Origin of the sequence: Actinacidiphila acididurans, assembly GCF_016918855.1 — a bacterium.
In the GTDB taxonomy this organism is placed as follows: Bacteria; Actinomycetota; Actinomycetes; order Streptomycetales; family Streptomycetaceae; genus Actinacidiphila; species Actinacidiphila acididurans.
In genome coordinates this window covers 57,672-115,342 of the sequence record NZ_JADKYB010000012.1, presented here as the reverse complement: position 1 = coordinate 115,342, position 57,671 = coordinate 57,672, and the positions used below count along the sequence as shown (strand labels likewise).

At 72.8% G+C, this 57,671-nt stretch carries 36 protein-coding genes and 2 pseudogenes (2 of these 38 cut by a window edge); 12 read left to right on the top strand and 26 right to left on the bottom strand.

The features are described 5' to 3' along the window. The 8 genes from ITX44_RS22440 to ITX44_RS22405 form a co-directional block, all read right to left on the bottom strand. On the bottom strand, positions 1-2,603 hold the 5' portion of the coding sequence (locus ITX44_RS22440) for a glycoside hydrolase family 2 protein (RefSeq protein ID WP_205359114.1). Its footprint begins 1,408 nt before the window's first position; 2,603 of the gene's 4,011 nt are visible here — the first part of the coding sequence; it begins with the start codon at positions 2,601-2,603; the stop codon falls past the left edge of the window. Between the two features lie 289 nt (positions 2,604-2,892). Beyond that, positions 2,893-6,552: a glycoside hydrolase family 3 C-terminal domain-containing protein gene (locus ITX44_RS22435; RefSeq protein WP_205359113.1), complete on the bottom strand. Its 3,660-nt coding sequence runs from the start codon at positions 6,550-6,552 to the stop codon at positions 2,893-2,895. A 176-nt stretch (positions 6,553-6,728) separates the two neighbouring features. Further along, the gene (locus ITX44_RS22430) at positions 6,729-8,849 is read right to left on the bottom strand and encodes an ROK family protein (protein ID WP_236061297.1); all 2,121 of its coding nucleotides are present in this window, start codon (positions 8,847-8,849) and stop codon (positions 6,729-6,731) included. A gap of 673 nt (positions 8,850-9,522) precedes the next feature. Beyond that, positions 9,523-12,663, bottom strand: coding sequence for an alpha-mannosidase (locus tag ITX44_RS22425; RefSeq protein WP_205359111.1), 3,141 nt, complete (start codon positions 12,661-12,663; stop codon positions 9,523-9,525). Positions 12,664-12,960: 297 nt separating this feature from the next. Continuing rightward, positions 12,961-14,022: a Gfo/Idh/MocA family protein gene (locus ITX44_RS22420; protein WP_205359251.1), complete on the bottom strand. Its 1,062-nt coding sequence runs from the start codon at positions 14,020-14,022 to the stop codon at positions 12,961-12,963. Between the two features lie 41 nt (positions 14,023-14,063). Further along, a complete protein-coding gene (locus tag ITX44_RS22415) occupies positions 14,064-14,735 on the bottom strand; it encodes a ThuA domain-containing protein (RefSeq protein WP_307795433.1) in 672 nt (223 codons plus the stop codon). Next, on the bottom strand, positions 14,732-16,015 hold the full coding sequence (locus ITX44_RS22410; RefSeq protein WP_205359110.1) for an enolase C-terminal domain-like protein: 1,284 nt from the start codon (positions 16,013-16,015) through the stop codon (positions 14,732-14,734). The genes ITX44_RS22415 and ITX44_RS22410 overlap by 4 nt, the downstream gene beginning before the upstream one ends. 213 nt (positions 16,016-16,228) lie before the next feature. Continuing rightward, positions 16,229-17,011: an IclR family transcriptional regulator gene (locus ITX44_RS22405; protein WP_307795432.1), complete on the bottom strand. Its 783-nt coding sequence runs from the start codon at positions 17,009-17,011 to the stop codon at positions 16,229-16,231. 302 nt (positions 17,012-17,313) lie between these two features. On the opposite strand from ITX44_RS22405, the gene ITX44_RS22400 reads away from it, so the two are divergent. From ITX44_RS22400 to ITX44_RS22370, 7 genes are all read left to right on the top strand, one after another. Beyond that, positions 17,314-18,651 (top strand): ABC transporter substrate-binding protein, encoded by a 1,338-nt coding sequence (locus ITX44_RS22400; RefSeq protein WP_205359108.1) that lies wholly within the window; start codon positions 17,314-17,316, stop codon positions 18,649-18,651. Then, entirely contained in the window at positions 18,648-19,658 is a 1,011-nt protein-coding gene (locus tag ITX44_RS41340; RefSeq protein ID WP_205359107.1) for a carbohydrate ABC transporter permease, read from the top strand. The genes ITX44_RS22400 and ITX44_RS41340 overlap by 4 nt, the downstream gene beginning before the upstream one ends. Then, the gene (locus ITX44_RS22390; protein ID WP_205359106.1) at positions 19,655-20,542 is read left to right on the top strand and encodes a carbohydrate ABC transporter permease; all 888 of its coding nucleotides are present in this window, start codon (positions 19,655-19,657) and stop codon (positions 20,540-20,542) included. The genes ITX44_RS41340 and ITX44_RS22390 overlap by 4 nt, the downstream gene beginning before the upstream one ends. Then, positions 20,542-21,402 (top strand): NAD-dependent epimerase/dehydratase family protein, encoded by an 861-nt coding sequence (locus ITX44_RS22385; protein WP_205359105.1) that lies wholly within the window; start codon positions 20,542-20,544, stop codon positions 21,400-21,402. The genes ITX44_RS22390 and ITX44_RS22385 overlap by 1 nt, the downstream gene beginning before the upstream one ends. Before the next feature lie 28 nt (positions 21,403-21,430). Continuing rightward, a complete protein-coding gene (locus tag ITX44_RS22380) occupies positions 21,431-22,591 on the top strand; it encodes a glycoside hydrolase family 99 protein (RefSeq protein ID WP_205359104.1) in 1,161 nt (386 codons plus the stop codon). 111 nt (positions 22,592-22,702) lie between these two features. Next, a complete protein-coding gene (locus ITX44_RS22375; protein WP_205359103.1) occupies positions 22,703-25,801 on the top strand; it encodes an alpha-mannosidase in 3,099 nt (1,032 codons plus the stop codon). Between the two features lie 118 nt (positions 25,802-25,919). Further along, positions 25,920-29,816: a discoidin domain-containing protein gene (locus tag ITX44_RS22370; protein WP_205359102.1), complete on the top strand. Its 3,897-nt coding sequence runs from the start codon at positions 25,920-25,922 to the stop codon at positions 29,814-29,816. Positions 29,817-29,878: 62 nt separating this feature from the next. Here the strand turns inward: ITX44_RS22370 and ITX44_RS22365 are convergent, their stop codons facing one another. The 4 genes from ITX44_RS22365 to ITX44_RS22350 form a co-directional block, all read right to left on the bottom strand. Continuing rightward, positions 29,879-30,529: a thymidine kinase gene (locus tag ITX44_RS22365; protein ID WP_205359101.1), complete on the bottom strand. Its 651-nt coding sequence runs from the start codon at positions 30,527-30,529 to the stop codon at positions 29,879-29,881. Positions 30,530-30,639: 110 nt separating this feature from the next. Further along, entirely contained in the window at positions 30,640-31,818 is a 1,179-nt protein-coding gene (locus ITX44_RS22360) for an alkaline phosphatase family protein (protein WP_205359100.1), read from the bottom strand. 14 nt (positions 31,819-31,832) lie between these two features. Beyond that, the gene (locus tag ITX44_RS22355) at positions 31,833-32,417 is read right to left on the bottom strand and encodes a DUF5998 family protein (RefSeq protein WP_205359099.1); all 585 of its coding nucleotides are present in this window, start codon (positions 32,415-32,417) and stop codon (positions 31,833-31,835) included. A gap of 263 nt (positions 32,418-32,680) precedes the next feature. After that, the gene (locus ITX44_RS22350) at positions 32,681-35,578 is read right to left on the bottom strand and encodes a bifunctional acetate--CoA ligase family protein/GNAT family N-acetyltransferase (protein WP_205359098.1); all 2,898 of its coding nucleotides are present in this window, start codon (positions 35,576-35,578) and stop codon (positions 32,681-32,683) included. A 217-nt stretch (positions 35,579-35,795) separates the two neighbouring features. Here ITX44_RS22350 and ITX44_RS22345 point away from each other — a divergent pair, with 217 nt between their 5' ends. Further along, complete coding sequence (locus ITX44_RS22345) at positions 35,796-36,077, top strand: HPr family phosphocarrier protein (protein WP_205359097.1); 282 nt, start codon at positions 35,796-35,798, stop codon at positions 36,075-36,077. A 252-nt stretch (positions 36,078-36,329) separates the two neighbouring features. Here ITX44_RS22345 and ITX44_RS22340 read toward each other — a convergent pair whose 3' ends face one another. The 3 genes from ITX44_RS22340 to ITX44_RS22330 form a co-directional block, all read right to left on the bottom strand. Further along, a complete protein-coding gene (locus ITX44_RS22340; RefSeq protein ID WP_205359096.1) occupies positions 36,330-37,007 on the bottom strand; it encodes a GntR family transcriptional regulator in 678 nt (225 codons plus the stop codon). 306 nt (positions 37,008-37,313) lie between these two features. Then, on the bottom strand, positions 37,314-38,678 hold the full coding sequence (locus ITX44_RS22335) for a M16 family metallopeptidase (RefSeq protein WP_205359249.1): 1,365 nt from the start codon (positions 38,676-38,678) through the stop codon (positions 37,314-37,316). Between the two features lie 14 nt (positions 38,679-38,692). After that, a complete protein-coding gene (locus ITX44_RS22330; protein ID WP_205359095.1) occupies positions 38,693-40,051 on the bottom strand; it encodes a M16 family metallopeptidase in 1,359 nt (452 codons plus the stop codon). Between the two features lie 252 nt (positions 40,052-40,303). Between ITX44_RS22330 and ITX44_RS22325 the strand changes: the two genes are divergently transcribed. Continuing rightward, positions 40,304-42,748: a DNA gyrase/topoisomerase IV subunit A gene (locus tag ITX44_RS22325; RefSeq protein WP_205359094.1), complete on the top strand. Its 2,445-nt coding sequence runs from the start codon at positions 40,304-40,306 to the stop codon at positions 42,746-42,748. A 394-nt stretch (positions 42,749-43,142) separates the two neighbouring features. Next, positions 43,143-44,066 (top strand): ferredoxin family protein, encoded by a 924-nt coding sequence (locus ITX44_RS22320; RefSeq protein WP_307795431.1) that lies wholly within the window; start codon positions 43,143-43,145, stop codon positions 44,064-44,066. Positions 44,067-44,168: 102 nt separating this feature from the next. Here ITX44_RS22320 and ITX44_RS22315 read toward each other — a convergent pair. From ITX44_RS22315 to ITX44_RS22290, 6 genes and pseudogenes are all read right to left on the bottom strand, one after another. Further along, a pseudogene (locus ITX44_RS22315) lies at positions 44,169-45,065 on the bottom strand (solute symporter family protein); the annotation flags it as partial. Between the two features lie 26 nt (positions 45,066-45,091). Next, positions 45,092-45,408: pseudogene (locus ITX44_RS41335) on the bottom strand (DUF485 domain-containing protein); the annotation flags it as partial. 321 nt (positions 45,409-45,729) lie between these two features. Beyond that, entirely contained in the window at positions 45,730-46,386 is a 657-nt protein-coding gene (locus tag ITX44_RS22305) for a response regulator transcription factor (RefSeq protein ID WP_205359092.1), read from the bottom strand. Next, complete coding sequence (locus ITX44_RS22300) at positions 46,383-47,537, bottom strand: sensor histidine kinase (RefSeq protein WP_205359091.1); 1,155 nt, start codon at positions 47,535-47,537, stop codon at positions 46,383-46,385. Before ITX44_RS22300 ends, ITX44_RS22305 begins: the two co-directional genes overlap by 4 nt. Beyond that, the gene (locus ITX44_RS22295; RefSeq protein ID WP_205359090.1) at positions 47,534-48,016 is read right to left on the bottom strand and encodes a CcdC protein domain-containing protein; all 483 of its coding nucleotides are present in this window, start codon (positions 48,014-48,016) and stop codon (positions 47,534-47,536) included. The genes ITX44_RS22300 and ITX44_RS22295 overlap by 4 nt, the downstream gene beginning before the upstream one ends. A gap of 171 nt (positions 48,017-48,187) precedes the next feature. Continuing rightward, on the bottom strand, positions 48,188-49,387 hold the full coding sequence (locus tag ITX44_RS22290) for a hypothetical protein (RefSeq protein WP_205359089.1): 1,200 nt from the start codon (positions 49,385-49,387) through the stop codon (positions 48,188-48,190). Between the two features lie 256 nt (positions 49,388-49,643). Here ITX44_RS22290 and ITX44_RS22285 point away from each other — a divergent pair, with 256 nt between their 5' ends. Next, a complete protein-coding gene (locus ITX44_RS22285) occupies positions 49,644-50,396 on the top strand; it encodes a COG4705 family protein (RefSeq protein ID WP_307795430.1) in 753 nt (250 codons plus the stop codon). 63 nt (positions 50,397-50,459) lie between these two features. Here ITX44_RS22285 and ITX44_RS22280 read toward each other — a convergent pair whose 3' ends face one another. Then, positions 50,460-52,580 carry a DNA gyrase/topoisomerase IV subunit B gene (locus ITX44_RS22280; RefSeq protein WP_205359087.1) on the bottom strand — a complete coding sequence of 707 codons (2,121 nt, stop codon included), beginning with the start codon at positions 52,578-52,580 and terminating at the stop codon, positions 50,460-50,462. Positions 52,581-53,001: 421 nt separating this feature from the next. Here ITX44_RS22280 and ITX44_RS22275 point away from each other — a divergent pair, with 421 nt between their 5' ends. Further along, positions 53,002-53,232 (top strand): DUF7455 domain-containing protein, encoded by a 231-nt coding sequence (locus ITX44_RS22275; RefSeq protein ID WP_205359086.1) that lies wholly within the window; start codon positions 53,002-53,004, stop codon positions 53,230-53,232. Between the two features lie 173 nt (positions 53,233-53,405). Here the strand turns inward: ITX44_RS22275 and ITX44_RS22270 are convergent, their stop codons facing one another. The 4 genes from ITX44_RS22270 to ITX44_RS22255 all read right to left on the bottom strand — a co-directional run. Next, positions 53,406-54,308, bottom strand: a complete 903-nt coding sequence (locus tag ITX44_RS22270) for a S1 family peptidase (RefSeq protein ID WP_205359085.1) — start codon at positions 54,306-54,308, stop codon at positions 53,406-53,408. Positions 54,309-54,460: 152 nt separating this feature from the next. After that, entirely contained in the window at positions 54,461-56,032 is a 1,572-nt protein-coding gene (locus ITX44_RS22265; protein WP_205359084.1) for an RNA polymerase sigma factor, read from the bottom strand. A 398-nt stretch (positions 56,033-56,430) separates the two neighbouring features. Beyond that, a complete protein-coding gene (locus ITX44_RS22260; protein WP_205359083.1) occupies positions 56,431-57,339 on the bottom strand; it encodes a FadR/GntR family transcriptional regulator in 909 nt (302 codons plus the stop codon). A 104-nt stretch (positions 57,340-57,443) separates the two neighbouring features. After that, positions 57,444-57,671, bottom strand: partial view of an ABC transporter ATP-binding protein gene (locus ITX44_RS22255; protein WP_205359082.1) — the end only. 1,536 nt of this gene lie beyond the right edge of the window; 228 of the gene's 1,764 nt are visible here — the last part of the coding sequence; its start codon lies beyond the right edge, outside the window — the gene reads right to left on this strand; its stop codon occupies positions 57,444-57,446.

Here is a 57,671-nt window from a genome sequence, read left to right as displayed (position 1 = left end):
ATGGTCTGCGGGGTGCCGACGGTGAACTGCGGCCAGGGCAGGATCTGCGGCAGCGCGCTCTGGGCGAGCACCAGCACCTGGCCGCCCGCCGCGACGAACTGGGTGACCCGGGTGCGGTCGTCCGCGGTCGCGGCGGCGCCGTAGCCCTCGGCGATCACCAGGACCTCGCCGGAGGCGGGGTCGGGCAGCGCGGACAGGTCGGCAAGGGTGCGGGTGGTGACGCCGAGGGCGGCCAGCGCCTTGGTGGTGGCCGCGCCCGAGGCGCCCTCCAGGACCGCGGCCCGCAGCGGCACGCCGAGGGCCGGTGCGGCTGCGTACACGGTGAGTGCGGCCTTGTCGGTGAACCGGCGCTCGCCGTTCTGCTCGACGGTGACCCGCCAGGTGGCGGGGGCGTCCTTGGTCACCTGCGGCAGGTCGAGGGTGGTGGTGATCGTGGTACGGCCGGTGGCGGGCACGGTGACGGTGGTGTGGCCGTTGCGGGTGGCCAGTCCGGCGTTCCCGCGGACCTGCCAGTGCACGGTGAGCGTCGCGTCCTCGGCGGTGTCGTTGCACAGCAGCAGGTCGCGGGAGAAGGTGGCGCCGCCGTAGGCGTGGGTGCGGTAGTCCATCGCGTAGGCGGCGATGGGGGCGAAGGTGCGGGCGACGGCGCCGTGGATGGGGTTGGGCCGGTAGGCCGGGATCCCCTGCTGGAAGCCGGGGTTGAGGGTGGCCGCGTACCGGCCGACCCGCCGCAGCACCGGGCCGGAGCCGCTGGGGTCGGCGGTGGGCACCGAGGTACCGTCGAAGGGCAGCGGCTGCATGCCGTACCAGACGGTGTTCCAGGGCGAGATGGCGGTGATGCCGGCCAGCCGGAAGCCCTCGATCTGGGCCCGCAGGGTGAGCGCGTGGGCGGCCCACAGCCCGTCGGTGTCCGCGTACGCCGCGGGGCCGCCGATCGCGCTGACGTCGGCCGGGTTGGCGTAGTACATGGAGCTGAACTCGCTGATCAGGAAGGGCTTCTTGCGGTCCCACTCGTTGCCGCGGCTCTGCCCGGGGGCGAGCGCCCGGCCGGTCTCCGGGATGGCCGTGTCGTGGGTGGTGATCTCCAGCGGGTAGTGGGTGCTGCGCAGGTCGCCCGCGCCCTGCGGGTCGCCGTCGCCCTCGAAGTACACCGGGCGGCTGGTGTCCGCCGCGACCACCGCGGGCTTGAGGGCGGCGACCTTGGCCGCCCAGCTCTGCCCGAAGGCGGCGAGCATCTCGTTCTCCGCGCTCCACGCGATGATCGAGGGGTGGTTGCGGTCCCGGGCCACGCGGTCGCCCAGGTGGGTGGCGCAGTTGTCCCAGAAGTCGGCCGCGTTCATGGCGTAGTTGCCCGAGGAGCCGTAGATCCCGGACTCGCCGACGATGAGCATGCCCATCTCGTCGGCGACGTCGTAGTAGACCGGCGGGTACGGCATGGCGTGCAGGCGCATGTAGTTGACGCCGGCGGCCTTGGCCATGCTCATCCACATCTCGGCGTAGGCGCGGCTGTTCTGGACCGAGCCCATGTAGTGCCAGGAGTCGCCGCGCAGCAGCAGCGGCCGGCCGTTGAGCTCGAGGGCGACGCCGTCGACGGTGACCTCGCGGAAGCCGAAGCGGGTGGTGGCCGAGTCCAGCACCGGGCCGGTGGCGGTGTCGCGGACGTCCACCCGCAGCTCGTACAGGTGCGGGTCCTCCGGGCTCCACAGCCGCGCGTCGCGCCAGGTGGTGCCGGGCCGGATCTGCGCGGTGCCGCCGGCCGGGACGGTGACCTGGCCGGGGACGCGCAGCACCTGGCGGGCGCCGTCCCACACGGTGTGGTCGACGCGTACGGTACGGGCGGCCGGCCCGTCGTTGCGCAGCGTGGTGGTGGCGGTCAGGGTGCCGTCGGCGACCGAGGTGACCACGGCGGTGTCGGCGACCGAGACCTGGTCGCGGGACAGCAGCCACACGTCCTGCCAGATGCCGGCCGCGTACTGGCCCCACCAGGAGCCGGCCGGGTGGTGGTAGCCGTCGCCCTGCCGGGCGGCGGCGTTGGGCGAGCGCACCAGGACGTGGACGGTGGTGGTGCCGCCGAAGGTCACCTGGTCGGTGATGTCGGCCTCGAAGGGCAGCAGTCCCTCGGCGTGGTGGGCGACCTGGACGCCGCCGGCGTACACCGTGCTCTCGAAGTTGACGGCCTCGAAGCGCAGCACGATCCGGCGGCCCTTGCTGCTCGCCGGGACGGTCAGGTCGCGGCGGTACCAGGCGGCGTCGACCGAGTTCCAGTCGGTGGGCGTCTCGAACAGGTCGTACGCCCCCCAGGGGGTGCTGAACGGCCCGCCGCTCATGTTCCACTCCGCGGGCACCGGGATGGTGGCCCAGCCGGTGGCGGGCGGCGGGTAGGCGGCGCCCGTGGTGGTGGGCAGGAAGTCCCAGGTGCCGTTGAGGGACTGGAGCACCCGGCCGCCGTCGGTCTGCGGACCGGGGGTGGCGGCCTGGGCGGTGCCGAGCCGGCTCAGGCCCAGCGCTGCGGCGGTCGCCGCGCCGACGGTGAGGATCTGGCGGCGGGTGGGGACCAGTTCGCCGCCGTGGTGCTGCCGGCGGGGCGGGTTGGGCTGGTTCACGGGAAGCCTCCGTGTGCGGGCAGGCGCGGCCCGGCCTGCCGAACGGGGTGGGGGAAGCGGGAGCGGCGGCGCGGGGCACGCCGGAGCACGGCGCGGCGGCACACCGGAGGACGGGCCGGTGCGCCGCGGCCGGAGAGAAAAGTCGGGTGCGGGACGGTGCCCGGCGCGGGGCCGGTCCGCCTGTGCGCGGACCGGCCCCGTCCCTCGGGCCCGGTGACTGCGGGGCCCGGCGGGAATCAGCCGAGGGCGAGGATCAGCCGGCGGCAGGAGTTCAGCCGGCGGCGGAGGATCAGCCGATGGCGACCGAGAAGATGTGCATGGACGGCTGGTGGTCCACCACGGTCTTGCCCACGCCGGGCAGGGTGATCGCGGCCACGGTCTTGCCGGGCAGCAGGTCCACGGTCGCGGCGTACATGTGGACGGTGTTGTTCTGCTGGCCGCCGCCGTTGTTGAGGTACGGCGTGGTGGCGGCGATGTCGCTGCCCTGCGCGGCGGAGCCGGACCACCAGTCGGCGAAGGCCAGCGCGTAGTTCTGCGTGGTGCCGTCGGTGTAGACGATGGTGCCGCTGCCGGAGGTGGTGCCGAAGGCGCTGGTGCCGACGAAGCCCAGCTTGCTGCCGGTGCCGGTCACTTCGATGCCCTGGCCGCCGGCGGCGACGTTGTCCGGCTGCCCGGTGCCCGCGGTGGCGGGCCACAGGAAGCTCACCCCGTCGTGCGTGGTGCGCTGGCCGGACGTCCAGCCGGCCGCGGCCAGCGCCTGGGCGGAGAAGCTGGCGCCCTCGCCGTCGATGCTGCCGGTCTTGGTGTTGTTGTCGTCGCTGACGCCGGAGTTGTTGAAGGCGTCGGCCAGCGACGCGTACGACACGGTGACCGGGGTCTGCGCGGTCAGTGCGCCGGCGGGCGCGGTGACGCTCGCGTCCAGGGTGTAGTTGTCCGGCGCGGCACCGTCCGGGATCGCCACCTGCCAGGTGGTGGTGGCCTTCTGGCCGGGGGCGACCGTCGGGAAGGAGGCCGGGGTGGTGGGCGTCGCGGTCCAGCCGTCGGGGGTGTTGAGGCTGACCGTGACGTTGCTCGCCGGCGTGGTGGCGCCGTTGATGTAGGTGGTGGTCGCGGTCAAGGTGGTGCCGGCCTTGGAGATCGGCAGGGCGCTCAGGGTCAGGGTGTTGCGCACCACGACCGGGGCGGAGCCGGTGACGCCGTTCACGGTCACCTTGATGGTGGCCACGCCGTCGGAGACCGCGTGCACGGTGCCGTCGGCGTCCACCGTGGCCACGGACGGGTTGCTGCTGGCGTAGCTCACCTTGGCCTTGGCCAGGTCCACGAAGGACTGGTCGTTGTTGACGGCCTCGACGACGTTGTCGGCGGTGACGGAGAAGTCCCGCTGCTCCTTGGTGTGGTCGGTGTCGTCCTTGATCCAGCGGTTCTTCCCGGTGAGGCTGAAGGTGTCACCGGCGTTGTGGACGACGTTCTCCGGCTGCACCGTGACGTCCTGGACCTTGGGCGTCAGGCTGCCGCTGATCCGTACGGTGGCGACGCCGGCGGTGTGCGCGGAGTCCGGGCCGACCTGGAAGTCGTAGGCGCCGGGGTAGACGGTCTCCCGCGAGTGCGCCGCGTCCCAGAAGGACAGGTCGGCGCCCTTGACCGTCATCGTCAGGTGCTGGGTCTGGCCCGGCTGGAGGACGCCCGACTTGGCGAAGCCGACCAGGCGCTTCTTGGGCAGTTCGACGCCGGAGACGCTGAACTGGGTGGCGGCGTAGAGCTGGGCCACGGTGGCGCCGGCGGCCTTGCCGGTGTTCGTGACGTCCACGCCGACGGTGACCGAGCCGTCCGGGGTGATGTGCGTGAGGTTGGGCGTCACGTGGCCGAAGGCGAAGTTCGTGTAGCTCAGCCCGTAGCCGAACGGGTAGGTCGGGGTGCCGGTGAAGTACTGGTAGGTGCGGCCGAGTCCGCCGGTCTGGCCGGGGGTCAGGCCGTAGTTCTGCTTGTCCGGGAGCTGCGAGTCGTCCTTGTACCAGGTGAAGTTCAGGTGCGCGGACGGGTTCTGGGCGCCGAACAGCACGTCGGCCAGCGCGGTGCCCTGGGCCTGGCCGTTGTAGCCGCTGAACACGATCGAGTTCACGCCGGAGCCGGCCGCCTGCGCGCCGCCGAGGTCCACCGGGCCGTCGGACTGGACGACCAGCGCGAGCTTGCCGTTGCCGACCGCCTTGGCGGCGTCGATCAGCGACTGGTAGTTGCCCGGCATCGCCAGGTTCGCCCGGTCCTTGCCCTCGTCCGCGTTGGCCTGGGTGGTGCCGACCATGACGACGACCAGGTCGGCGGCCTTGACGGCGGCCTTGGTCTGGTCCGACAGCGTCACCGGGGTGGTGGCGGTGGACGAGGAGCCGGCCGCGTCGTAGACCACCGAGGCGGTGGAGTCGGCCGCGTACACCTCGTCCTTGATGCCCTGCAGCGGGCTCGTGGTGTGGTCGGGCTGGCCGCTGTAGAGGCCGAGCGAGGTGGTGTTCGCCAGGTCGCCGAGGACCACGACCTTCTTGGTGGTGTCCGGGTTCACCGGCAGCAGCGGCGCCTTGGCCCCGGCGGGCTTGTCGTTCTTCAGCAGCACCAGGGAGTTGTCCGCGACCTTGACCGCCAGCGCCTGGTGGGCGGGGCTCTCGATCTGGTCCTTGGTGATGTTGGTGTACGAGTTCGAGCCGGCCGGGTCGAACTCGCCGGTCTCCATGCGGATGGTGAACACCTTCACCAGCGCGGTGTCGATGACGCCCTCGCTCAGGATGCCCGCGTCGATCGCCGCCTGGATGTTGGCCGTGGTGGCCTCGTCCCCGGTGCAGTTCAGGTCGGTGCCGGCCCGCAGGGCGTACGCCTGCCCGCCCGCGGCACCCGGCACCTTCGTACCCGTGGACGTGTTGGTCCACGTCGAGGTGTCGCCCTGCTTGTCCGTCGACCACCCCGGCGGCGCCCACGCGTGCCCGCTCGGCGGATTCTTGTACGTGGTCCCGACCGCGCCGCAGTCGGAGGTGATGTAGCCGTTGAACCCGTAGGTGCGCTGGGCCAGTTCGTTGGTGGTGTACGTGTCCGCCACCGACGGCGTGCCGTTGATCGCGTTGTACGACGTCATCAGGCCGGCCACGTGCGCCTGCTCGATGAGGCTGCGGAACTGCGCGGTGTAGTAGTCCCGCAGATTCGTGTCCGTCGTGTCCGAGGAGATGCCCGTCCGGTTGTCCTCGACGTTGTTCAGCGCGTAGTGCTTGGCCGTGGCCGCGACCTTCAGGTACCCGTTCCGGCTGGTGCCGTCGGGGTTGTTGCCCTCGTAGCCGTCGACGAACTGGCCGGCCATCTGGCCGACGAAGTACGGGTCCTCGCCGAACGCCTCGTCGGTGCGGCCCCAGCGCGGGTCGCGGTCGAGGTTGACGGTGGGCGCCCAGTAGACCAGCGCGCCGTAGTCACTCGCGGAGGGGCCGAGGTTGTTCTGCCCGGTGCCGAACAGCGACTTGTCCAGGAAGCCGCGGGCCTCGTCGGAGATCGCGCTGGTCTCCTGGTAGATCAGGCCGCGGTCCCAGGACATGGAGGAGGCGAAGTTGGTGGGGAAGCTGGTCGCCTTCACGTTCAGCTCGCCCTGACCGCCGGCCGCGGTGTCGTTGCCGAGCCGGTTGATGCCGTGCTGGCCCTCGCTCCAGTACGTGTACTGCTGGACCCCGAGCCGCGGGATGGCCGGCGCGTTGTTGGTGCTGAGCTGCTGGACCTTCTCCTGGAGGGTCATCCGGGACACCAGGTCCGCGGCGCGCTCCTCGAAGGAGTAGTGCGTGTCCAGGTAGATCGGGGTGGTCGTCGCGGTCGCCCGCGGCGCCTCGGCGAGGGCGCTGCCGCCGCCGTAGGTCGCGCTCAGCGTCATCGCGCACGCCATAGCGCACAGCGCGGCGAGTCCGGCTCGTCGGCGCTTTCGCTGGTCCATCCTGCCTCCGTCGTCATCGAGCAGGGGCCCGGCCGTCCCTCCGGATTACGCCTAAATCCGAAGGAACCTCGGGGAATGCGGTGTCAATGCGGCAGTTTCTTGCCTGCTTTGGTCAACGTCAAGACTCCTGACGGGAGTTGATCCGCTCACGTTTTGTTCGGAGCTGGAAAAAGTGGTCAGGGGCGCTCCCGGCCGCGCAGCCGCGGGGTGAACGTGGCGTGGAAGATGGTCGACGCGGCGCCGACCGCCGCGGCCTCCGCGCTCAGCACCGAGGGCTCCACCGCGACCCGGCGCAGCCTGCGGGCGGTGGGGAACTCGTTGACCACCCGGGTGATCTCGTCCAGGTAGAAGCCGGCCACGTCCTCGGTGAAGAACGGGCCGCCCAGCACGATCAGGTCGATGTCCAGCAGGTCCACCAGACCGAGCGCGCCGCGCCCGATGGCGCCGGCCACCTCGCGCACCGCGGCTGCCGCTCCCGGGTCGCCGCCCGCCGCGGCCCGGCCGACCGCCCGGTAGGCGGCGGTGCTGCCCGTGCCCGTGGCGCCGCCGGCCACTCCGCGCCGGGCGGCGAACTCCGGTACGGAGGCGGGCGGGTTGCACTCGGGCACCATCTCCGGGCGGCCGTCCGGCCCGGTACGGCCCAGCGCGATCGCGCAGAGCTGGCCGAACTCCCCGGCGTTGGCGCTCACTCCGCGGTAGAGGTCGCCGTTGAGATACAGGCCCGAGCCCACACCGGTGCCCAGGTACAGGTACGCGAAGTCGCGGGCCCGGCGGTCGCGGCCGATCCACCGCTCCCCCGCCGCCGCGGCCAGCGAGTCCTTCTCGATGATCACCGGGCAGGGGAAGTGGTCCTTCAGCAGGTACAGCAGCGGCAGGTCGTGCCACGCCTTGAGCAGCGGCGGGCCGAGCACCGTGCCGGAGGCGATGTCCACCGGGCCGGGGACGGCCACGCCGATGCCGAGGAAGCCGTCCTCGGGCACCGAACCGCGTGCCTTCTCCATCGCCTCCCGGCCGAGCGCGACCGCCTGCGCCACGAAGTCCGCCGGGTCGGTGTCGGGGCTGACCGGCCGGGTGCAGGTGCACACGATCGCGCCGTCGAGGTCGATCACCACGGCGGTCAGCAGTTCGGGGTCGATGTGCAGGCCGACCGCGTGCGCCGCCGAGCCGCACAGCCGTACGGGGGTGCGGGGCTTGCCCGAGGTGGCCCGGCGCTGCGCGTCCTCCACGAGGATGCCCCGGTCCAGCAGCGAGCGGGCGATCCGGGACACCGACTGCTGGGTCAGCCCGGTGCGGTGGGCGATCTCGCCGCGGGTGATGGTGCCGGCCAGCCGGACCGCCTCGATCACCACGCACTCGTTGAAGGAGCCCAGGTCGATCTGGTTCACGCCGCTGCTGGCCGGTGCGGGCGGCGGCGCGGGCGGGCCGGCCGGCTCGCGCGGGGCCCGCAGATGGCCCGCGACGTTCTCCCGCAGCCACCGCACCGGGGTGCCGCCCCGCTCCAGCGCCGCGGTCAGGTCCAGATGCACCCGCCGGGAGGACTCCGGGTGGCTGGTGGAGTCCAGCGCGATCAGCGCGCGGAACAGGCCGAGCGGGGTCGCGTGCGCGGGCGGCAGGTGGTACGTGGCGCCCGCCGCCGGGGGCTGGGCGGGCGGCTGCGCGGTGTCCCACAGGGTGATCGCGTGCAGCGCGACGTCCGGGTGGCGGGCCGCGGCCTCGGCGAGGAAGGCGGCCAGCTCCGCCGTGCCGGGGTCGCCCGGCTGGTCCGCCGGGCGCGTCCGCGGGACGGCGGGGCGCAGGGCGGTCAGTGCCTGGGTCAGCGCGCCCAGTACGTCGGCGCCGATCACGGTGGCCACGGCGGGCGGCGGTGGCCCGGCCGGACCGGTCCCGGCCAGCAACACCGCGCGTGACGCGTCGGCGTACAGGCCCATCACCCACACCTCGGCGCCGGGCAGCGGCGGCCGGGTCGGCACCCGCGGTACGGCGGCCGCGTCGGCGGTCAGCCCCCAGCGGCGGCGGACCGCGGCCACCGTGGCGTGCGACAGGCCCAGTTCACGGGCGATGGCCCGGCTGGCGCCGCTCCCGCCGGGCGCGAGCAGGGCCCGCGCCACCACCTCCGCCTCGTCCACGGTCGGCGGCCGCCCGGTGCGCGGCCGCTGCTCCAGCCCGGCCAGCCCCGCGCTCTGCCACCGGTGCCGCCAGGTCCCCGCGGTCTGCCGCGACACCCCGAGCCGCCGCGAGATCTCCGCGTCCCGCACCCCCTCCGCGGCCAGCAACACCACCCGCGCCCGCGTCGCCAACGGCCCGCTCCCGGCCGCCCACCCCCGCAACACCTCCATCGGATCCCCCGCCTCCTCCCCCACCCTCCGCGCCCGCGCGGACGGCCCCGCCGATATCCACGCGGGCGGCCGCCGCAGCCTGCCCGCCGGCTGAGCACGGGGGGCAGTGCCTGGTGGTGATACGGGGAGGGGGGCCTGAGTGACCACGCCCATGCCGGGGTGGGTGCCAAGTACGGCTGGTGGTACGGCAGGTGGCTCGGCTTGGCCAACGGTCAGCGGTGCGGCGCGCGGTACGGCGCCCGGCGCCGGATCGGTGCGGGCGACCGCCGACCCCTCCGTACCCCCGCCGGAATCGGTGCCAAGTACGGGCGGCGGTACGGCAGATCGCTCGGCTCGTCCCACGGTCAGCGGTGCGGTGCCCAGCGCGGAATCGGTGCGGGCGCCCACCACCGCCTCCGTACCCCTGCCGGGAACGGCACCAGGTACGGCCGACCGCTCGGCCGGTGACTCGGCCCGCGGTACGGCGTCCGGCGCCGGATCGGTGCGGGCACCCACCGACCCCTCCGTACCCCCGCCGGGCTCGGCACCGAGCGCGGCCGGGGTCCCGGCCGGCACCGGGACCGAGACAGGAGCGGGACCGGTCGCGGGGTCGGGGGACGCCTCGGGCGGGAGGGGCGGCTCCGTGGGGGTGGGGTCAGTCACGGGTGGGCTCCTCGGCGGGGCGGGCCAGGCGGAGGGTGAGGATCTGGAAGGGGCGCAGGGTCAGGGCGATGCGGCCGGCGGGGTGGGGGTGGTCGGCGAGGGGGGTCTCCAGCAGGTCGGTCTCCTGGACGGCGGTGAGGGGGAAGTCGGCGGTGAGGGTGGCGTGGGCGCGGCCGCCGCGGGACTCGTAGAGGCGGACGACGACGTCGCCGCTGCGGTCGTCGGCGAGCTTCACGGTCTCCACGAGGACGTCGGGGTGGTCGACCCGGACCAGGGGCGGGCCCGGCGGGGCGGCGGGTCCGGGGCGCAGCGGCAGGGCGAGCGCGTAGCCCTCGGCGATGGCGTCGGCGACGTCCGCGGCCGGGCGCAGGGTGTGGCGGAAGCGGTGCCGGCCGCGGTCGGCGTGCGGGTCGGGGCTGTGCGGGGCCCTCAACAGGGTGGCGCGCAGCACCGTGGTGGTGCCGCCGCCGGGCCGGGTGCGGCGGGCGACGTCGTAGCCGTGGGTGGCGTCCCCGGCCAGCGCGACGCCGAAGCCGTGCTCGGCGACGTGCACCCAGCGGTGGGCGCGGCTCTCGCCGGAGGCGTCGGTGGGCCGCACCACGTGACCGAACTGCACGTCGGCCCGGCTGTGTTCGGCGTGCACGTCCAGCGGCCAGGCGGCCTTGAGCACCATGTCCGCCTCGCGCCAGTCGACCTCGGTGTCGACCGTGAGGGAGCGCCCGCCGGCGGTCAGGCTCAGCTCCTGCGTCACCGTGGAGCGCCCGGTGCCGCGTACCACCCGCAAGGAGGCGAGCAGCGGCCCGCGTTCCCGGACCTCGACGGACTGCGCGGCCGTCAGGTCGCGGCACTCGCGCGGGTCGAGGCGCAGGGCGCTGAACGCGGTGGGGTCGTCGCGGTGCAGTTGCAGCAGGTTCCCCGCCTCGCCGGGGGCGATGGCGTCGCGGCCGGAGGCCAGGTCGAGCACGGACCGTACCAGCCCGGCCGCGTCCACCCGGACCCGCAGCAGGCCGTTGTCCAGCACGTGACCGCCGCTGTCGGCGACCACGGTGACCGGCGCGGTGCCGGCCGGTGGCAGTCCCGCGGTGCCGGCGCCGAGGGCGGGCGCCTGCGCGAGGACGGCCACCCGTCCGCCGGCCAGCGGCTGCCCGTGCGGGCGCAGCGGGTCCGGGCCGAGCACCACGACCTCGCGCCGGTCCAACGGCGCGGAGTTGAGCACGCTGCCGCCCTCCGGATCGCCGGCCGCGCGCCGGATCAGCCGCTCGAGCCGGCGCCGCACCTCGCGGTGGGTCTGCTCGGCCTCCTCGTGCACCCAGGCGATGGACGTGCCGGGCAGGATGTCGTGGCACTGCTGCAGCAGCACCTTGCGCCACAGCGCGTCCAACTCGTCGTACGGGTAGGGCACCCCGTGGCGTACGGCGGCGGTCGCGGACCACAGTTCGGCCTCGTGCAGCAGCGCCTCGGCGGTGCGGTTGCCGCGCTTGGTGCGGGCCTGGCTGGTGTACGAGCCGTGGTGTGCGGTCAGGTCGAGTTCGCCACGCCAGACGGGGGCGCCGGGGTACTCGCGTTCGGCGTCGCGGAAGAAGCGGGCCGGGGCGGTGTGCTCGACCCGGGGCGAGCCGTCGAGGTCGGCGGTGCGGCGGGCGCGTTCGAGCATGGCCCGGTCGGGGCCGCCGTCGGCGCGGCCGAAGGGCAGCAGGGAGCGGGCGGCGGCGCCCTTGTCGGCGAAACCGGCGACGGCGGCGGCCAACTCGGGGCCGGTCAGGGCGGGCTCGGCGGCTGGCACGGGGGCGAGGTGGGTGAACAGCGCGGTGCCGTCGATGCCTTCCCAGCGGAAGGTGTGGTGCGGCGGGGCGCAGCCGTCGTCGGGGCGGCGGGTGAGCAGCCAGCGGGCGCCGGCGAGCGCGGCGATCTGCGGGAAGGCGGCGGAGGCACCGGCGGCGTCGGGCAGCCACACCCCGTCCCCGTCGGTGCCGAGTTCGTCCCGGAAGAAGCGGCGGCCCAGCACGAACTGCCGCACCAGCGCCTCGCCGCCCGGCAGTTCGGCGTCGGCCTCCACCCACATGCCGCCCACCGGCGCCCAGTTGCCGTGGGCGACGGCCTTGCGGACGCGCTCGAAGACCGCGGGGTGGTGCTCCTTCATCCAGGCGTAGTGCTGGGCGGAGGAGGCGGCGACCACCAATTCGGGGTACTCCTCGGCGAGCGCCGCCATGGTGCTGAAGGTGCGGGCGCACTTGCGGATGCTCTCGCGCACCGGCCACAGCCAGGCGGAGTCGATGTGGGCGTGGCCGACCGTCGCCAGGGTGTGCGCGGAGTCGTGGGCGTGCCGGGCCAGCACCGGGGCGAGCAGGTCGCGGGCGCGGGCCGCGGTACGGGCGACGGCCCGCGGGTCCACCGCGTCGGCCGCGCGTTCCAGGGCGAGCCGGATCTCGTGCCGGCGCGGCAGGTCCGCGGGCAGCGCCCGCATCAGGCCGTCCAGGGTCTCCACGTCGTGGATGAGCTGCCACACGTCCTCGTCGCGCACGGCCAGGTCGGCGCGGCGCAGCCGGTACAGCGGGGCGTCGCCGGCGGTGACCGGGTCGCCGTAGCGGACGCCGGCGCCGCTGCCGACCTCGATGTACGGGTTGGCGGCCGCCTCGACCAGCAGCGTGACCCGCTCCCCGCCGGCCGCGGGCGCGCCAACCGGCACGGCGCCCAGATGCGGGTGCAGGCCCTGCACCGGGACGCCGTGCGCGTCGTGCACCAGCCCCTCGGCCCGGCCGCCGGGACCCCCGTACCCGGCGGCGTCGAAGGGGACGGGCCGGCCGCCGTACACCCCGGCGTCGTCGGGCCCGGCGACTCCGGCCTCGTACGTCCAGCCGAGGTCGAACAGGGCCTCCACCCGGCGGCCGGCCCACCGTTCGGGCACGGTGGCCTCGGTACGGAACCAGGTGGTGGCCCACGGCTTGCCCCAGGCCTCGCCCACCGCGAACGGGGTGTAGTCGGCCCGCAGCGCCACCTGGGCCGGGACCGGCTCGCCGTGGATGTGCCAGGCACCGACGTCCATGGGGAGCCGCTGCGGATACAGCGCCGGGCGCAGCCGTCCGGCGAGGAATACGGCTATCCGTTCTTCAGCCGAGGCAATCCGGTCATGCATGGGCAGCCCTTCCTGTCCAGCCTGTGACCGCCATGTAAAACCATGTGTGTTATCAAGTCAACGGCTCGCACGAATTCCGTCTTGTCGCAGGTCGTGACCTGCTAAAACGTAATTGTCAGGGGAATTCGTGGACATCGGCGGGCAGTTGCGTCAGGAAATTCGGATGACGCGGCGGCCATGAAAAACGGCGGGCGGCACGGAATGCCGCCCGCCGCTTCCCCCGGGCTTGGTCCGCGGGGGTGTGTACGCGGGTGCGTGCGCGGGTGCGTGCGGGGTCGGGTGCGGCGCGCGATCGTCCTACGGCAGGACGACCGGGGCCGGCCGTTGGCAGGTGGTGGCGACCTCCAGGGTGCGGCCGGTGTGCGCGGCGTCCAGCAGGGTGAGCATCACGTCCAGGACGTGCTCGGCGAGTTCGGCCGAGGCCAGGTGCGGGCGGCCGGCGGTCAGCGCGTCCGCGAGGTCGGCCAGGCCCGTGCCGCGTCCGGCGCCCGGGTGTCCGGCCGCCACCGGCAGCGGCCGCCAGCCGTCCGTGCTGCCGGGCGTCCACAACTCCACGGTGCCGTCGAAGTTGTTGGGGTCGGGCAGCGACAATGAGCCCTCGGTGCCGTACACCTCGATCCGCGGCAGGCGGGCGGCGTGCACGTCGAAGCTCATCATGAGCGTGGACAGCGCGCCGCTCGCGTGGTGCAGCACCCCGGTGACATGGGTGTCCACCTCGACGGCGAACCGCTGTCCGGCCCTGGGGCCGCTGCCGATCGCGCGTTCGGCGCGCGGCGCCGAGGCCGCGCCGGTGACCTTCGCGACCGGGCCGAGCACGTGGACCAGCGCGGACAGGTAGTACGGGCCCATGTCCAGCAACGGTCCGCCGCCGGGCCGGTAGTAGAACTCGGGATCGGGGTGCCATGCCTCGTGTCCGGCCGTGGTCATGAAGGCGGTGGCGGCGACCGGGGTGCCGATCAGCCCGTCGTCCACGGCCTTGCGCCCGGTCTGGGTGCCGGTGCCGAGCACCGTGTCCGGCGCGCAGCCGACCCGTACACCCGCGGCGCGGGCCGCGGCCAGGACGGCGGCGGCCTCCTCCCGAGTGGCCGCGAGCGGCTTCTCGCCGTAGACGTGCTTGCCCGCGGCTATGGCGGCGAGCGCCACGTCGGCGTGCGCGGCCGGGACGGTCAGGTTGAGGACGGCGTCCACGTCGTCGCGGGCGACCAGGTCCGCGACGCTGCCCGCGACCTGCGCGCCGGCGCCTTCCGCGGCCCGCTCGGCCCGATCCGGGTCGAGGTCGGTGACGGCGGTCAGCCGCAGGCCCTTCGCCCCGGCGAGGGTGGCCAGGTACTGGCCGCTGATCTTGCCGGCGCCGACCATGCCGACCCGCAGCGGCTCCACCTGATCGGGTGTCGCCTCGCTCACCGGCTCGCCCACAGCAGTCCCCTTTCCGTGAGGGTACGGACCTCGGGTACGTCGAAGTCGTCGGCCTTGTGCCCGATCGCGGAGACGAACACCTTCCCGGCGCCATGGACGCGGGTCCACACGGTGGGCATGACGACCGGGTGGTCGCGCTCCTCGCCGGCCGGGAAGGTGGTGGTGGCGAGGACGTCGATGTCGGGGTCGGTGGCGACCCAGTACTGCTCGGTGTGCACGGCGAAGTCGCCGAGCCCGGCGATCACGGGATGGCCGGCCCGCTCGGGCACCGGGTGGACGGTGTGGTCGAGGAAGCCCGGCGGGTGCATGAGGAACTGACCGCCGGTCAGCAGGTGGTAGTCGAGGTCGCCGCGGAAGGAGTCCAGGACGCCGCCGTGCCAGCCGGCGAAGCCGGTGCCGGCTTTGACCGCGGCGGACAGGGCCCGGCTGTGCTCCGGGGCGATCTCGCCCATGGTCCAGCACTGGACGACCAGGTCGGTGGCGGCCAGCAGGTCGGCGTCGCCGTAGACGTCGAGCGATTCGGCGGTCTCGACCGTGAAGCCGTGGTCCTTCAGGAAGGGCAGGAAGAGGTCGCTGATCGCCACGGGCGCGTGGCCCTCCCAGCCGCCGCGGACCACCAGGGCCCGGCGGCTGTCGGGTGCGGAGGCGTCGGTCACGGTCGTTGCACACTCCCATCGGTGTTGCGCAGCAGGGCCCAGCGGTCGTGGGCCAGGGGTTCGGGCACGGGGTGGCGACGGGCGGCGGTCTCGTCGAAGTCGACGCCGTGGCCGGGGGTTTCGGGCGGGACGAGACCGCCGCCGGTGGCGGTGACGGTGCCGGGGAAGACCTCGTGCACCGGGTCCTTGAAGACCGCCGCCTCCTGGACGCCGAAGGCGTGGCTGGAGATGTCCAGCGCCAAGGTGGCGGCCTGGGCGACCGGGCTGACGTCGGCCGGGCCGTGCGGGGCGAGCCGCACGCCGCGCAGTTCGCACAGCGCGGCCAGTTTGCGGGCCGGGGTCAGGCCGCCGAGGGTGGGGATGCGCAGCCGGGCGAAGTCGATGTCCGGGCCGAGCACCAGCGCGGTGAACTGGGCCGGGTCGTGGAAGAGTTCGCCGACCGCGAGCGGCACCGGGGAGGCGTCGTGCAGCCGCTTGAAGTGCCCGGCGTCCTCGGGGGCGAGCAGGTCCTCAACGAAGTACAGCCGGGCGTCCTCCACCCGGCGCAGGAAGTCCCGGGCCTGCCGCGGGTCGAGCCGTTCGTGCACGTCGTGCAGCAGTTCCACGTCGTCGCCGACCAGTTCGCGCACCTTTGTGAGCACGCCGGGCACGTACCGCAGATAGCCGGCCGCGTCCCAGGGCGCGCGCCGGGTCCGTACCGCCTCGGGATCGGCGTCGCCGCTCCTGGTGCCGTACGTGTCGGCGCCGGGGACCGCGGCCTGGATGCGCACGTGCCGGTAGCCGCGGCCGCGGGCGGCCCGTACCTTGTCGGCGATCTCCTGCGCGTCGCGGCCGTCGACGTGGGTGTACGCGTCGGCGTACGTGCGCACCCGGCCGCCGAAGAGCTGGTAGAGCGGAACCCCGAGGCGCTTGGCCTTCAGGTCCCACAGGGCGACGTCGATGCCGCCCAGGGCGTTGCCGGTGACGGAACCGCCGCGCCAGTAGGCGCTGTTGAGCAGCAGGCGGTGGATGTCCTCGATGTCGTCGGGGTCGCGGCCGGCCAGCAGCGGGGCCACGTAGTCGTCGAGGACGGAGCGGACGGCCAGGGTGCGCTGCGGGTCGCTGGCGCAGCCCAGGCCGTACAGCCCGGGGTCGTTGGTCTCGACCCGCACGATCAGGTGGGGGCAGCCGTGCGGGGCGGTGAGGAAGGTGCGGACGGCCGTGATGCGGATCCGGGCGCCCCGCTCGTCGGCCCAGGGAGCGGGCGCGAGCGGTGCGGGGCCGGCATCAGCCAATGCCATAGCGAGAACCCCCAGAAGTCCCACGTACAGATAGCCGAATGGCGTACGGGTTACCGAACGTATGGAGGCCCTTGCGATTTGTCAATCACCCTGACAAACCCCACCCGCCCGGTCAAGACCGCAGTCACGGCCGCGCGCATCCGGCTCACCCCTCCCTGCCCCTGACCCCGCTCCCGCCCCCGTCCGCCCCGACCCTGACCGGCCGTCAGACCGTCACTGCGCGCCCAGCCGCTTGAGCAGGGTGCTCAGCGAGTGCGCGGCCTCGGTCACCGCCTGGGCGACCTCCTCCAGCCGCACGTCGTCCATCCGGCTGGCCGGCGCCGAGCAGCTGAGCGCGTCGCCCGCCCGGCCGCCGCCCAGCGGCACCGCCACGCACCGGATGTCCACCGAGTTCTCGCCGTCGTCGCTCGCCCAGCCGCGCAGCCGGGCCTCGGCGAGCTGGGCGAGGAAGGCGTCGGGGTCGGTAACGGTGTTCGGGGTCAGCCGCTCCAGCGGCCAGACCAGCCGGCGCTGCACCTCCGCCGCGTCGTACTGCGACAGCACCGCCTTGCCCAGCGCGGTGGCGTGCGCCGGCAGCCGCCGGCCGACCGCCGAGTACATCCGCAGCGCGTGCCGCGACTCGCGTTTGGCCAGGTAGACGACGTGCGTGCCGTCCAGCCGGCCGAGGTGGACGGACTCCCCGGTCTCCTCGGCGAGCGCGTCGAGCACCGGTCCGGCCAGGCTCGTGACGTCGTCGCCCTCCAGGTACGCGGTGCCGGTGAGCAGGGCCTTGAGGCCGAGGCTGTACCGGGTGCCGGACGGGTCGAGGTCCACCCATCCGCGCGCCTCCATGGTGCGCAGCACGGCGTGCAGGCTGCTCTTGGGCACCGCCATCGCCGAGGCCATCTCCGCCAGCGACAGCCGGGCCCCCTCCGCCCCCAGCAGTTCCAGTACCTCAAGGACACGAGCCGCGGACTTGACCTCCTCGGGCTTGCGCCCGCGTGCCGCTTCCGCCACCGATTCCACTGATCCTCCCGCTCCCCGGGCTCCCCGCGCCGGCTTCCGTGCGCCCCCGCCAGGGACACCCAATCGCACCCCGTGTCTTGACGCTACCTCAGACACGACTTTAAGTTCGGCTATCCAAACGTCATTCGGTCTTCTGAACGATCGAACAACAGGTAGGGGCTATGCGTACACCTCTCCGTGCACTTTTCATACCTTCCGCACGAATATCCGCACCCTCGTCGGCAACCTCGCCGGTGACCTCTCCGCGAACCTCCCCGCGGCGCTCCCCGAGAGCCAGGACGGTCGCGGCGGCCGTGGCCACGGTGGTCGCGCTGACCCCGCTGGCGGCCTGCGGCGGCTCCTCCGGCTCCGGCGGCGGCGACACGCTGACCATGTGGACCTTCAAGCAGTCCCATCTGGCCGCCCTGCGCAACGCGGCCGTGCAGTTCAAGAAGCAGACCGGCATCACCGTCAAGATCGACGCCTACGGCCCGGACGACGCCTACACCACCAAGGTCCAGGCGGCCGCCAAGACCCACGACCTGCCGGACGTGCTGGAGGTGCACTCCGACGGGGAGGACCTGGTGCTGGGCGGCACCGGCATCGCCAAGGACATCGCGGGCGACGTCGGCAGCGACTGGAGCGGCCTGTACCAGAAGGGCGTCCAGACCTCCGGCACCGTCACCGACGAGAAGTACAAGGAGTCGCTGCCCGGCGACTCCAAGACGCACGGCGTGCAGAAGGGCCAGCGCTTCAGCGTGCCCTTCACCGCGGGCACCTTCGGCATCGTGATGGGCAACAAGCAGAAGCTCGCCGCGGCCGGCATCACCAAGCCCCCGGCGAACTGGGCGGAGTTCATCGCCGACCTGAAGGCCACCAAGGCCAAGGACCCGACGGGCGGCGGGGTGGCCCTCGGCCTGAAGGTCAAGGCGACCGGCCTGACCTGGGTGCTCCAGCCGCTGGCCTTCGCCGACCTCGGCAAGGACAAGTACCAGGCGCTGTTCGGCAAGGACTCCTCGGCCGACTTCTCCTCCCCCGACGGGCTGAAGGTGCTCGGCCTGTACGACCAGATGCAGCCGTACTGGATGCCCGGCGCGCAGACCCAGGAGATCGACGGCGCCGACCAGGCGTTCGCGCAGGGCAAGGCCGCCTGGGACATCGGCGGCACCTTCACCCTGGCATTCCTCCAGCAGAACGGTATGAAGCCCGACGACGTGATGGCCTTCGGCCTGCCCGCGCCCGCGGACGGCGCCGTCCCGCAGCGCGCCCTCGGCCCGCTCGCGCTCACCGGCCTGACCATCGCCTCCACCAGCAAGCACCCGGACAACGCCGAGAAGTGGATGAAGTTCCTGGCCGGGCAGCAGGTCGCCGCGCAGTTCGCCAAGGACGCCACCGACGTGCCGGCCACCGAACTCGGCGGCGACACGGCCTCGGTGATGGGCGCCACGCTCGCCGACATGCTCAAGACCTTCAACGGCACCCCGGACACCACCTACGACCCGAGCCTGAACGACTTCCGCCCGCCCACCTACGACCAGGACTCCATGGGTGACGTGCTGGCCGACCTGACCCCGCTCGGCCAGAAGAGCGTGGAGCAGACCGGGAAGGCGATGGCCAAGCTCGACAACTCCTTCTGGGCGACGTCGAAGTGACCACCGCACCGCGTCCCGCTGTCGCCGAGGCCACCGGGGCCGGCCGGAGCACCGCTCCCCGCCCGCCCGGCACCGGGCTCCTCGGCCGCGCCACCCGCCGCACCGGCCGGCGGCGCGGCTACGAGGCCCTGTCCGGCTGGCTGTTCGTGCTGCCGGCCGTGGCCCTGTTCCTGGTCATGGGCCTGTACACGGTCGGCTACGGCTTCCTGCTCAGCTTCGCGCGCTGGAACGGCTTCGCCCCGCACTGGGACTGGGTCGGCGTGCAGAACTACAAGGACCTGCTGTGGGCCAACCCGGCCTACGCGCCCCGGGTCCGGCACGCCGCCACCCACACCCTGTACGTGATGATCGCCGTGCCGCTGCTGACCGTCCTGGTCTCCTTCCCGCTGGCCGTCCTGCTCAACTCGGCCCGCCGGATGCAGACCCTGCTGCGCTCGGTGTACTTCGTGCCCTACGTCACCAGCGGCATCGCGGTGTTCTTCGCCTGGCAGTACATCCTCCAGCCGGACGGGGCGGTCAACGCAGCTCTGAAGACGCTGGGCATGGGCTCGCTGGCGCAGCCGCAGGGCTGGCTCGGCAATCCGCACACCGCGCTGCCCACCATGATCGTGGTGACGGTGTGGGGCGCGGTGCCGGTGGCGATGCTGATGTACCTGACCGGGCTGCAGACCATCGACCGCAGCGTGCTGGAGGCCGCCGAACTCGACGGCGCCGGCTGGTGGCGCGCCAACGCCTCGGTGGTGTGGCCGCTGGTCCGGCCGATCACCGCGATCGTGGTGCTGCTCAACCTGCGCGACTCGCTCCAGGGCTTCCAGACCTTCCTGGTCATGACCAACGGCGGCCCCGGCGACCACACCAACGTGCTGGGCCTGGAGGCCTACCGGCTGGCCTTCCTCAAGGACCTCGCCCCGACCCTGGGCCTGGCCAGCGCCCTGGGCTGGCTGCTGTTCGCCGCCGCGCTGGTGCTGGCCCTGATCAACCTGCGAGTGCTGCGGAGCCGCACATGACCACCGACACCCGGGCGGCGGGAAGCGCCCCGGCGCCCCCGGCGAACCCCGCCCTGACAACGATTTCCCGCTACGGCGCCAGGATCGTCGTCGGCCTGCTGCTGACGCTGTACGGCCTGGTGAGCCTCTACCCGTTCCTGTGGATGGTCTCCGCGGCCTTCAAGAACCAGGTCGAGGTGATCCGCGGCGGCCACCTGATCCCGCACCACCCGACCTTCGCCACGATCACCCACACCTGGAACGAGCTGCACTTCTTCCGCTACTTCATGAACAGCGTGGAGGTCACGGCGCTGACCGTGGTGCTGACGCTGGCGGTGTACGCGGCGGCCGGCTACGCCTTCGCGGTGCTGGACTTCCCCGGCCGCGGCTTCCTCCAGAAGCTGTTCGTGGCGCTGCTGTTCGTGCCCGGCATCACCGTGATGCTGCCCATCGTGCTGCTGGAGAACAAGATGGGCATCCTCGGCACCCACATCGGCCTGGTGCTGCCGTTCGTCAACGGCGGGGCGCCGCTGTCCATCCTGCTGATGACCGGCGCCTTCTCGGCGGTGCCCAAGGAACTGCGGGAGTCGGCGCGGGTGGACGGGGCCGGCGAGTTCCACGTGTTCACCCGCATCTACCTGCCACTGACCCGGCCCGCGCTGATCACGGTGGCGCTGCTCACCGCGATCCCGACCTGGAACGAGTACCTGCTCACGCGGGTGTCGCTGAACAACGCGAACACGTACACCCTGCCGCTGGGCCTGCAGACCCTCTCCTCGGAAAACGTGCCGCACTACAACAACCTGATGGCCGGCGCGCTGATCGTGGTGATCCCGGTCGTGCTGCTCTTCCTGTCCCTCCAGCGCTACTTCGTCAACGGCCTGGTCGGGGCGGTGAAGGGCTGATGCGGATCCTGGTCACCGGAGCGGCCGGGCACATCGGCGGCTACGTGACGGACGAACTGCTGGCCGCGGGCCACGACCTGGTGCTCACCGACCTGCTGCCGGTGGACCGGCCGGCCGCGCTGCGCGTGCACACCGGCGACCTGCGCGACCCCGACCTGGTGCGCAAGGCGATGGACGGCGCCGAGGCGGTGGTCCACCTGGCCGCGGTGCCGCACCCCAACGTGCCCGATCCCAGCGCCCTGTTCGCCCACAACTGCTATACCGCCCACCAGGTGTTCGAGGAGGCGGGCCGGACCGGGGTGCGCCGGGTGGTGGCCGCCTCCAGCATGGCGGCGGTGGGCCTGGCCTGGTCGCCGGTGCCGGTCTCACCGGCCTATGTGCCACTCGACGAGGACCACCCGAGCCTGGTCCGCGACCCCTACGGGCTGTCCAAGCAGGTGCTGGAGGAGGTGGCCCGCTCCGCGCACCGGCGGTTCGGCATGGACGTGGTGTGCATGCGGTTCCCCTTCACCGGCACCGGGGATCGCCTCGCGCACTTCCTCGCCACCTGCGCGGCCGATCCCGCCACGCAGCGGCACGACCTGTGGGGCTGGCTGCACACCCAGGACGCGGCGACCGCCGTCCGCCTCGCCCTGGAGAACGACCTGCACGGCTGCCACGTCGTCAACGTCGCGGCCGCCGACACCACCTCCGCCGTACCGTCGGCCGAACTGATGGCCCGCCACCACCCGGGCGTGCCGCTGCGCACGCCGGCCCCCGGGCACACCACGCTGTTCGACCGGACGGCCTGCACCGACCTGCTGGGCTTCACCCCGCGCCGCACGTGGCGCACGCCGGCGGCAGGGGACGACGCGTCGTAGCCCCCCGAATCCGAAGGAGAACCGCCCGATGCCGCACATCCCGCACACCCAGTCACCGGCGCCGTCACCGTCACCGTCCGGCTCCGGCAGCCGGCCCTCCCGCCGCTCCGTCCTGGCCGGCGCCGCCGCGGCCGGGACCGCCGCTCTGCTGGGCACCGCGGCGGGTCCCGCGCAGGCCGCCGCCGAGCCGAAGGTCTCCCGGCACACCCACATCTTCTACTACCCCTGGTACGGCAACCCGCAGTTCTACGGCCAGTGGCGGCACTGGCCGCAGGGCTCGCTCACCCCGCCGGACGACATCAGCTCCAACTACTATCCGGTGCTGGGCCCGTACGACTCCGGCGACCTGCACGGCGCGGTGGCCCAGCACATGCGCTGGCTGCGGCGGGCCGGCACCGGCGTGCTGGTCAGCAGCTGGTGGGGCCAGGGCAGTTACGAGGACCAGCAGGCCGAGGTGGTGCTGGAGGCGGCCGCGGCCGAGGGCATCCAGGTGGCCTGGCACATCGAGCCCTACGGCGGCCGGACCGCCGACTCCGTGGTCGCCGACATCCGCTACCTGACCGCGAAGTACGGCGACCACCCCGCCTTCCACCGCGACCCCGAGCGCGGCGACCGGACCGCGTACTACGTCTTCAACAGCCTGCTCACCGTGGACTGGTCGGCGCTGCACCAGGTGGACGACCAGGCGATCGTGATGGCGCAGACCTGGGACGAGAGCCGGATCGGCGACTTCGGCGGCGTCTACACCTACGACGCCATAGCCACCGCCAACAAGCCGGACTGGACCGGGGTGGCCGCCTTCTGCGCCGACCGCGGCATGGTCTGGGCGCCCTCGCTGGGCCCCGGCTACATCGACGACCGTGCGGTGCCGGGCAACACCACCCCCACCCTGGACCGGGCGAACGGCGCCACCTACGACCAGGAGTGGGACTACGCGCTGTCCAGCGGCAACGGCGACGCGCCACCCGACTGGGTGAGCATCACGTCCTTCAACGAATGGCACGAGGGCACGATGATCGAACCGGCCACCGCCACCACCCCCGGCAGCCTGCCGTACCTGAACTTCGAGGGCGCGTACGGTCGTCGAGGGAAGCGGGCCGAGACCGCCTACCTGGACCGTACCGCCTGGTGGGCGGCCCGGTTCGAGGCGGCCCGCGCCGCCGGGCGGTGGCCGCTGCGCCACCACTGACCGCGACCCTCCGTGTTCAGCCGTATCCGACCCGATCCCCGCTGACCGCTCCACCGCACCCGGGCACCGGCCGCAGGCGCCGGGCACACCCCTCGCAGAAAGAGCCTCCCCGTGCATGACGACCGGAATGTTGTCGAACAGCGGATCACCAAGTTCCGCACGCAAGTCGTCCGGCCAGCGCTCTACGGTCCGCCGGTGGCCCTCGACCTGGCGGCCTGGCACGTGCCGGGCGAGCCGGTGCCGGTGGCGCAGGCGCTGGCGGCCCGGTACGAACCCGTGTCGATCGGCGACACCTGGGGCGGCCCCTGGTCGACCAGTTGGCTGAAGGTCACCGGGCGGATCCCGCGGGAGTGGGCGGGCCGCCGGGTCGAGGCGGTGTTCGACCTCGGCTTCGACCCCGCCCACGGCCCCGGCTTCCAGGCCGAGGGCCTGGTGCACGACGCGACCGGCGCGCCGCTCCAGGGCATCCACCCGCAGCAGCGCGGCGTGCTGCTGGCCGCGTCGGCGGCCGGCGGCGAGGAGGTGGACCTGCGGGTCGAGCTGGCCGCCAACCCGCACATCGAGGGCGCGTGGGGAGTCGGCACCCACTTCGGCTCCAAGGAGACCGCGGGCACGGCCCACCTGTACCAGCTGCGGCAGGCGGACCTGGCCGTGCGCGAGGAGACGGTCTGGCACCTGCTGCACGACATGCAGGTGCTGGACGAGCTGATGCGGGAACTGCCCACCACTGGCTCGCGCCGGCACGAGATCCTGCGGGCCCTCCAGCACGCGATCGAGGCGGTGGACGTGCACGACGTGCCCGGCACCGCGCAGGCCGCCCGGGACCGGCTGGCCGGGACCCTGTCCCGGCCGGCCCACGCCTCGGCGCACCGGATCACCGCGGTCGGCCACGCCCACATCGACTCCGCGTGGCTGTGGCCGGTCCGCGAGACCATCCGCAAGTGCGCCCGCACCTTCACCAATGTGACGACGCTGGCCAAGGAGTACCCGGAGCTGGTCTTCGCCTGCTCCTCCGCGCAGCAGTACGCGTGGATGAAGGAGCACCGGCCGGAGGTCTTCGAGCGGATCAAGAAGGCGGTCACGGACGGCAACTGGGCACCGGTGGGCGGCATGTGGGTGGAGGCCGACGGCAACCTGCCCGGCGGGGAGGCACTGGCCCGCCAGCTCGTCTACGGCCGCCGCTTCTTCGCCGCCGAATTCGGCGTGGACCAGGACGGGGTGTGGCTGCCGGACTCCTTCGGCTACACCGCCGCCTACCCGCAGCTCGCCAAGCTGGCCGGGGCGAAGTGGTTCCTCACCCAGAAGCTGTCCTGGAACGAGACCAACCGGCTGCCCCACCACACCTTCGCCTGGGAGGGCATCGACGGCACCCGGATCTTCACCCACTTCCCGCCGGTCGACACCTACAACGCCACCATCTCGGCCAGCGAACTCGCCCACGCCGAGCAGAACTTCGCGGAGAAGGGAGCGGCCACCCGGTCGCTGGCACCGTTCGGCTTCGGCGACGGCGGCGGCGGCCCCACCCGGGAGATGCTGGAGCGGGCCCGGCGGCTGCGCGACCTGGAGGGCTCCCCCAAGGTCGAGGTCGGCGACCCGTCGGCCTTCTTCGAGGCGGCCCGCGCCGAATACGGCCGGCTGCCGGTGTGGCGGGGCGAGCTGTACCTGGAGAACCACCGAGGCACCTATACGAGCCAGGCCCGGACCAAGCGCGGCAACCGGCGGGCCGAGGCGCTGCTGCGCGAGGCCGAACTGTGGGCGACGGCCGCGGCCGTACGCGCCGGGGCCGCCTACCCGTACGAAGCGCTGGAGTCGGTGTGGCAGCGGGTGCTGCTGCACCAGTTCCACGACATCCTGCCCGGCTCGTCCATCGCCTGGGTGCACCGGGAGGCCGAGGCGGTGCACGCCGGGATCCAGGCCGACCTCGCCGAGATGATCGGTACGGCGCTGGCCGCGCCCGCGCCCGCCGAGCCGGTCTTCTTCAACGCCGGCCCCTACGCCCGGCGCGAGGTGGTGGTGCTGCCCGCGGACGGCCCGGCCGCCCCCGGCGAGCAGCGGCTCTCCGACGGACGGCGGGCGGTGCTGGTCGAGGCCCCCGCGCTCGGCTCGGGACGCGCGGTGACCGGCGGGGTGCCACCGGTCGCGGTACGCCGCGAGGAGCGGGGCATCGTCCTGGACAACGAGGTGATCCGGGTCCTGGTCGACGACTCCGGGCTGCTGCGGTCGGTGTACGACCAGCGCGCCGGCCGTGAGGCGCTGGCCCCGGACCGGCCCGGCAACCTGCTCCAGCTCCACCCGGACGACCCGAACCTGTGGAGCGCCTGGAACATCGACGGCTACTACCGGGACACCGTGCGCGACCTGACCGAGGCCGAGTCGGTGACGGTCACCGAGGAGGGACCACTGCTGGCCGTGGTCCGCATCGAGCGGTCCTTCGGCGCCTCCCGGATCGTCCAGCACCTGGAGGTGGCCGCCGGCAGCGACCGGGTGACGGTCCGCACCGACGTGGACTGGCAGGAACGGGACGCCCTGCTCAAGGCGGCCTTCCCGCTCGACGTGCACGCCGAACGGGAGAGCGCGGAGATCCAGTTCGGCCATGTGCAGCGGCCCACCCACGAGAACACCAGCTGGGACGCGGCCCGGTTCGAGCTGTGGGCGCACCGCTGGGTGCACGTCGGCGAACACCGCTGGGGCGCCGCCCTGGTCACCGACTCCACCTACGGCCACGACGTCTCCCGGCTCACCCGCGAGGACGGCGGCACCACCACGACCGTACGGCTCTCCCTGCTGCGCGCCCCGCACAGCCCCGATCCCCAGGCCGACCGCGGCTCCCACTCCTTCTCCTACGCCTTGGTCGCCGGCGCGGACATCGGCGACGCCGTCGCCGCGGGTTACGCCCTCAACCTCCCCCTTCGCCCGGCCGGCGACGCCCCCGCCGGCGGCGCCCCCCTGGTCTCCGTCGACAACCCGGACGTCGTGGTCGAGGCCGTCAAACTCGCCGACGACCGCTCCGGCGACGTCGTCGTCCGCCTCTACGAATCGCGCGGCGGTGCGGCCCGGGCCGCGCTGCGCACCGACTTCCCGGTGGCGGCCGCGGAGGTCACCGATCTCCTGGAGAACCCGGACCAGGACCTGCCGGCGGAGCCCGACGGCTCCTTCCCCCTGGCCCTGCGCCCGTTCCAGATCCTCACGCTCCGGCTGCGCCGGGCCTGACCGCGCCGTCCACTCACTCGTACGTACAGCTCACGCACGAAGAACAGCCGAGAGCAGGATCCGTCGAGGACAGCAGGAGGTTGCCTTGAAACGGAAGAGACGGTCGCCGGTGGGGTGGTTGCGCGCACCCGTGATCGCGCTGGTGATGGCGGCGGGAGCGCTGGGGATACCCGCGCAGCAGAGCGCCCGGGCCGCCGGAGAGCCGCTGTATCCGCTGGGCGTCGGGGCGGATCTCGGGGCGCAGCCGGTGACGCTGGGCATGACGGCGACGGCCGGGGACAACGCCGCGGGGGTACGGACCGGGACGGACGGGGGGACACCGTACTGGCGGACGGACGTGGCCGCCGGGACGGACTGGTTCGGGTTCGACGTCGCGCAGGAGTTCCGCGGGCAGGTGGGCGCGGCGCCGGTGACCGTGGCGGTGACGTACGAGGACCTGGGGCAGGGCACGCTGCGGGTCACGGAGGGGACCGACACGGTGGGGAGCGTGGCGCTCACCGGGTCCGGGACGTGGCGGACGGAGGCGTTCGGCCTGGGCACGGGCGGGCAGGGCCTGGAGGCGCTGCGGCTGTCGGGGGACGACGACGGGCAGCCGGCCGACATCACGGTCGGCTCGGTGCGGGTGGCCGCGGGATACGCGGTGGACCTGGGCCCAAGCGTGTCGTCGCAGGGGATCAGCCCGCGGGCCGGCGACAGTGACGCCAACCTGGTGACGGGCACGGCCGACGGCCGCGGGTACTGGGAGACCGACCGCAGCCACCCGGGCGCCGAGACCGGCTTCTTCTACATGAACGTGGACGACACCAAGCTGTTCGACAACCGGGACCCGGTCGCCGTGAGCGTGGACTACCTGGACCGGGGCAACGGCTCGATGCAGTTGGAGTACGACTCGCCGGGCGACACGATTCCGCAGATGTTCAAACGGTCCCCGGTGTTCACCTACGGCGACACCGGCACCTGGAAGACGCACACCTTCCTGCTGGACGACGCGATCCTGACGAACCGTTCGAACGGCTCGGACTTCCGGATCAACACCGCGGACCGGCCCGGCGAGCTGACCGTGGCCCGGGTGACGGTGACCGCGCTGCCCCGCACGCTGGACCCGACGGTGGGCCTGAAGCGGCTGGTGGCGCAGGCGGACACGGCGTATGCGGCGGCCCGTGAGGGCTCCCGGGACGGCCAGTATCCGCCGGGCGCGAAGGAGGAGCTGAAGCAGGCGGCCGACGCGGCGCGGGCGGTGGCGGACGGCACGGACGTGACCGACGAGCAGGCCCGTACCGCCTTCATCGCGCTGCAGACCGCGCTGGACGCCTTCCGGGCGAAGGTCGTCAACACCGACCTGGCCCGCCTGGGCACGGCCACCGCGTCCAGCACGGCTGCCGGCTCCTCCCCCGCCGCGGCGATCGACGCGGACGGCGGCACCGCGTGGGTGAGCGGTTCGGGCGGCGCGGGCGAGACCCTGACCGTGGACCTGGGCGCCGCCAAGCGCTTCGACCAGGTGACGACCCAGTGGGGCGGCACCTTCTCCTCCGACTGGACCGTGCAGGTCTCGGCCGACGGCACGGCCTTCCGTGACGTGGGCCGCAGCGGCGCCAGCGGCCCCGGCCAGGTGTTCGCCACCGCCTTCCCGCCGGTGACGGCCCGCTACGTGCGGCTGGCGATCCACGGCTACGCGCCCGGGGCGTCCTCGGTGGCGCTGACCGACCTGCGGGTGCACGACCGGCCGGCGGTCATCGCGCACCCGAAGCTGGTCGCCACCCGCTTCCCGGCCGGCGACCCGGTGGTCGCCGACTTCGACGCCCGCAATTACGGCGTGGACCCGACCGGGGCCAAGGACGCGACGCAGGCGCTCCAGTCCGCGCTGTACGACTGCCAGGACGCGGGCGGCGGGACGGTCTGGCTGGGCGCGGGCACGTACCGGATCACCGGCACCGTCGAGATCCCGGCGTTCTGCTCGCTGCGCGGCGACCGGCGCGACCCGGACCACGGATCGGGGTCGTACGGGACGGTGATCGTCGCCGACCTGCCGGCCGGCGCGGACGGCCCGGTGCTGTTCCGGGTCGGCGGCAGCGCCTCGGTGCAGGGCCTGACCACGTACTACCCGCGGCAGAGCGCGACGGACCCGGTGCCGTACAACTACACCTTCGAGATCCCCGGCCGGGCCTGGCAGGGCGACCAGAACTACATGATGTCCACGGTCGCGCACGTCACGATGCTGAACTCGTACAAGGGCGTGGGCATCTCGACGATGCCCAGCGACCGCGGCGAGCCGGCGGTGCAGGGGCAGGTGCACGAGTCGGCCGCGCTGGACGACGTCAAGGGCACGGTGCTGGCCGAGGGTGCGCGGGCGTACAACGGTGCGGACGTCGGCACCTGGGACGACATCACCTTCGCCAACTCCTACTGGGCGAGCGCTCCTTCGCGGTACCGGCCGCCGAACCGGGCCGTGCTGGACGCCTGGACCCGGGCGCACGGCACCGGGCTGGTCCTCGGGGACCTGGAGTGGGACCAGTTCGACCGGATCGCACTGTCCGACTACCGCACCGGCATCCAGGTGGTGAAGGGCCAACGAGCGTCCTTCGTCGGCGCCTTCCTGAACACCCGGGTGCTGCGCACCGACGTCGCCCTCCAGGTGGACGACATCGACAGCCGCTGGGGCATGACGCTGGGCGCCAGCACCCTTCAGGGCAGCGTGGCCTCGGTGCGCAACAACGCGAAGGGGTACGTGAAGGTCACCGGCACCGCGCTCGACGGCCCCACCTCGGGCACGGTGATCACGCTGCCGGGCACGGTGTCCGGCACCGACGTACCGGCCCGCACCCCGCAGCCGCACCGGCGGACGCTGTACGTGGCGCCGGCCGCCACCCACGGCGTGGGTTACGCGCCGGTCGCCGACGCCACCCCCGCGCTCCAGCGGCTGCTGGACCGGGCGGGCGCCGAGGGCGGCGGCGTGGTGTACCTGCCGGCCGGCTGGTACCGGATCGACGGGCACCTGCGGGTGCCGGCCGGAGTCGAACTGCGCGGCGCCGCGGCCTCCCCGAACCGGGACCTGACCGGCGCCAGCAGCGGCACCGTACTCATCGGGTACGAGGGCCGCGACACCGCGGACCCGGACACCGCGCCGGCCGTGGTGACGCTGGCCGGCACGGGTGCGGGCGTACGCGGCCTGCGCGTCTTCCACCCGGGCAACAACCCGGCCGACGGCTACGTGCCCTTCCCGTACGACATCCGTGGCACCGCGCGCGGCGTCTACGTGATCGACGTCGGCCTGACCAACGCCTGGAACGGCATCGACCTGACCGGCGGCGCGGACGGCTTCACCGTGCGCAAGGTCACCGGCGCCTTCCTGAACCGGGGCATCACCGTGGGCGCCGCCGACGACGGGGTGATCGACGGGGTGCTCACCAACGGCAACTCCGTCAACCGGATCGGCTACGGCGTGCCGGACTGGGGGCCGGACAGCGGGGTGTTCTCGCAGACCATCGACGCGTACACGCGCAAGCGCACCGACCTGGTGCACGTGGCGGGCGCACGGGACCTGAGGCTGCTGGACGTCTTCGGCTACGGCATGCACGACGGCCTGGCGGTGGAGTCCGGCGACGTGCACGCCGTCAACCTGGGCACCGACAACCTCGGTGACGGCGGGTACACCGTCAAGGCCGGCCCGGACGCCCGGGTCTCCGCGGTCAACGTGCTGCGCTACAACGGCACCACGTACACCGGCCCGGCCACGCTGCGGAACATCATGGTGATCAACATCGTGGAGCAGTCGGTGACCGCGACCGCCGATCCGGCGGACGGCGGCACGGTCACGGTGAGCGGCAACCAGACCGCGCCCGGCCGCTTCGAGAAGGGCGACACGGCGACCGTCACCGCGGTCCCGGCGCCCGGCTGCAAACTGCTGGGCTGGACACTGGACGGCGCCGCGCTGCCGGACACGACCGCCGTGATCGCGGTGCCGGTGACCGGGGACCGCACGGTGGTGGCCCGGTTCGGGCCGGTCGCCGGCGGCTGAGCGGGCCCGCGGACCGGGCGCGCGGCGGGGAAGCATCGTTCCCGCCGCGCGCTCGGGCGTTCCTACGCCCGCGGCACCGGCAGCACGTCCGCGCTGAGCGCGGCGGCCCCCGCGCTCGCCCGGGTCATCCGGCGCCGGTGGTGGCGCCGGCACAGCACCTCGTAACCGACCTCGTCCGGGATGCCGTCGATGTCGCCGATGACCACCTGGGCACCCTCGACCACCATCACCCCGCCGACCGTACGGGCGTTGTGGGTGGCCCGCGCGCCGCACCAGCACAGCGCCTCGACCTGGAGGGTCTCCACCCGGTCGGCGAGTTCGATCAGCCGCTGCGAGCCGGGGAAGAGCCGGGTGCGGAAGTCGGTGGTGATGCCGAAGGCGTAGACGTCCAGGTCCAGGTCGTCCACGATCCGGGCCAGTTGGTCGGTCTGCTCCGGCGCGATGAACTGGGCCTCGTCCAGCACCACGTAGTCCACCCGGCCGCCGCGGCTGAGCACGCCGACCACGTACTCGTACAGGTCCATCCCGTCGGTGACCTCCACGGCGTCGGTGACCAGGCCCAGCCGGGAGGAGAGCTTGCCCGCGCCGGCCCGGTCGTTGCGGGTGAATATCACCGACTGGAGGCCGCGAGCGGTGCGGTTGTGGACGATCTGCAGGGCGAGGGTGCTCTTGCCGCAGTCCATGGTTCCGGAGAAGAAGACCAGCTCGGGCATGGGTGGGGCGACGGCCTTTCGGAGGGGACGGGTTCGGGTGGCGCGTACTGGCCGGCGCGCGCCCGCGGTTGACGGGCGCGCCGGCGTACGGGACCGGGGCGCGCGGTGCTTCAGGAGCGTACTTCCAGCAGCGGGACCAGTTGTTCGACGGGTGCCAGCGAGCCGTGCAGGCCGACCATCTTCGACTCCCCCGGCTCGGTGGTCGTGGCCACGATCGCCATGTCGTCGCGCGCGACGGCGACCACGTCGCCGATCCGGGGCAGCACCCTGCGTTCGGGGTCGGGGCCGAACCAGCCCGCGGCGACGGCCTCGTCGCGGCCGGCCACCCACATCCGGTCGCCCAGCACCTCCCGCCACACCGCCAGCACGTCGGCGGTGGCGCCGGGCACCGCGTAGACGTGCCGGGCCCGCCCCTCGCCGCCGAGCAGCGCGACGCCGGCCCGCAGCTCCCAGTCCTCGTCGAAGTCGATCCGGGACTCCTCGTCGAAGGGGACGTCGAGCATGCCGTGGTCGGCGGTCACGTACAGCGCGCTGCGCGGCGGAAGCTGCTCGGCCAGCCGCCGCACCAGCCGGTCCACCAGGCCGAGCTGCCCGCGCCAGGCGTCCGAGTCGACGCCGTGCCGGTGGCCCATGGCGTCGAGTTCGCTGTAGTACGTGTAGACCAGCGCGCGGTCGGCGGCGGCCAGCCGCTCGGCGGCCAGGTCCATCCGCTCCTCGCCGGTGAGCCGGCCGAGGAAGGTGCCGCCGGACAGGGCGACCCGGGTCAGCGGGGTGTGCTCGAAGCCGGGCGAGGAGACCTGGCTGGTCTCGATGCCGGCCGCGTCGGCCAGGCGGAAGACGGTGGGGTGCGGCTGCCACACCGAGGGCGAGGTCCACGGCTGCCAGCGCAGCTGGTTCATCAGCTGCCCGGTCTCGGGGTTGCGGGCGGTGTAGCCGGGCAGCCCGTGCACGCCGGGCGGCAGGCCGGTGCCGACCGAGGCGAGCGAGGTGGCGGTGGTGGCGGGGAAGCCCGCGGTGAGCGGCCGGCCGGTGCCGCCGCGCGAGGTGCCCAGCAGCGAGGTCAGGTACGGGGCCTGCTCGGGGTGGCGCAGCAGCAGCTCCCAGCCCAGGCCGTCGACCAGGAACACGCACACCCGGTCGGCGGGCTCGAGCGCCAGGCCGGTCGGGGGCATGCCGGGAATCGCGAGGCCGGCCACCGCGGCCGGGATCACGTCGCTGAGCGCGCCCGTGCCGTACTCGGGCACGGGGGCGGTGAAGGGGTCGAGCGGCGCGGGCGCGCCGGTGTCCATGTACGGCAGGGCCATCAGTCGGCGGCCGCTGTCGCCTCGGAGAGCGCCTGCGCGAAGGCCAGGGTCTGGCGGACGGTGTCGGGGCCGTCGCCGGTCTCGCTCACCCGCAGCGAGAGGTCGTCGGCGGTGGAGGAGCCGGTGTAGCCGTGGTCGGCCTCGCAGTTGGGGTCGCCGCAGGCCGCGGGCTCCAGGTCGATCCGGGAGACCGCGCCCCAGCCGATGGTGAGCACCACCTCGCGCGGCAGCGTCCCCGGCGTGTACGACTCGGGGTTCGCGACCACCCGGCTGACCACGACCGACGAGATCCGGCCGATCTTCACCGATTCGGTGGAGGTCGTCGCGTACGGCGTCGGAGAGGTGTCGTCGGCCGCCTGCTCGTCGGTGTGGCTGACGATGAAGCGGCTGTCGGTGAGGACCAGGACCGTCACGTGGCGGCGCACTTCGTTGGCGTCGAAAGTGGTCTCCTGATGGACCAGGTAGGAGGAAACCGGCTCATTGCCCACGGCGGCCTCAACGGCCTCGGCCACCAGGGTGGGGTAGTAACCGCTGCGCTCAATGGCCGTGCGCAGGCCCTGCGTACTCGTACCGGTCTTCGCCATGCGGACCATCCTAATGGCGTGACGCGGTACGGCTCCGGACGAGGGAGAACTCTTCCGCGCGGTTGGCCCTCGCGGGGCAGTCGGCGGGCGGTCGGCTGGCGGTCGGGGGCGCTCGTGGGGCGGTCCGGCCGGTCCCGGCGGCGATTCGATCAGGACTTTTCGGATCATTCAGACGTGCTCGGAGTCGGACGGAGCTGTTCGGAGCCGGTCCGGATCGGGTTCGGAGCTGGCACGGAGCTGGTACGGATCCGATGCAAGCCTGATCAGACGGCCGACAGGGCGCGCGGGCCCAGGTCGGTGCGGGCCGGCGGGCGGGCCAGCCGGACGGACGCGCCCAGTACGGACAGGCCGTGCGCGGCGACCACCACCGGCTCGAGGTCGATCGCGACCACCTCCGGCAGGTCGTCGGCGAGCAGCGAGACCCGCAGCAGCAGCTCCTCCAGGGCGGCGGTGTCCACCGGTTCGGCGCCGCGCCAGCCGAACAGCAGGGGCGCGGCCCTGATCGAGCGGACCAGTTCGGCGACGTCCCGGTCGGTGGCCGGAACCAGCCGGTGCGCGGTGTCGCCGAGCAGCTCCGAGGGCACCCCGGCCAGCCCGAAGGAGAGCACCGCGCCCGCCGCGGGGTCCACTCCGGCGCGCACCACCGTGTCCACCCCGCGCGGGGCCATGGCCTGCACCACCGGCAGCAGTTCGGCGGGCTTGCCGAGCCGGGCGGTCAGCTCCTCGTAGGCCCGCCGCAGGTCGTCCGGGCCGGCCAGGTCCAGCCGCACCCCGCCGAGGTCGGCGCGGTGCCGCAGGTGGGGGGCGGTGGTCTTCAGGGCGACCGGGTAGCCGAGCCGGACCGCGGCGTCCAGCGCGGCCTGCGGGTCGGGCGCGGGCAGCGCCTGCCGCACCCGGATGCCGTACCGGCCGAGCAGGACCGCGGCGTCCTCCGGGGACAGCTCGACCCCGGAGTCGGGCGCGTCCGCGGGCAGCATCCGCCGTACGTCGTCGGCCGCGTCGTGCTCGCGTACGTCGTCGAAGTCCGGGATCCGGCCGGGGTCGGCGGCCGTCGTCCGCCACGCGGCGTAGGCGACGGCCTCGGCGAGCGAGCCGACCGCCCGTTCGGCCGCGCGGTAGGCGGGGATCCGGGAGCCGGGGCCGGGGGCGGCCAGCCGGTCGCCCATCGCGTCCAGGGCGAGGTGGACCACGACGACGGGCTTGCCGCCGCGGTGGGCGGCTTCGCGCAGGGCGGCGGCGAGGGCGGGGTCGTCTCCGGCTTCGGCGTCGGCTTCGGCGTCGGTCTCGGGGTGGGATTCGGGGCCGGTTCCGGGGTCGGTCTCGGGGTCGGAGGGGTCTGCGCCGGAAGCGGGGGCGCTTCCGGGCGAGGCGGCGCTGGCGGGTGTCGCGGCGCTTGCAGGCGCCAGGTCACTGCGGGCGGCCGGGTCCTCGGGCGCGGTGTCGCTGCCGACCCGGGGAATGGCGGTGACCACGACCGCGTCGCTGCCCGGGTCGGCGAGGGCCTCGCGCAGGGCGGCGGCGAAGTCGGCGGGGGTGGCCGCGGTGGTCAGGTCGCGCGGGGCGGACGGGTGCAGGCCCGCGGTGAGCGCGGCGTCGTAGGTGACCACGCCCAGCGACTCGGAGTTGCCGAGGATCGTGACCCGGTCGCCGCGCGGCAGCGGCTGGAGGGCGAGGAAGAGCCCGGCGTCCAGGAGTTCGGTGATGGTGTCCACCCGTATCACGCCGGCCTGGCGGAAGAGGGCGGAGACGGTGGAGTCGGGGATGCGGGTGACCGGCACGGTGTGGCCGGCCGGCACCGACCCGGAGTGCACCGCGCCCTTGACGACCACCACAGGTTTGCACGCGGCGGTCCGGCGGGCCAGCCGGGTGAACTTGCGCGGGTTGCCGAAGGACTCCAGGTACATCAGCACCGCATCGGTGTCCGGGTCGTCCTGCCAGAACTGGAGCAGGTCGTTGCCGGAGACGTCCGCGCGGTTGCCGGCCGAGACGAAGGTGGACGGGCCCAGGCCCCGGCGGTGCAGGCCGGAGAGCAGGGCGATGCCGATGGAGCCGGACTGGGTGAACAGGCCGAGCCGGCCGCGGTGCGGCATGCCGGGCGACAGGGAGGCGTTGAGCCGGACCTCGGAAGCGGTGTTGACCAGGCCCAGGGCGTTCGGGCCCATCACCCGCATGCCGTGGCCGCGGGCCTGGCGGACCAGTTCGCGCTGCGCCGCGCGGCCGGCGGGCCCGGTCTCGGAGTAGCCGGCGGTGACCACCAGCAGGCCGCGCACTCCGGCCTCGCCGCAGTCGGCGACGGCCTGCGGCACCCGGTCGGCGGGCACGGCCAGCACCGCCAGGTCCACCGGCGCGCCGGCGGCCCGTACCGAGGGGTGGCCGGGCACGCCGTCGATCACGGTGCCCGCCTCGGGAAAGGCCTGGTTGATCGCGTACAGCCGCCCCGTGAAGCCGCCCGCCACGATGTTGCGCAGCAGCGTACGGCCCACACCGCCGAGGCGACGGCCGGTGCCGACCACGGCGACGGACTGCGGCCGCAGCAGCCGCTGCATGGAACGGGCCTCGGCGCGGTGCTCGCGGGCCCGCATCACCTGGAGGGACCGGTCAGTGGGTTCCAGGTCCAGTTCCAGGTGGACCACGCCGTCGGCGATGCTGCGCCGCTGGGTGTAGCCGGCGTCGGTGAAGACCTTGACCATCTTGTGGTTGGCGGGCAGTACCTCGGCGACGAAGCGGAGGATGCCGCGCTCGCGGGCGACCGCGGCGATGTGCTCCATCAGCGCGGAGGCCACCCCGCGGCCCTGGTGCTCGTCCTGGACCAGGAAGGCGACCTCGGCCCGGGTCTCTCCGTTGCCGGTGGCCGGGCGGTCGTCCGGGCCGATCCGGTCGTAGCGGACGGTCGCGATGAACTCGTCGCCCACCGTAGCGGCCAGTCCCACCCGGTCGACGTAGTCGTGGTGCGTGAACCGGTGCACGTCGCGGTCCGACAACCGGGGGTAGGGGGCGAAGAAGCGGTAGTACTTCGACTCGTCCGAGACCTTCTCGTAGAAGTCGACCAGTCGCCCTGCGTCGTCCGGGCCGATGGGCCGGATGTGGGCGATGCCGCCGTCGCGCAGGACGACGTCCGCCTCCCAGTGCACGGGGTACGGGTGAGCCGCCTGCTCGGTCATGGGCCCAGCGTAAGGCGGTGCGCCAGGCTCGCGCGGCAGGTGGGGCAGGGGGCAGTCTGGGTACGGTTCGCGGTCACCGGTGGTGGCGGGCGGGCGGCCCGTCGGCCGCAGGCGCCCGCGGCCCCCGATTACCGGACGCCGGACCGACAACTGAATCACGACCGGATCACCCGCGCCGACCGGCATCGGTCGGCAGCGACTCGCGAAGGGCAGCAGCATGGCAGAGCGCCGCGTCACCGTCGGCTGGGCGGAGGGACTTCACGCCCGCCCCGCGTCCATCTTCGTCCGAGCGGCCACAGCGGCCGGAATGCCGGTGACGATCGCCAAGCCCGGCGGCGTCCCCGTCAACGCCGCCTCGATGCTGGCCGTCCTCGGGCTGGGCGCCAAGAGCGGCGAGGAGATCGTGCTCTCCTCGGACGCCGATGGCGCCGAACCCGCCCTGGACCGGCTGGCCCGGCTGGTCGCCGAGGGGCTGGAGGAACTGCCCGAGACGGTCTGAGCCGACCCGAAACGGTCTGAAGCGGTCTGACACCGTCCGAAGACTGTCCGAGACCGCCTGAGAGTGTCCGCGGGCGATTCCGTACAGCTTTCCCCGGCCATTCACCGTACGATTCCGGACGCCGCATCGAGTACACCTCGGCCGTGGGCAGCGGAATTCAGCGGGGTCGGACAATCCGCCACGGATTGCCCGGCCCCGCTTTTTCACAATTAGCGGAGCCGCAATTCTACGACCTTGTATACGGTGCGATTGTTAAGCACGGCGGCGTACCGCGTTTACGGGATGTTTCAGGATCCTCACCGCGGTGCCGCGTTCCACATGGACGGCGGCCAGCCGGCGGGCCCGTTCGGCGTCGCCGCGGGCGACCGCGTCGGTGATGGCGGCGTGCTCGTCCCAGGACTCGCCGGCCCGGGCGCCGGCGGCGTCGCCGTACACCCAGGCGATCTTGTGCCGGAGCTGGGTGAGCAGCGCGGCCAGTGTGGGGCTGCCGGAGGCCTGCGCCAGCGTCTCGTGGAACCAGCCGCTCAGCGACGGCAGATCGGACAACTGGCCCTGGACAGCGCGTTCCTGACCCAGCCGGACCAGTCCGCGGAGCACCTTCAGGTGGGCCTCGGAGCGGCGCTGGGCGGCCCGCGCGGCGCCCAGTGGTTCCAGCAGGCCGCGTATCTCCAGCAGGTCGGCGGCCTCCTGCTCGGTGGGCTCGGCGACCGAGGCGCCGGCGTGTCTGCGGGTGCGGACGAAGCCCTCGGACTCCAGGGTGCGCAGGGCCTCGCGCACCGGCACCCGCGAGACGCCGTAGCGCTGCGCGAGCAGTTCCTCGGTCAGCCGGGTGCCCGGCGGGAAGAAGCCGCCGACGATGTCGTCGCGAATGGCCGTACACACCACTTGCGCCGAGATACGCCGCCCCGAGCCGTCGGTCCCGTTCACCATTGAATCCGCATCGCAGGCTCCATTCTTTCCCCTGCATTGTGCCGGACTCTATTCCAGCATGCCGGAGAATGGGAAAGCAGCCCCGTCATTAAGGGTTTGATTACGGACACGCCGGGCTGTTCCGGGCGCGGGCGCCGGGTGCGCGGCGGATGCGCGGCGGTCGGGCGAGGGCCGGCGGCAGGCAGTGGGCGGACCGCGGGGAGGGGCCCGGACACGGCGGAACCCCGGCGCCACGTGGGCGGCCGGGGTTCCGGGGACATGCCGTGCCGGGCCGGGGTCCGGGTCCTGGACGGGCCCGGGGCCGGATCAGGTGACGATGGTCACAGGGCCGATGCCCAGCTCGCGCACCGGGTCGGCGATCTTGGACGCGTCGCCGACGAGGACGGTCACCAGGCGGTCCAGCGGGAAGGCGTTGACCACCGCGGCGGTGGCCTCCACCGTGCCGGTCGTGGCCAGCCGGGCGTAGAGGCTGGCCTGGAAGTCGTCCGGGAGCTGCTGTTCGACCTGGTCGGCGAGGGTGCCGGCCACGGCGGAGGCCGTCTCGTACCGCAGCGGGGCGACGCCCACCAGATTCTGCTCGGCGACGTCCCGCTCGTCGTCGGTCAGGCCCTCGGCGGCCAGGGTGCGGATGACCTGCCAGGTGTCGGCCAGGGCCGGGCCGGTGACCTCGGTGGCCACCGAGCCGCTGATGGCCAGCAGCGCGGCGCCGGTGCCGTCGGCGGAGGACAGCAGCACCTGGGCGAAGGCCCGCACGCCGTAGGTGTAGCCCTTCTCCTCGCGCAGCACCCGGTCCAGCCGGGAGGTGAGGGTGCCGCCCAGGCAGTACACGCCCAGCACCTGCGCCGCCCACACCGGGTCCTGCCGGTCGGCACCGGTCCGGCCGATGAGGAGCTGGGTCTGCACCGCGCCCGGCCGGTCCACGATCACCACCCGGGCGGAGTCGTCGGAGGTGACGGCCGGGCGCGGCAGCGGCTCGGCGGCGCTGCCGGTCCACCGGCCGAGCGTGGCGTCCAGCAGCGCGGGCAGGTCGATGTCGGTGAAGTCGCCGACCACGACGGCGGTGGCGGTCGCGGGCCGCACATGGGTCAGGTAAAACGCCTTGACCGCCGCCGCGTCGATCCGGCGCACGGTCTCCTCGGTGCCCTGCCGCGGCCGGGAGGGGCGCGAGTCGGCCGGGAAGAGCTCCTTGGACAGCGCCATGGCGGCGCGGCGGGCCGGGTTGGCCAGCTCGTGCGGGATCTCGTCGAGCCGGTTGGCGACCAGGCGCTTGATCTCGTCGTCGGGGAAGGCGGGGGCGCGCAGCGCCTCGGCGAGCAGGCCGAGCGCCTTGTCCAGCCGGGAGGCCGGCACTTCGAGGGAGACCCGCACCCCGGGGTGGTCGGCGTGCGCGTCCAGGTTGGCGCCGCACCGCTCCAGTTCGGCGGCGAACTCCTCGGCGGTGTGCTCGTCGGTGCCCTCGGAAAAGGCGCGGGCCATGATGGTCGCCACGCCGTCCAGGCCCTCGGGCTCGGCGTTCAGCGGCGCGGCGAGCAGCACCTCGACCGCGATGACCTGCTGGCCGGGGCGGTGCTTGGTGAGCAGCGTCATGCCGTTGGACAGGGCGCCGCGCTCAGGCGCCGGGAAGGCCCACGGCTTCGCCTCCCCCGGCTGTGGCTGCGGGTGGAAGGTCATGGTCACGGTGTCGCTCACTGCTCGGCGCCTTCTTCCTCGTCGTCCCCGTCCTCGCCGGACTCCTCCGCCTGCTCGCCACCGGTCGGCTCGTACAGCAGCACGGCCCGGTTGTCCGGCCGCAGCCGCGCCTGGGCGACCGCCTGGACCTCCTCGGGCGTGATGGACAGCACCCGGTCGACGGCGGTGAGCGCGAGCTGCGGGTCGCCGAACAGCACCGCGAACCGGCACAGTTCGTCGGCTCGGCCGCCCACGGTCGCGAGCCGGTCCAGCCACTCCCGTTCGAGCTGCGCCTGCGCGCGCTCCATCTCCTCCGGGGTGGGCCCCTCGGCGGCGAACCGGGCCAGCTCGTCGTCCACCGCCGCCTCGATCACCGGCAGTTCGGCGCCGCTGGACGCCTTGATGTCCAGCCAGCCCAGCGACGGCGCCCCGGCCAGCCGCAGCAGGCCGAAGCCGGCGGTCACCGCGCTGCGGTCGCGGCGCACCAGCCGGTTGTGCAGCCGGGAGGACTCGCCGCCGCCCAGCACCGTCAGCGCCAGGTCCGCGGCATCACCCGCACGAGTGCCGTCCTGCGGCAGCCGGTAGGCGGCCATCATCGCCCGGGAGGGCACGTCCTCCTCGATGACCTCGCGCAGTTGCCCGCCCACCACGTCCGGCAGCGAGCCGTCCCGGGGCTCGGGCTTGCCGTCGTGGTTGGGGATGGTGCCGAAGTACTTCTCGATCCAGGCGAGCGTCCGCTCCGGGTCGATGTCGCCGACCACGGCGAGCACCGCGTTGCTCGGCGCGTAGTAGGTGCGGAAGAACGCCTGGGCGTCCTCCAGCGAGGCCGCGTCCAGGTCGGCCATCGAGCCGATCGGGGTGTGGTGATAGGGGTGGCCGTCGGGGTAGGCCAGCGCGGTCAGCCGCTCGAACGCGGTGCCGTACGGCACGTTGTCGTACCGCTGGCGGCGCTCGTTCTTCACCACGTCCCGCTGGTTGTCCAGGCTCTCCTGGTCCAGGGCGGTCAGCAGGCTGCCCATCCGGTCCGCCTCGAGCCACAGGGCCAGTTCGACCTGGTGGGCGGGCATGGTCTCGAAGTAGTTGGTGCGCTCGAAGCTGGTGGTGCCGTTGAGCGAGCCGCCGGCGCCCTGTACCAGCTCGAAGTGGCCGTTGCCCTTGACGTTGGCCGAGCCCTGGAACATCAGGTGCTCGAAGAGGTGGGCAAGGCCGGTGCGGCCCTTGACCTCGTGCCGGGAACCGACGTCGTACCAGAGGCAGACGGCCGCGACCGGGGTGAGGTGGTCCTCGGAGAGCACCACCCGCAACCCGTTCCCCAGGCGGTGCTCGGTGGCTGTGAGGCCGCTGGAGTGTGCCTCCGGTGTGGCCGTGTGACCCATGGGCAAGCTGTCCTTCCGGTCGCGTGCGGGTGACTGCGTAGAGTGCTGCCACTCTAGGCAAGCGAACGGACCTCCGGCGAAGTTCCCTGTGGACAACGCGCTCGTGCCGGGTCGTGGTCCGCCTTGTCGGTCGTGCGGTCCACAATGGTCCGCGTCACCCGAGCGCGGCGACCCGGGAGCGGCAGCCCCGCGAGCACGAGCGCCGCAGGAATCGAGCAGTACCCGCAGAACAGCAGAAGGAGCGCAGCCGAGATGGCCCGCCGCAGGAGCAGTACGCCACCGCCTGACGATTTTGAGGAGCGCATCCTCGACGTGGACGTCGTGGACGAGATGCAGGGCTCCTTCCTCGAGTACGCGTACTCGGTGATCTACTCGCGCGCCCTGCCCGACGCCCGCGACGGCATGAAGCCGGTGCACCGCCGGATCGTGTACCAGATGAACGAGATGGGCCTGCGGCCCGAGCGCGGCTACGTCAAGTGCGCCCGCGTCGTCGGCGAGGTGATGGGCAAGCTGCACCCGCACGGCGACTCGTCGATCTACGACGCCATGGTGCGCATGGCCCAGCCCTTCTCCCAGCGCCTGCCGCTGGTCGACGGGCACGGCAACTTCGGCTCGCTGGACGACATGCCGGCCGCCATGCGCTACACCGAGGCCCGCATGTCCGGCCCGGCGCAGTTGATGGTCGAGTCGATCGACGAGGACACCGTCGACTTCGCGCCCAACTACGACGGGCAGGAGCAGGAGCCCGCCGTCCTGCCGTCGGCGTACCCGAACCTGCTGGTCAACGGCTCGTCCGGGATCGCGGTCGGCATGGCCACCAATATGCCGCCGCACAACCTGGGCGAGATCGTGGCCGCCGCCCGCCACCTGATCCGCTACCCCAACGCGGACCTGGACGCCCTGATGCGGCACGTCCCCGGCCCCGACCTGCCCACCGGCGGCAGGATCATCGGCCTGTCCGGCATCCGCGACGCCTACGCGAACGGCCGCGGCACCTTCAAGATCCGCGCCACGGTGGCGGTCGAGGACGTCACCCCGCGCCGCAAGGGCCTGGTGGTCACCGAACTGCCGTTCAACGTCGGGCCCGAGAAGGTCATCTCCAAGATCAAGGACATGGTCGGCTCGAAGAAGCTCCAGGGCATCGCCGACGTCAAGGACCTCACCGACCGTGAGCACGGCCTGCGGCTGGTGATCGAGGTGAAGAACGGCTTCAACCCCGAGGCCGTGCTCGAGCAGCTCTACAAGCTGACGCCGATGGAGGAGTCCTTCGGCATCAACAACGTGGCCCTGGTGGACGGCCAGCCGCTCACCCTGGGCCTGAAGGAACTGCTCGAGGTCTACGTCGACCACCGCTTCGAGGTGGTGCGCCGGCGCAGCGAATTCCGCCGCACCAAGCGCCGTGACCGGCTGCACCTGGTGGAGGGCCTGCTGGTGGCCCTGGTCGACATCGACGAGGTCATCGCGATCATCCGGGCCAGCGAGAACGCCGCGCAGGCCAAGGAGAGCCTGATGGAGCGCTTCTCGCTGTCCGACGTGCAGACCCAGTACATCCTCGACACCCCGCTGCGCCGCCTGACCCGGTTCGACCGGATCGAGCTGGAGTCCGAACGGGACCGGCTCACCGAGGAGATCGCGGACCTGACCCGGATCCTGGAGTCCGACACGGAGCTGCGCAAGCTGGTCTCGGCGGAGCTGGCGACGGTGGCCAAGAAGTACGCTTCACCCCGCCGCACCTTGCTGCTGGAGTCGGCGGACACGCCGGTCACCGCGGTGCCGCTGGAGGTCGCCGACGACCCGTGCCGGGTGCTGCTGTCCTCCACCGGGCTGCTGGCCCGCACCGCGACCGGCGAGGAACTCGGTGACGGCGGCGGCAAGCGCGCCAAGCACGACGTGATCGTCTCTGCCGTGCCCACCACGGCCCGCGCCGACGTGGGCGCGGTCACCTCGGAGGGCCGGCTGCTGCGGCTGTCGGTCATCGACCTGCCGATCCTGGCGCCCGCCACCACCGGGCCGACCCTGGCCGGGGGCGCGCCGCTCGCCGAATTCCTCTCACTGCACGACGACGAACGCGTGCTGTGCCTGACCACCCTCGACGAGTCCTCGCCCGGCCTGGCCCTCGGCACCGAGCAGGGCGTCGTCAAGCGCGTGGTGCCGGACTACCCGGCCAACAAGGACGACCTGGAGGTCATCACCCTCAAGGAGGGCGACGCCGTGGTCGGCGCGGTCGAACTGCACACCGGCGAGGAGGACCTGGTCTTCATCACCGACGACGCCCAACTGCTGCGCTACCCCGCCACCCAGGTACGGCCCCAGGGCCGCCCGGCCGGCGGCATGGCGGGCATCAAGCTCGCCGAGGGCGCCAAGGTGATCTCCTTCACCGCCGTCGACCCGGCCGTCGACGCCGTGGTCTTCACCGTCGCCAAGGCCGAGGACACCCTCGAAGGCCCGGGCGAGGGCACCGCCAAGCTCACCCCCTTCGACCAGTACCCGCGCAAGGGCCGCGCCACCGGCGGCGTCCGCTGCCAGCGCTTCCTGCGCGGCGAAACCGGCCTCCTGCTCGCCTGGGCCGGCCCCACCCCCGCCCGCGCGGCCACCGCCTCCGGCTCCCCCGCCGAACTCCCCCCGAAGGACCCCCGCCGCGACGGCTCTGGCGTCCCCCTGGCCAAGCCCATCGCCACCCTGGCCGGCCCGATCTGAGCCCAGCGCTTCTCTTTGCCGACCCGCGCATCCCCTGCCCTCCCCGTCTCCCACGGGAGCAGGGGACGCGCGGGCCGGGGGTCGGCTTGGGGCACGGGGGAGACGGATTCCGCCCTGCTCGGGGAACGTGCCCCGAAGGGGCGCGACGAACTGCATGGGCCACCAGTACGAGGAGACGATCGGGCAAAAAAGAGCAACCACCTCACCCGGACCGCTCAAACCCGCACCCCGCAAAGGCAATGCCCCTTGGGGGACCCCCGAAGGGGCGCGAGGAACTGCGCGCCAAGCCACATCCCGCAGACGGCCGGGCACAACGCATCGGCCACCCCGCCCGGACCGCCCCACCCCAACCCCGGCGAACCCGCACTCCACCGGGCGAACCCTCGGAGCCCCCGTGAACCCCACCCCGTGCAGCCGCGCCTCCTCCGAACTGGCGGAGCCGCTCGCCGGCACCGCAGCCGTCGCGCGGACCTGGCTGCTGGTCGAGCAGCCGGGCCCGTGGGGCGCGAAGGCGCTGACCGCCAGCCACTTGGACCCGGAAACGGGCCGGGCCCTGGACCGGGCGGCCGACGGCACCGGCGTACGGGTCGCCCTGATCCGCCGCCCCGGCCGCCACGCGGACCTGCACCGGCCCGGCCGTCACCGGGTGATCGTGGCCCATACCGCACCCGGAGCCACCTGGATGCGTACCGCCGAGGTCGCCGACCCCGCCGAACTGACCGCCCTGGACTTCGCGGCCCTCGGCGCGGGCTCCCACGGCGGATTCGGCGACGCGCACGCCGGGCCACCCGTCATCGCGGTGTGCACCAACGGCAAACGCGACCGCTGCTGCGCCCTCTACGGCCGCCCGCTCGCCGCCGAACTCGCCTCCTCCGGCGGCCTGGACGTCTGGGAGATCACCCACCTCGGCGGCCACCGCTTCGCCCCCACCGTGGTCGTCCTCCCGTACGGCTATGCCTACGGCCGGGTCGATAGCGGCCACGCCAAGGACGTCGTCGAGGCCGCCCGGTCCGGCCGGATCCTGCCGTACGGCTGCCGCGGCCGCTCCGCCTGGGACCGCCCGGGCCAGGCCGCCGACCTCGCCGTACGCGCCATGGCCGGCGAGGACCGGGCCGCCGCGGTGACCGTGACCGGTACGGAGGACGTCCCCGGCGGCTGGACCGTCCACGTCGCCCACGAGGACGGCCGGGCCTGGCGGGTCGCGGTGACCAAGGCGGTCGCGGAGCCGCCGCGGCCCGAGAGTTGCGGCGCGGTGCCGGGCACCCCGGTCCGGATGCAGGTCACGACCGTCGAGGCGGTCCCCGCGCCCGCCGGGTGACTACGCCGCCCCCGCCCCGGTGAGCGAGCGCACCTCGGTCTCCGCGTACGCCCCCTCGTCCGCCGCCTCCCGCGAGAACACCGTGCCCACCCACCCCGCCAGGAAGCCGAGCGGAATCGAGACCAGCCCCACCCCGATCAGGCCGATCTCCCACACCGCCGACCGCCGCGCCGAACGCGCCGTCGGCACGGCGTAGAACCGCGACAGGATGTGCGGCAGCCCCGCCGTGCCCAGCACCAGCGCGAGCCCGAGGCTGATGAAGTCCAGCCGCGAGGCCCAGCCGCCCCCCCTACTTCAACCCCGGTGCCAGGAACGCCCGTCCTTGCCCACTGCCGGTCTCCGCCGCCCGCAGCAACTCCCCGGGATTGCCGTGGAACCGCATCAGCACCATCGCGGTCAGCGTGATCGCCCCACCGATCAGCAGCACGGTCTTGACGATCTGGATCCAGGCCGCTTCCCCCCGAACGCCACGTAATCCACCATCAGCCCGCAGACCCCGACCACGGTCCAGGTCCTGACCGCCGTGCCCTGGGCACCGATCAGCAGGCCCACCAGGCTGCCGGCCCCGACCATCTGGGCCACCAGCTACAGCACCGACACCGTCACCGACGCCGCCCCTGCCGCGACCCGCACCCGCACCCGCATCCGCACCGACAGCACGTCCGCCAGTGTGTACCGCCCGCAGTTGCGTACCAGTTCGGCCACCAGCATCAGCACGACCAGCCACGCCACCAGGAAACCGACCGAGTACAGCAGCCCGTCGTACCCCAACAGCGCGATCAGCCCCGAGATCCCCAGGAACGACGCCGCCGACATGTAGTCCCCCGCGATCGCGAAGCCATTCTCCATCGGGGTGAACAGCCGCCCTCCCGCGAAGAACTCCACCGATGACCTCCGCCGCCGCCCCGCCCACACCGTGATCGCCAACGTCACCGACACGAACACCGTGAACAACGCCACCGCCGGCCACCGATGCCCGGGCCCCGCCTCCTCCGCCAGCACCCACCCGGCCGCCGCGCGCCCGGTCAACGCACCCGCTCCCGTCCCCTTCCGGTCGCCAACGTCCACCACAACTCCAGCGCCGCCCGGTCCCGCCGCAACTTCGCGTGCCGTGCATACGCCCAGGCCAGCAGGAACGTCGTCACGAACTGCGCCAGCCCCGCCACCATCGCCACATTCAGCTCACCGGCTACCCGATGGGCCATCAACCCCGGCACGGTCGTCGCCGCCACCACATACAGCAGGTACCAACCCACGAACCCCCCACCACCGGAAACACGAACCTCCGGTACTGCCCTCTCACCTCCCGAAACGCCGCACTCCGCTGCACCCTCCGGTACACCGCCACCCGATCCCGTTCCACCTGCTCCCGCTCGGCCCGGTCGAGCACGGTCCGATCGAGCACGGTCCGATCGAGCACGGTCCGATCGAGCACGACTGGCGGAACTTCCAACTCCCCGGCCCGCTCGCCCCCGAGGTGACCGCCACCGAGGCCCGTGGGCCCACTGCCGCTTCCCGCCACGGGTCCTCCACCCGCAGCATCCCCGGGTCTCCCCCACCGTGCTCGTCCACCGCAATCTCCTCGTTCCACGGGCCGACGCATGCGCCCAAGCATGGACAGAACGGGAAGATCCAGATTTACCAAGCCGAAACCATTACCCCATCAGGTGATTCCATGCCGATACGCATATCCGACCGCCTGCGCCCGGTCCCGCACCCCCGTCTTCGCGAACAAGTTGTTGATGTGCGTCTTCACCGTCGCCATGCTCACGTGCAGCCGCTGGGCGATCTCCGCATTGGACAAGCCCTCCGCCACGAGGGCGAGCACCTCCGCCTCCCGCGCGGTCAGCCCGTCCGGCAGTTCCGCGGTCACCGACCCCGCCGGCCCTTCCACCGGGCCCCCGGCCGTGAACGCGTCCAGCACCCGTATCTGCACCGCCGGACTCAGCCCGGCCCCTCCGGCCGTCACGTCCTTGATCGCCCGCGCGATCTCGTCCGCGGTCGCGTCCTTCGTCAGATAGCCCCGGGCCCCGGCCCGCAGCGCCGCGAACACCGAGTCGTCGTCCGCGAACGTGGTCAGCACCACCACCTGCGTCCCCGGATGCTGCGACCGGATCCGCCGGGTGGCCTCCACCCCGTCGCACCGCGGCATCCGCAGATCCATCAGCACCACGTCCGGCCGGTGTTCGGCCACCAGCCGCACCGCCTCCTCCCCGTCCGCCGCGGCCCCCACGACCTCCATCCCGTCCAGCAGGCCGACCAGCATCGCAATCCCCTCGCGCACGACCGTCTGGTCGTCCGCGACCACCACCCGCGTCACGCGGGCACCCGCAAGCGCACCACGAATCCCTCCTCGACCGGTCCCGCGTCCAGCACACCTCCCAACAACTCGGCGCGCTCCCGCATCCCCCGAAGACCGTAGCCCGATCCGGAGGCCCCCAAAGAGTTGTCCACAGGCCCACTTCCGCCGAAGTCCCGGAACTCCAACTCCACCTCCCTCGGCCGGTACTCCAACCGCAGCGCGATCTTCGCCCCCGGCGCGTGCTTGCGCACATTCGTCATCGCCTCCTGCGCCACCCGCCGCACCGCCAGGCCAGCCTCCGCGGGCAGCCCCCGGGACGCCCCCGTCACCACGAGTTCGGCCCCCTCGGCGGCGACCATGTCGCGCAGGAACTCCTCCACCGGCGTCAGTTCCCCGCGCAGCGCCGACAGCGCCTGCCGGGTCTCCGCCAGCCCCTCCCGGGCCATCCGGCGCGCCGCCACCACCCGGTCCAGCACCTCCTCCTTCTCCGCACCCCGCTCGATCAGCAGCCGGGTCGCCTCCAGATGCACGGTCTGCGCCGACAGACTGTGGGCCAGTACGTCGTGGATCTCCCTGGCGATCCTTGCCCGTTCGGCCAACGCCGCCGACTGCGCTTCCGCCTTGCGGGCCGCCCGCTCCTGCTCCAGCAGCCGCTGCATACTGCCGCGGGCCTCGGCGTCCAGCCGCACCGTGTACCCGCCCAGTGCCAGCCCCACCGACGTGAGCGTGGCGACCAGCCAGTTGTCGCCGCTGTCCAGCGCTGCGAAGGAGGTCAGCGAACCGCCGGCCAGCACCACCGCGGTCGCCAACGGCAGCCTTTCCACCGCCAGCACCGCCGAGCCACACCACAGCATGCTCGCGGCGACCGGAGCACCCACCCCATGAGCCACGGCCCCGCCCGCGATCAGTACCGCCACCAGACCGACCGAGGGCCACAGCCGGTGGTCCAGGGTCGTCCGGAAGTACAGCCACACCACGGCGAACGCGACCAGCAGGCCCAGCACCGCGCCCATCGCCTGCCACGGGCCGAGATCGCCGCGCGAGACGACGGCCCACACGGCGCCGCCCATCAGCACCAGCCGCACCCCGCGGCCGATGCCCAGCCGTGTCGGCGACCGGTCCCTGCGGGTCAGCGCCTCCCGCGACGGCCAGGATGTCCAACTGTTCATGAAACCGTACGGTACGTCGGCGCCGGCTTCAGAGCCTGGGCCCGCCGGACAAGCACTCCCGCGCGTATGAGCAGCGTCACGGCCACCGCGATCAGAACCGAGCCGGAATCCTGCCGCACCCCGAGCGCGCGGGCCGTCCCGTACAGCCCCACACGTATCGCGATGCCCGCCGCCCACACGGCTATGGTCGCCCTGGTGCCCTGGGACCACACCGAGCCGTCCTCGTCGGTCCACATCCTGGTGGTGGTCGCCCAGACCGTGCCCATCACGGCGCCCACGATCAACTCCGCTATGAGCAGGGCCAGCGCCGCACCCCGGTGGTGCGGGTCGAGCAGGCCGCCCTGACGGATCGCGAGGACGATCAGCGCGGCGGGGATCAGCCACCACCGGCCCCCGGCCAGCCGGCGCGGCCTCGTCTGGCGGGCGATGACCAGGCCGATGACCGCGAGGATCACCAGGGCATTGACCAGACCGGACATGACGAACGCCTCCGAAGCGTGCTGTGACGACTACCGACGGTCTCGAATTTACGGAGGTAAGCAGCCCGGCGGATCAAGCCCGAGGTGGAAAGATCGCCTCCACCCGCGGGTGGAGAAGCCGGATGACGAGCCCGCCCGGGGTGGACGCCCCGAAACTGACCGCTCCCGCGGTCAGCGCTCGTCCGTCCCCACCGAGTCCTTGCTCAGCACAGCTCTGGGAGCAGCCGTCCCCTGCGCGGGAAGCCCGACAGCGGGAGCCTCCGCCGCGTCCACCTCCGACGGGCTCTCCCCGGTTACGGCCCCACCGTCCCCGTCCCCGTCCTCGTCACCGGCCTCGGCCGTCACCGCCGCGTCCGCCGAACCGACCCCCTCGGGCGTACCGACGCCTTCGGCCGTACCGACAGCGTCGACCCCACCCCCACCCACCGCTTCAAAACCTTCGGACCCCGCCCCTCCCCCGCCCCGCTCGCCCCGAGCCACCCCCGCGCCACGGCCATCACCCGATCCGGAGACCGCCACCTCCCCGTCGACGCCGGAGCCCGGTTCGTCCCCGTCCACCCCCTCCGCCTCATCCGGACCGTCCGCCGCCTGCAACCGCCGCAGCCGCGCCGCGACCGCGTCCGTACGCCGCCGCAATGCCTGGACGTGGGCCGCCCGGTCCTCGTCGGAGACGATCAGCGGCTCGGCCTCGACCACCGGCACACCGCGCTGCTCGGCGGTCGCGAGCAGGCTCTCCCTCGCCGCCTCCACGATGACGAGCGAGGCCACGGCGAACGAGCCCCCGGACAGGGTGCGTTCGCGTCCGAGCAGTCCGCGGTAGACGATCTGCGAGGGGAGGGCGAGTCCGTCGAGGCGCCCGACGGCATCTTCCTCCAGCGCGCCGAGCATCACCGTGGTCAGCGCCTCCGCAGCCTTGGTCACCGCCCATTTGCGGCCGGGCACCGGCGGCAGGAACTCCCGTACCCGGTCGATGTCGTGTTCCAGCGCCGAGGTGGTGAGGACTTCGAACGCGTTGCGAGTACGGATCTCGATGACCTTGTCCCAGTCGATCGCCTCGCCGTCGAAGCCGAGCTGCCGCTGCGACAGTTCCACGGCGCCGAAGCCGTCCAGCAGCCCGAGGGCCTTGCGGACGAGACCCGGCGTACGCGGGTGCCGGCCCAGCAGCGTCCCCACGGACACCTTCCACGGCTCGCCGACCGGCACTGCCGGCGGGGCGACCGAGGCCAGCGCCCGGTAGGCCCATTGCGCCTGGGCCACCTTCTGCCCGCCACGCAGCGCGGCCCGGCCGCCGACGCCGGCCTGCCGTACCGCCTCGCGGGCCACGGACACCGCCCGGCCCCTCAGCCCCTCCTCGTCCGCAGCCATGCCCATGCCCTGCCCCTTCCGTCACAGGCGCCCGGCGCACCCCGGAAACGGCCCCATGTTACGTACGTCCGGGCCTCCCGCCCGGTTCCGCGACCCGCCCGCCACAGTCCTGCGCCGGACACCGCCGCACGTCGGAGCAGGGGGGTGAGTGCCCGGCCTCTGGGCAGGCAGCGCAGACTGTGCGGACAGGTGCGGCAACTCCAGGGAGGTCGGCGGCATGAGAACGTCCGCGCCCCGTGCGCCCGGTACTGCCGGTGCCAGGGTGGCGGAGCCGACGCCCTGGTTCTGGATGACGACGGCCCTGGTGTCGGGCATGGGCCAGACCGCCGCCGACTCCCTGACCCGCCCGCTGGGCCCGGCCTGCGCCGGCGCGCTCGCCCTGTGCGTCCTGGTCGCGCTGCTGACCCTCCAGGCACGGACCTCCCGCTACGTCGCCTGGGTGTACTGGCCCGCGCTCCTGTCGGCGGCCGTCTTCGCGACCATGGCCGCTGTCGCCCTGCACACGGAGGGCGGCCTCGGCTACGAGGTGACCACGCCCGTCTGTTCCCTCGTCCTGCTGACGGTCCTGGCGGTCTGGTACGTCACCGAGGGCACGCTGTCGGTCCCCTGCGTACGGACCCGGCGGCGCGAGACCTTCTACTGGTGCGCGGTGCTGGCCGCCTTCGTCCTCGGCACCTCGGCCGGAAACCTCGCGGCCGCCAGCCTGCCCCAGGGCTACCTGCTGTCCACCGCCCTCTTCCTGGTCCTGATCGCCCTGCCGGCCGGCGGCGTCCTGTTCCACCGCCTCCACACGGTGGCCGCCTTCTGGACCGCCTACGCCCTCGTACGCCCCCTGGGCGCCTCCTTCGCCAACTGGCTGGCCACCCCGTTCCCCGGCGACGGCCTCGGCTGGGGCAAGGTCCCCGTCACCGTCTGGCTCGCGGTGGTCTCCGTCAGCCTGGTCGGCCGCCTGGCCGACCAGCAGAAGGCCTCCGGTCTCCCCCACTCGTCCCGCCCCGCGGACCCGGCGCCCTGAGCCGGTCCGCATCGTCCGGCGCCCACCACCGACCGGCGCCGCGGCCGGTGGTGGGCGTGGCCGTCAGACGTCGATCCGCGCCCGGTCCAGCGTCGACGCCGAGTTGGTGATGAATTCCTTCCGCGGAGCGACCTCGTTGCCCATCAGGAGGTCGAAGGCCTGCTCGGCCGCCTCCATGTCGCTGATGTTGATGCGGCGCAGGGTGCGGTGGCGGGGGTCCATGGTTGTTTCGGCGAGCTGGTCGGCGTCCATTTCGCCCAGACCCTTGTAGCGCTGGATGCTGTCCTTGTAGCGGACGTTCCGGCGCTGGAGGTCCAGGAGGGTCTGGCGCAGTTCGTTGTCCGAGTAGGTGTAGAGGTACTTGTCCTGGCCCTTCTTGGGCTGGACGAGTTCGATGCGGTGCAGCGGCGGCACCGCGGAGAAGACGCGGCCCTCCTCGACCATGGGGCGCATGTAGCGCTGGAAGAGGGTGAGCAGCAGGATGCGGATGTGGGCGCCGTCGACGTCGGCGTCGGCGAGGAAGATCACCTTGCCGTAGCGGGCCTGGTCGATGTCGAAGGTGCGGCCTGAGCCGGCTCCTATGACCTGGATGATCGCGCCGCACTCGGCGTTCTTGAGCATGTCCGAGACCGAGGACTTCTGGACGTTGAGGATCTTGCCGCGGATCGGCAGGAGCGCCTGGAACTCGGAGTTGCGGGCGAGCTTGGCGGTGCCGAGGGCCGAGTCGCCCTCGACGATGAACAGTTCGCTGCGCTCGACGTCGTCGCTGCGGCAGTCGGCGAGCTTGGCGGGCAGCGAGGAGGTCTCCAGCGCGGTCTTACGGCGCTGGGCTTCCTTGTGCTGGCGGGCGGCGATACGCGTGCGGGCCGCGGCAGCGGCCTTCTCCAGGACGGCGCGGGCCTGCGCCTTGGAGTCGCGCTTGGTCGAGGTCAGGAACTCCTTGAGCTCCCGGGAGACCACCGCGGCCACGATCCGGTTGGCCGCCGAGGTGCCCAGCACCTCCTTGGTCTGCCCCTCGAACTGCGGCTCGGCCAGGCGCACGGTGATCACCGCGCTCAGGCCCTCCATGGCGTCGTCCTTGACAATGTCCTCCTCGGCGACGCGCAGCACCTTGGTGGCGCGCAGCACCTCGTTGAGGGTCCTGGTCACGGAGCGCTCGAAACCGGTGACGTGGGTACCGCCCTTGGGGGTGGCGATGATGTTGACGAACGACCGGGCGGTGGTCTCGTATCCCGTGCCCCAGCGCAGGGCGATGTCCACGCCGAGTTCCCGGGTGACCTCGGTCGGGGTCATGTGGCCGAGGTCGTCCAGTACGGGCACGGTTTCCTTGAAGGTGCCGCTGCCGGTGAGGCGCAGTACGTCGCAGATCGGCTTGTCCGGCGCCAGGTACTCGCAGAACTCGCTGATGCCGCCGTCGTAGTGGAAGACCTCCTCGACCGGCTCGGGCGCCTCGGTGCCGCGCTCGTCGCGCACCACGATGGTCAGGCCCGGCACCAGGAAGGCGGTCTGGCGGGCGCGCTGGTGCAGGGTGTCGACGGAGAGCTTGGCGTCCTTGAGGAAGATCTGGCGGTCCGGCCAGTACCGCACGCGGGTGCCGACCTTGTTCCGGGCGATCTTCTTGGTCTTGGTCAGGCCGCTGCCCGGCTCGAAGGGGGCGTCGGGGCCGGGGCCGCTGAAGGCGCCGGGCACGCCGCGGCGGAAGCTGATCGCGTGGGTGTGGCCGCCGCGGTCGACCTCGACGTCCAGGCGGGCGGACAGGGCGTTGACCACCGAGGCGCCGACACCGTGCAGACCGCCGGAGGCCGCGTACGAGCCGCCGCCGAACTTGCCGCCGGCGTGCAGCTTGGTCATGACGACCTCGACGCCGGACAGCCCGGTCTTCGGCTCGACGTCGACGGGGATGCCGCGGCCGCGGTCGCGCACCTCGATCGAGCCGTCCGGGTGGAGGAACACCTCGATGTGCTCGCCGTGGCCGGCCAGCGCCTCGTCGACGGAGTTGTCGATGATCTCCCAGACGCAGTGCATGAGGCCGCGGCTGTCGGTCGACCCGATGTACATACCGGGGCGCTTCCGGACGGCTTCGAGGCCTTCGAGGACGAGCAGGTGCCGCGCGGTGTAGTTGGAACCGTCGCGGTCCGCACCGGTCAGCAGCGCGGGGGACGGCACGGTCGTTTCGGCGGTCACGCGGGCAGCTCCTCGATCCAGATGTATCTGACGGTCTCGGCCGTATCGGTGAGAGGGTACCGAGGTCGGGCGGGTGGGCAGCGCCGCGACCCGGCATCCGGAAGCCCCATCGTAGCCGTTATCGAGTAAGCGTTCGATAACCCGTGGGAGTGATACACATGTCACGTTCCCAAAGACGCATGAACCATTTAGGCTCCGGGCAACGTCCTCTCCAACACCCGGCAGCCGGCCGGGGGAGCGCAGCCCGGACAACACCCCCCAAATCAGACATCTGACACAACTGACTCCTATTCGCCGCCAATCGGTAACAACCAGTCACTCCGAGGTCGAATTTCGAGGAAATGCCGTCAGCGGGAACGTTTTCGGCCTGGTTGGATGTTGACCCTGGTACGACAGCTCGTCGAGCTAGAGAAGAGGCGACGTGACTACTGTTCTGACCCCCGCGAGTCCGCTGTCAGCGGCAGACCGCTGCGACCGTTGCGGCGCTCAGGCGTACCTGCGCGTCGTTCTGATCAGCGGTGGGGAGCTGCTCTTCTGCGCTCACCACGGCCGCAAGTTCGAGCCCGAGCTCAAGAAGATCGCAGCGGAAATACAGGACGAGAGCGGCAGGCTGAACGCCACCCCGGCGTCGGCGGGAGACGAAGAGCGCTGACACATCGCACCAGCGACGAGTTCGGACCCCGCGGGCGGACGGACCCCATTCAGGGGGTGTCCGCCCGCAGGCGCATCCGGACCCTTGGGTGCGACGGCGTCGGCGCTCGTCTCCCGTACGGCGTACGGCACCGGCGGCCGCGAACCCCGCGGCCCGGCGTTTCGGAGCGGCGCTCAAAGGTGCTGCGCCACCAACTCCGCCACCGCCGACACTCGCGTGTAGACCCCCGGGTAGCCCGGCTGCGCACAGCCGCTGCCCCATGACACCAGCCCCACCACGCGGCCCGCGACGACCAGCGGCCCGCCACTGTCCCCCTGGCAGGCATCCCGCCCGCCGGCCGTGACCCCCGCGCACATCATCGTGCCCCGCATGTACCTGCCGTCCGCGCTACCCGGGTACGCCCGCTCGCAGTCGGCGTCCGGCAGCACCGTGACCGGCGCCACCCGCAACGTATCGGCGTAGTCGCCGTGACCGGTGGTGTCGCCCCAGCCGTAGACCTCGGCGCTCGTGCCCGCCACATAGTCGGCCGTGTCCGTGGCCCGGGCCATCGGGAGCGCGGCTCCGCCGGGCAGGTCGTGGTCAAGTGTGACCACTGCCACATCACCCGAATTGGTCGACGGGTCGAATCCCGGGTTGACCCACACCTGGGTCGGCTTCAGCTCCTGGCCGGTGTTCCCGGCCAGGTCGGTGCGGCCCTCGATCACCCGCAGATCGGTGAGCTGCCGCCAGTCCGCGACGCCGAGCACCTCGCTGCCGAAACAGTGCGCGGCCGTCAGCACCGTACGCGGCCCCACGGCCACGCCCCCGCAGAACTGACCGGAGCGCTGGGGCCCGAACCGGGACGGGCTGGACAGGGCGACCACCCAAGGCTCCTGGTCGGTGGTAGTCGGGGCGCCGCCCACCACCACCCCGTTGGCCTGCGCCGACGTGGCCGGCGCGGCCAGCGGTACGACGGCGGCCGGCAGCACCGCGAGCGCACCCAGTAGGGCGGCACGGCGGGCGAACCGGGCCGCCCGGGTTATGGAACCGCGGGCTCCGCCCGGCGCGGCGGTCTCGGAATGGACGGGGGAACGCATACGGCCTCCTGACGCTGTGGACAGCTCTGGATACCCAGAGTCATCGACAGCGCCGGAGGCCGCATCCGCAGCAACGCCGTACGTGAGTCCCGGCGGGCGCCTCTACGCCCTGAGCGAAACGCTCCGCTCGGGTCGTGCTCGCCCCGTCAGGCTCAGTCGAGGTAGTCCCGCAGGACCTGCGAGCGCGAGGGGTGCCGCAGCTTCGACATGGTCTTGGACTCGATCTGCCGGATCCGCTCGCGCGTGACGCCGTACACCTTGCCGATCTCGTCCAGCGTCTTCGGCTGGCCGTCGGTGAGGCCGAAGCGCATGGAGACCACGCCCGCCTCACGCTCGGAAAGCGTGTCCAGGACGGAGTGGAGCTGCTCCTGCAGAAGTGTGAAGCTCACCGCGTCGGCCGGTACGACCGCCTCGGAGTCCTCGATCAGGTCGCCGAACTCGCTGTCGCCGTCCTCGCCCAGCGGGGTGTGCAGCGAGATGGGCTCGCGGCCGTACTTCTGGACCTCGATGACCTTCTCGGGGGTCATGTCGAGTTCCTTGGCCAGCTCCTCCGGGGTGGGCTCGCGACCCAGGTCCTGGAGCATCTGCCGCTGCACGCGGGCCAGCTTGTTGATCACCTCGACCATGTGCACCGGGATGCGGATGGTCCGCGCCTGGTCGGCCATGGCCCGGGTGATCGCCTGCCGGATCCACCAGGTGGCGTACGTGGAGAACTTGAAGCCCTTGGTGTAGTCGAACTTCTCGACCGCACGGATCAGGCCCAGGTTCCCCTCCTGGATCAGGTCGAGGAAGAGCATGCCGCGGCCCGTGTAGCGCTTGGCCAGCGACACCACGAGCCGGAGGTTGGCCTCCAGCAGGTGGTTCTTGGCCCAACGGCCGTCCTCGGCGATGATCTCCAGCTCGCGCCGCAGCTTGGGGGCGAGCTTGTCGCCCGCGGCCAGCTTGTCCTCGGCGAACAGGCCCGCCTCGATCCGCTTGGCGAGCTCGACCTCCTGCTCGGCATTGAGCAGTGGGACCTTGCCGATCTGCTTCAGGTAGTCCTTGACCGGGTCGGCGGTGGCGCCGGCGACCGCGACCTGCTGGGCCGGGGCGTCGTCCTCGTCGTCGTCGGAGAGCACGAAGCTCTCGGACTCGGTCTTCTCCGTCTCGTCCTCCGCGCCCTTGACGGGTGCGTCGTCGAGCAGGTCCTCCGCCTCGACCACTGCCTCGTCCTCGCTGGGGGCGGCGGCGGTCTTCTTCACCGCCGCGACCTTCTTCGCGGGGGCTTTCTTGGCAGCCGTCTTCTTGGCGACGGCCTTCTTCGCGGGTGCCTTCTTGGGCTGAGTTTCCGCCTCCACCGATGGCTCCACCGTGGTCTCGGCCTCGGCCACCACCTGTGGGGCGGGGGCCTTGGGCGCTACGGTCTTCTTGGCAGGGGCCGCCTTGGCGGCGACCGTCTTGGTGGCAGTACGTTTCGCCGGGCTCTTGGCTGCGACGCTCTTTCGGGTGCGCTTGGGCGCCTCCGCGGCAGTCACCATCAGCGTCACACCCTCCTCATCGAGGACCTGGTTGAGGCTGCGCAGAACGTTCTTCCACTGGGTTGCCGGAATCTGGTCCGCTTCGAACGCCCGACGCACGTCGTCGCCGGCGATCTGGCCCTGGGCCTTACCCTGCTCGATGAGCGCCATCAGAGACTCGGATTCGGCGATCTCGGACGGGAGCGTACGGGATGTGCTGGCCGACACGAACAACCTCTCGGAACGATGGGAACGACTCGATGGCACCGCGCAGCAATCCGGCGCCCCCAGGACGCCGACCACTCCTCGCGTGGCCGCCACCTCTTAAGTCATCGCACTGCCTCGCCTAGCGTTACGCCCAGCTTACGTGGCCCGAGTCACACCCCAAATCGCACCTATCACTACCCAGCCAGACATTTCACTACCCACGTCGGGCATCACTCACGCACGACAACGCCCACGGCACACGGCCACCACGGCAATTACGGCCAGCCATCGCGGCGCCGACGACCTCGTGCGAGGACACCGACGCCGGCATCGACGAGGGCATCGACGAGGCACACGGCCGTCGCGCACGGCGCCGCCGCCGGTCCCGGTGCACGGGACCCGCGGCGGCGAAGTCGCACTCAGTGCTCGCGTGGGGCGGGTACGACGTGGCTGTCGCCGTTGCCGGCGGCCGGCTGCTCGGCGGGTACGGCCAGCAGCTCGCGCATCGCGGCCTCGGCGGTGCCGCCGTCGCCCTCGGCAAGCGCCTCGACGATGCGCTGGTGCAGGCCGACGGAGGTGTCGCCGGGACGCTCGCAGCCGGTGACGGAGCCACCGGAGACGTGCAGCGCGGAGGAGACGATGCCGGACAGGTGCTCCAGCATCTTGTTGCCGGCGATCTGCAGCAGCAGGGTGTGGAACTCGACGTCGGCGCGGGTGAAGGTGAGGGCGTCGCCCTGGGCGGCGGCGTGGGCCATGATCTCGGCCATGTCGGCCAGGCGCTGCTGGACGTCCTCGCGGCCATGGCCGGCGGCGAGCCGGGCGGCGAGTGGTTCGATGGTCCAGCGCAGTTCGAGCAGCTCGCGGCGCTGGTCGTCGCGCTGCGGCCCGAAGGCGCGCCACTCGATGATGTCGGGGTCGAGCAGGTTCCAGTCGCTGACCGGGCGCACCCGGGTGCCGACGTTGGGCCTGGCGCTGACCAGTCCCTTGGCCTCCAGCACGCGCAGCGACTCGCGCACCACGGTGCGGGACACCTCGAAGCGCTGGCCGATCTCCTCCGGGACCAGCGGGCGGTCGGCGCCGAGATCGCCGGAGACGATCATCTGTCCGAGTTGCTGGACGAGTTGGCCGTGCAGTCCCCGGCCCCGGCTGCCGCTCGCCCGGCGGCCCACCCGGCTCATGTCCGGTTCCACGCCTTCCCAGGACGGGAGTCCGGGTCGGTCGGCGCCGGGGGCTTCGGCGTACGAATAGCGGTCCAGCTCGCCCGGACCGGCGATGCCGGAGTCGGCGGAGCGAGCCGCGGTCATCATGGAATGCGCAAGGGTACTCACGCATCCTTTGTCGGCGATGCCGCAGCGAGCCTTGAGGGCTTTGCTGAAAAGCACACGAAAGGGTGAGCGCTCATCACCTCATAATTGACGGTTGCCCCGGAGCGTCACCCCTTCTCGCTGGTGAGGGGCGCAGCGGCGCCTGTGGGCAGGGCAGTTGACCGGCGCACGCGCCGGCGGCCCAGCAACGCGCCGGTCGCGTACGCCCCGGCGAGCGCCGCCAGGGACAACCCCAGCGCGAGGAAGAACGGTTGGCCGGTCGACCGCAGCGCCCCGGACACCGTGCCCGTGCCGTCCTGCGACACTCCGCTCACGACCGACCACAACGCGCCACC

Coding starts and splice junctions, on each gene's coding strand:
- ITX44_RS22435 (WP_205359113.1), bottom strand. CDS start 6,552: ATGGACCAGCGAAAGCGCCGACGAGCCGGACTCGCCGCGCTGTGCGCT.
- ITX44_RS22425 (WP_205359111.1), bottom strand. CDS start 12,663: ATGCATGACCGGATTGCCTCGGCTGAAGAACGGATAGCCGTATTCCTC.
- ITX44_RS22420 (WP_205359251.1), bottom strand. CDS start 14,022: ATGGTCGGCGCCGGCAAGATCAGCGGCCAGTACCTGGCCACCCTCGCC.
- ITX44_RS22410 (WP_205359110.1), bottom strand. CDS start 16,015: ATGGCATTGGCTGATGCCGGCCCCGCACCGCTCGCGCCCGCTCCCTGG.
- ITX44_RS22390 (WP_205359106.1), top strand. CDS start 19,655: ATGACCACCGACACCCGGGCGGCGGGAAGCGCCCCGGCGCCCCCGGCG.
- ITX44_RS22385 (WP_205359105.1), top strand. CDS start 20,542: ATGCGGATCCTGGTCACCGGAGCGGCCGGGCACATCGGCGGCTACGTG.
- ITX44_RS22380 (WP_205359104.1), top strand. CDS start 21,431: ATGCCGCACATCCCGCACACCCAGTCACCGGCGCCGTCACCGTCACCG.
- ITX44_RS22365 (WP_205359101.1), bottom strand. CDS start 30,529: ATGCCCGAGCTGGTCTTCTTCTCCGGAACCATGGACTGCGGCAAGAGC.
- ITX44_RS22360 (WP_205359100.1), bottom strand. CDS start 31,818: ATGGACACCGGCGCGCCCGCGCCGCTCGACCCCTTCACCGCCCCCGTG.
- ITX44_RS22355 (WP_205359099.1), bottom strand. CDS start 32,417: ATGGCGAAGACCGGTACGAGTACGCAGGGCCTGCGCACGGCCATTGAG.
- ITX44_RS22350 (WP_205359098.1), bottom strand. CDS start 35,578: ATGACCGAGCAGGCGGCTCACCCGTACCCCGTGCACTGGGAGGCGGAC.
- ITX44_RS22345 (WP_205359097.1), top strand. CDS start 35,796: ATGGCAGAGCGCCGCGTCACCGTCGGCTGGGCGGAGGGACTTCACGCC.
- ITX44_RS22340 (WP_205359096.1), bottom strand. CDS start 37,007: ATGGTGAACGGGACCGACGGCTCGGGGCGGCGTATCTCGGCGCAAGTG.
- ITX44_RS22335 (WP_205359249.1), bottom strand. CDS start 38,678: ATGACCTTCCACCCGCAGCCACAGCCGGGGGAGGCGAAGCCGTGGGCC.
- ITX44_RS22330 (WP_205359095.1), bottom strand. CDS start 40,051: ATGGGTCACACGGCCACACCGGAGGCACACTCCAGCGGCCTCACAGCC.
- ITX44_RS22325 (WP_205359094.1), top strand. CDS start 40,304: ATGGCCCGCCGCAGGAGCAGTACGCCACCGCCTGACGATTTTGAGGAG.
- ITX44_RS22300 (WP_205359091.1), bottom strand. CDS start 47,537: ATGAACAGTTGGACATCCTGGCCGTCGCGGGAGGCGCTGACCCGCAGG.
- ITX44_RS22295 (WP_205359090.1), bottom strand. CDS start 48,016: ATGTCCGGTCTGGTCAATGCCCTGGTGATCCTCGCGGTCATCGGCCTG.
- ITX44_RS22290 (WP_205359089.1), bottom strand. CDS start 49,387: ATGGGCATGGCTGCGGACGAGGAGGGGCTGAGGGGCCGGGCGGTGTCC.
- ITX44_RS22270 (WP_205359085.1), bottom strand. CDS start 54,308: ATGCGTTCCCCCGTCCATTCCGAGACCGCCGCGCCGGGCGGAGCCCGC.